Source organism: Borreliella japonica (genome assembly GCF_900099615.1).
Classification (GTDB): Bacteria; Spirochaetota; Spirochaetia; order Borreliales; family Borreliaceae; genus Borreliella; species Borreliella japonica.
Genome location: NZ_FMTE01000004.1, coordinates 115343 through 173013, shown reverse-complemented (window position 1 = coordinate 173013; position 57671 = coordinate 115343). Strand labels below are relative to the sequence as shown.

The following is a 57671-nucleotide window of genomic DNA, read 5'->3' as shown; positions in this document are numbered from 1 at the left end:
TATTCAGGAGATCTGAGTAAATTTTTATTCAGCACTTCCTTAGAAATGTAAAAATTATATTTCTTTATCAGGTCAAAAAAAGCAATATCCTCAACATATTTCATAAATGCTAAATACCAGGCATTATAATCTATGTTGATACCCTTAGAATCCCCTTGTAACCTAGAATAAAGATTTGAATAGTAATTAACATACTTGGCAAACTTACTATCTTTTTCATAGTAAATAGGTTGACCTTTATAAGAACCAAATTTTAAACCAGATGAATGAGAATTATCAAACATCCCTGGAAGTAAAGGTGCAATAATAAATCCAAAAACAATTAAAATAAGAGCAAAAATACCCCATATACCAACTTTTTTTTCTTTAGATTCAAACACAACCAAATCACTTTTGACTTTTCTACTTCTTTTTCGCATAAAACAACCTTTAATAAGTAAGCATACTAATAATTTAACTACTAAATTATCACAATTGAAAAATTATTGCAATTGAAATATCTAACTTAAGCTATACGCTTAAGTATTATAGAGCTAAAAAAGAAATTTTTACATTTCTAGCATAAAAACAAATCACTCTGAATCAAAAAGGAGAACGAAATCAAAAGTATATGAATATGAATCAAAACAAATTCAATCTTAATATAAATATAACTAAGGACGAACTTTTAAGGTTAATAAAAATAGTTTACAACAATTTTGGAATCAATCTAAGTGAAAAAAAAAAGATGCTAATTGAAAGTAGATTATCATCTCTTCTTAAAGTTAAAGGTTTTAAAAATTTTACTGAATACATCAACTTTTTAGAAAAAAGCAATGGAAACATTGAATTAATTAAATTAATAGACAAAATATCAACAAATCACACTTATTTTTTCAGAGAACCTAAACATTTTGATTTTTTAAATAATAAAATATTGCCCAATCTCTCTGAAAAAATATTAAAATCAGAAAACCCAGAAATTAGAATATGGTCAGCCGGATGCTCAAGTGGTGAAGAGCCATATACAATTGCAATGATATTAAAAGAATACATGGAAAATAATAAAGTAAATTTTAAAGTCAAAATCTTAGCAACAGACATTTCAATTAGCGTTCTACACGAAGCTCATGAAGGAATTTATCCTGAAGATCGTATAATAAATTTGCCCAAACATTTAAAAACTAAATATTTAAATCAACTTCAAGATGATAAATTTCAAGTTAAAGAAATTTTAAAAAAAATGGTTTACTTTAAAAAATTAAATTTAATGGATGAAAAATTTCCATTTAGCAAGAAATTTGACCTGATATTTTGCAGAAACGTCATGATCTATTTTGATGAAAAAACTAGAAATAACCTTGCCAATAAATTCAACTCCTATCTTAAAAATGATTCTTATCTTTTAATTGGGCATTCAGAAACAATCAGAGGAAACAAAAATCTTGAATACATAATGCCTGCCACTTATAAAAAGAATTAATGACAATAATCATTAATTCTTTTTATAATAAATTTTTTATAATATAAAATTTACTTAGCTTAAAAAGCTAAAATAATACCGCTAAGTTAAGTTTACTTTCTCACCTATTCTAATAAAATAAAGCAATTCACCAATTGTTGCTACATGATCGCCCACTCTTTCTAAAAAAGAATTCAAAAATAATATATTTAAAAGATAATCCAAATTTTCAGGATTTTTTTTCATTGCATCAATAACAATACTTTTTTGCTTTGAAAATAATTTATCTATTATATTATCATACTTAACTATCTTTAATATTTTAGTAAAATCTCCATCAAAATATGCATCAAAAATATCAGACAACATCTCTTTAGCTGTATCCGCCATTTCTCTTAAAGGTTTAAAATATAGATTAAGAAAATCAAAATCATCTAAATCTGATTCGAGAAGAAGAACAACTCTTACAATCTTAGTAGCATGATCTGCAATCCTTTCAAGAGAACTTATTATTTTAATAATTGCTAAAATTTCTCTAAGTTCTGTAGCAACAGGATGTTCGGTAGCAATTATTCTTCCGCACAAATCCTCAATATCGTATTGATAATCATCTATTATTTTTTCATCCTCATTAATTATTTTTTTAGCTAAACTTTTATCTTTAGATTCTAAGGCTATCAAAGAGTCATCTATAATCTTAAGCACACATTCTTTCATGTCCCAAAGATAATCTTTTATTATTTCAAGTTGTTTAGTAAGCCTTCTCCGTATCATGTCACATCTCCTAAAAAAACCGCTTTAAAAATAAATACCCTATCTTAGCTCTACCATAATAATCACTAAAAGGGTAATTATCAATAACCAATTTATAGTAATGCAAAGCCTTTAAAAAATCTTTATGCTTGCTCTCAGATTCATAAAGTTTTCCCAAAAAATAACTATATTTATCTGAAAAACTTGAATTAATATACTTAGGAAAGTACAGAGAACTAAAATTTAAAGCAAACTCATACTCTCCTCTCATTACCAAAAATTCAAAGATGTCAAGATAAATACTCTCAGAAAAATCAATATTCTTTTCAACTAAATATCTAGCACCCTCTAAAACCTCTTCTTTAACATTTAATTCTATACCAAGCTTAATTAGATCAAAAATAATGCTTTGAAAGCATTTGCTCTTCAATTTCAAATAATTTTCATAAGATTTTAAATAATCCCTATTTTTATAATAAATTTCTGCCTTCAATAAAATATATTTATCATCATTAAAATCATACTTATTAAGCAAATCTATTGCTCCTTTGTAATCATTTATGTAAGATAAATTCAAAGCTCTGGCAATAACCTCTAAAGAGCTTATCTTATTAACACCATCCCTTCTAAGTTCAAGATTATTGTTACTTCTAATATCCCTATCCTCGTCAGAACCATCACCACCATTTGAAATTTCAGCTTCAAAATTCTTTGTAATTTTCAAGATAATTATTTTATTAAATTCAATCGAATCCTTAACATTTTGGTAACTGAAAATCAACTTAATTTTGCCCTCCTTTTTAAAAGTTTGAAAAGCAAAAACAGCCCCGTTTTCATAAGATTCTCCAATTAGGTTAATAAAAGCTCTATTTTCATTGCTTTTGATGTAAATCCAAGACTCATCCTTAAAAGAAAGATTAAACTTTGAATTAGTATTTACATTAATATCTACTTCTCTATTGCTAAAATCAAGCTCATACGAATTGCCCTGACTTATAAAAGATGGCTCAGGACAAACTTCAAAAACAACAAAGAGCAAACTTATATAAATCAAATATTTTTTAATCATTTGGAAATTTCTAAAATCTTATCTATTAATTTTTCATTCTCCTTCTCAATATCAATGTTAAATAAATTTTCCTTTTTAATCCAAAGATCTTTAAAAAAATACTCATCAAGAAACTTATTTTTAATTAACCCATCAACAACCAAATCTTTATTTAAATTTTCATTTAAATAATCAGGTCTTGGAATAAAAAAATCATCCATATTCAGACATTCATTTAAATCAAAATAAAAATCTTCCATATTAACTAATTTAACCTTAGCATCTAAATTGTCTTCAACAGACCTTTGAGATTTCTCCAACATTTGTATTGAATAGAAATAAGTAATGCCTGAAACAATAAAAATCAAAAATATTAAAATTAAAAAATATTTTCTAAAACTAAACCTTCCATCTTGCATGTTAATTTCCTTAAATCTAACTTAATTATATATTAAACACCTTGCTTTCACCATTATCAAGTGTAATACCTATCAAATTTTCACCACCCTCAGAAACATATGCATTATGGGTTATTACTAAAAGTTGAATTTTTTTTCCCAATTCTTTTAATAGCAAAGAAAGTTTTTTACTATTTTCAAAATCAAGAGCCGCATCTATTTCATCAAGCATACAAAAACAAGCGGGAGAATAATAATAAAGTGCAAATACAAAAGCCATACTAACCAAAGTACTCTCACCTCCTGAAAGCATATTATTGTTTTTGACAAATTTGTTTGAAAAATTTATTCTAATCTCAACATTATCAGTATTTTCATTGTAAAAAAGAATGGCGGTTCCTTTGAAAATTTTTTTAAAAAAGTAAGAAAAATTTTTATTAATCTCATCAAATGATTCTCTAAATTTTTTATAAATCTCATTTTTTATTTTTTTTTGAAGCTTTTGTAATGAATATTTTGAAAGCTTTAAATCTTCCACCTGTAAACTTACTTTTTCAAAACGATCCTTAGTTTCATCAAATTCTTTATCAATATTGAAAAATACATAATCGCCCAGATTGATTGCATCTATTTCTTTTCGTAATAAATCCCTGGCTACAAGATCTCCTTCTAATTCAAATTTATCAGACATCTTATTAGAAATATTAAAATTTTCTATTTCATTCTTAATACTCATATTAGAGTTCAAAAGAAATTCGTACTCTGTCTGTTTTTTTATATATTCATAATATTTAGTTTTTTTAAAATCATTAAAAAAAACTAAAGAGCTCAAATCTTTCTCCTTAAAAGACTCATTGTTAGATTTTGAAGCACCAATAAGATTGCTTAAATTAAGCTGAATATCGCTCTTTTCTAAATTTAAACCTTCAAGCTTTAAACACAAATTTTTAAGCTCTTCATCAAGACTATTCTTAGATTCAAATAAAAATTCTAAATTACTATCTATGAGTTTAATTTCGTCCAAATTTTTAAATTTAGAAAGCTCTATATACTCAAGCTCGCCTAATACATCATTTAATTTGAGTGTCTTTTCTTCGATTAATCTCTCGATATTTGTTATCTCCTTAGCAATATTTGCTTTTAAAGCATTTTTTTCAAGCAAGAATTTTTTCAAATTAACATTTTGATCAAAAACAGGCTCAATTTTATCCTTCAATAAAGCCAAAAGATTATCATCTTTGCTTATATACTTGATTAAATTTACTCTAATCTCTTTAATATACTTTATACTTAATGATTCTTCAAAAAGTTTAAGAGAATCTAATATATTCTCTTTTAACAAAACAAACTCTTCTGATTTAGCACTCTTTAACACAGATAAAATTAAATCAACAAGTTCAAAAAAACTTTTAGTATATTTATTAATTTCGTCACTTAAAGAAAAAAATTCTTTTTTATTTTCTTTAAGCAAACTATTTAATTGATATAAATCGTTATTTATAGATTTTTTTTTCTCCTCAAACTTAGATTTACTCTTGACAAACTTATCTTCCAAATTCATCTTTACAGTCTTTTCTTGCTCTAATTTTTGAATCTTAATCTCTAGTCCAAGAATTTTAGATTTCATAAACTCAAGATCTTTTTCTAATGCTTGAATATTATTCGCAATATTTTTTTCTCTAAATGAATAAAATTCTAACTTTTCCTTAAAACTAGAAGACAAAAATTTACTCAAATCGTCTAAATTTAATTCATTTTTTAAGACATTAATATCAAAATTAATATTGAAAAGCTTTTTTAATGTTATTGTTTTTTCCAAAGCTTCTAATTTTTGAACTGAATCTTGATGTTTTTTTCTCAAAAGGTAAACATTTTTTATGTTATCGTACTTTTGCTTTAAACTTTCTTGCAAGGCTAACAAAGATAATAAATTTTGATTAGATTGCTTAAAATTTTTCAAGGCCTCTTCTTCTTCAATTTTTAAAACATCTATTCCACTTGCCTGTTCAATTAAAGATTTAAGATTTACATTTCTCCCTAAAGAAATGTCTTCAACCTTACCTTGGGTTATAAACATATAAGGCGATCTTTTAAAATGAAACCTGTTCAAAAGTCTATTATAATCTTGAAAATTTAAAATTTTATTATTAAAATAGTATTCACTTGAGCCATCCTTATAAAGACGCCTGCGAATATAAAAATTTTCTCCAAATCCATTCAAAGTCGATTTTTCACCGTTAATGTTACTAAAAAAAAGAGTTATTTCTGCAAAATTTGATTTTCCTAATTTTGAAACAGAAATTAAATCAGAAATATCTTCAACTCTTAAAAATTTTAAATTATCTTCCCCCATACAAAAACGCACAGCATCAATAAGATTGCTCTTTCCACATCCGTTAGGACCAACAATAAAACTTAAATTTTCACCTATTTCAAACTCTTGTCTATTTAAAAAAGATTTAAATCCTAAGAGTGCTATTTTTTTTAAAACCAAACTAACTCCCAATTAAAATTAAAAACCAATTACTTATAAATCTACAATTTCATATTATAATAAATAAAAATATTTTTATAAAAAGGCCAATTATGATTTGCGGAATAGATGAAGTTGGAAGAGGCTGTATTTTTGGACCCATTCTAAGTGCTGCTGTAGTTTTCAAAAAAAAACCTAACTTTATAAAAGAATTGGATGATTCTAAAAAACTAAAAAAAGAAAAAAGGGAATATCTATCCTCATTAATACTTGAAAACTCATATTATGCATTCGCTGAAATTTCAAACATAACAATAGAAAAAATAAATATTCACAACGCATCTCTTCTTGCAATGCAAACTGCATACGAAAATCTAAAATTAAATTGCAGCTTAGTATTTGTAGATGGCAAATTTATTCCAAAAATAACAGCAAAAACTGTTAAAGCAATAATTAGAGGGGATTCAATAATAGACGAAATAAAAGCTGCTTCAATTATTGCTAAAGTTAAAAGAGATAAACTGATGGATGAATATGATAAAATTTATCCATTATATTTACTCAAAAAAAATAAAGGATACCCCACAAAAGAACATAAAAATGCAATAAAAAAATATGGGGTTTTAAGCCTTCATAGAAAAAATTTTAAACTAATTTAAAAAATAAAAATTAATAATCCTTTTAATAATCCTTCTTTTTAAATCGCCCACCTGATAAATGAGATTTCTTCTGAAATTTAGAATCGTCTAATTTAGATCTCTCTCCATATTCACCATACCCTTTATTATGCCTCGCAGAAGAGCTAACAGATCCTGTAGACACTTTCTGCTTAATAACTGCTATTGCCTTAAGCAAATTGGATTCAAACTCACTTATATTTTCTTCATATACAAAAATAGAATGTCTTTCAAAATCTCCACTTGGACTTCTTTTGCTCTCTACAATATTTAAAAAATAATCCCCTTTTCTATTTTCTTTGACATTAAAAAAATAAGTTCTCTCAGACTCTGTAAATAGTTTCTCAGAGAATACTTCCCCTCTCTCTCCCATCAATTTCCTCCACACAAGTTTTTGCACTTGACTACATTTAAGTTAAATTAATTGTACTTATTTAAAAAAAAAAATACTAGCTAAAAATAAACATTACAATAAATCTTATTGACATAAATTGATTTTTTTTATATAAGTAAAGTATTGTCTTGCGTCCTTCGTATAATGGCTATTACCTTAGCCTTCCAAGCTAATGATGTCGGTTCGATTCCGATAGGACGCTTTAAATAATAATTACACATCCTTTAAATTTAGATAAATAAACACATAAAGCAAATGGAGATGGCGGGAATTGAACCCGCGTCCTAAAAACAATACTATAAGCTTCTACAAGCTTATCTAGCATTTTATTAAGCAATATGGTTTGGAAATACTAGCAAACCGCCAAATTGCTCTCAAGTACAAAAGTCCCTAAAAATCAACTTGAAAATATTTTTAAGCAAGCTTCGATGTCGAAAAGAGTATAAGTGAATCTCAAAGCCAAATTCAACAAAACTCCCTGCTAACTTAAGCAGCCATTACAAGGTTTGAGCTTGTAAAGTTATTATTTTTTGCATTTATTTTAGAAGTTTTAAGAGATTCCCTCTGCCTGCAACTTACAATATTAGCATTTTCAGTCAAATCCAAAACATCCCCTCATGTAAATACTATTTTACCATAATTTTAAGAAAATAACAATGCTATCTTATTTGCAAAAACCAAAATAAAATTTTATAATAGTAAATCTAACGTTACTAAAAGAGAATTTTATGTTTAATGAGATTTTATGGTTTGCCATGCTAATTACTACTTATTCATTTTTAATCATTATATTCCTTTTTTTTAAAAAAAACGGATTATTTGCATGGATTGCAGTAGCAATTATTATAGCAAACATTCAAGTTTTAAAACAAATTACAATATTCGGAATTAATGCTACATTGGGCAACATTATTTATGCATCGTCATATATTGCAACAGATATTCTCTCAGAATTTTATGGAAAAAAAACTTCAAAAAAATCCGTTTATATTGGGTTTATCAGCTTCATTGTATTTGCAGTATTAACAAATGCACAAATTCACTTTATATCAAACAGAACTCAAGAAAACTTTAAAAGCCTGGAAAACATTTTCTCTTCAATACCAGCTTTACTATTAGCCTCTCTTGTTGCATACCTAGTATCCCAATTAAATGATGTATACCTATATCAGCTTATTAAAAAAAAATTTCCTAAATTTTTATTTTTTAGAACCAATGGATCAACACTAATAAGTAGCTTAATAGATACAATAATTTTTGTAAGCATAGCAACCTATTTTGAAGTATTTCCAAAGCAAGCTTTTCTGGACATAGTAATTTCCACATATCTAATTAAAGGTTTGGCAGGAATTTTGGGAACACCTTTTATATATTTTGCAAAATATATAAAACTTCAAAAATAAAAAAATTAATTTGTATAAATAAAAACCTTTATCTAAAATAATTAATCGGGTATAATTGAATGCTATGAATAACGATATGTTTGATTTAAGCTTGTGGATGGGAGTGTTTCTCTTTACATATATAACATTGGGAATTCTTTATCGATTTTTTGGAAAGTCTGGTCTTTTATGTTTCAATGCAATTGTTTCAACAATATCAAATATTATAATACTAAGCAATTTAAGAACATTTGAAATATTCTTAAATTTGTCAGGTATTACTTTTTTATCGGCATTATTCTCTTTAAACCTAATGGTAGAGAAATACAGCAAAAAAGACGCAATAAACTCCGTAATATTGGGTCTTTTGTTAAACATAACTTTTACAATTATGATTAATTTTATGACAGCATTCAATCATAATAAATTAGACACCTCAGACATTCATTTTAAAATATTGTTCAATAACTTCACATACATTTTAACAATATTAATTGGAACGTATGTGTTTTTTCTGTCCCAATATATAAACATCTTACTATATGATTATTTTAAACAAATAAAAATGAAATCTTTATGGATAATTCATCCTCTATCAAGACTAATTTCTGGATACTTAGCTAATTCACTAGTTTCAATATCAGTAAATACAATATTAAAATTCTACCCCGAAACAAAAAATATCCAACTTACAAAAGGTTCCTTAATTATTACATTAACAATAATTACAATCGATACATTTTTTTATCTGTTTTTAAATTCCTGGAAAAAAATAAGAGAGGTTTAAGAATTAATAAAATTTTTAATAAATTGATAATTTTTAACAACCTGTCTGCATGTTTTAATATCAAATTTAATTTCTCAACTTCATTCAACAAGTAATCAATACATAATAAAAATCAAATTTTAAAAATAGTAAAGTCGTCCTTTAATGTATTTCAAATTACCAACTATTTTTTATATAATACAAAAATGAAAGTAAAAATTGAAGAATCTTGGAAAGAGGTTTTAAAAAATGAATTTAACAAAGAATACTTTAAAAAGCTTGTGGAATTTATAAAACATGAATATAAAACAAAAGTAGGAAAAATATTTCCTCCTCCAAAACTTATATTTAATGCTTTTAATTCTTTACCATTTAAAGACATAAAAGTGGTAATAATTGGACAAGATCCATATCATGGAAAAAATCAAGCAAATGGACTTGCTTTTTCTGTAGATTCAGAAATAAAAATTCCGCCTTCCTTGCAAAACATATTTAAAGAAATAGAAAGAAGTTTAAAAATAAAAACCATCCCAAATGGGGATTTAAAAAGATGGGCAATTCAAGGTGTATTTCTAATAAATACAATCTTAACTGTCGAAGAAGGAAAACCTTCTTCTCACAAAGCTATTGGGTGGGAAATTTTCACAGATGAAGTAATAAAAATAATTTCCAAAAATTTGAAAAATATTGTATTTATGCTTTGGGGCAATTTAGCAAGAAGTAAAAAAAAACTAATTGACCCATCAAAGCATCTAATCCTTGAAACAAGTCACCCATCTCCATATTCAGCAAACAATGGATTTTTGGGATCGAACCATTTTAGCAATGCTTTAAACTATTTGAAAAAACACAATAAAGATGAAATAAACTTTCAATAAAATTGATAAATTCAATATAATAGTTGTAATATAAAATTCTTTTACATAAAAGAATTTTATATTACATAAATACCACTCATAACATAATACAACGGAAATCAATTTAAATTATTTCTCTTTCATATCTTTTTCTTTAATTTCATTAATATTAGTATCTGATTCATTATTCTCATTATTCCAGAAAGTCGAACTATTCTTATTCTCCGTCTTTATATCATCTAAAAAGCTATTATCTGCTCTTCTAGTATTCATAAAAGATAACAAAACTACAAAGACAAAAAAGCACGCTATAAAAAATCCAGTAATTTTTACAGCAACGCTTGAAGACTTTGCCCCAAAAATAGAAGAACTACCACCTCCAAAAACACCGCCTATTCCATCACCCTGCTCATCTTGAATTAAAATTAAAAGGATAATAAAAATCGAAACAATAACAAAAATCATAAAAATACAAAATCTAACTAAACCCAAAATAAACCTCTTAACTAAAAACTATTATTAATTATAGATAAAAAAGATTCAGCCTTCAAAGATGCTCCACCTATTAACGCACCATCAATATTGGGCTGATTCATAAGCTCTTTTATATTGTTTGAATTAACAGAGCCTCCATACTGAATTATAACATTATCTGAAACTGACTTTGAATAAAGCTTCATAATCTCAAGCCTAATTGCTTTATGAACCTCTTCTGCTTCCTCCTTAGTTGCGGTCTTGCCCGTTCCAATTGCCCAAACAGGTTCATAAGCTAAAATTATTCTTTTAATATCTGATTCAGAAACACAATCTAAACCCTTTTTAACCTGATTTAAAACAACATCTAAAGTTTTTCCAGAATCTCTTTCATCAAGAGTTTCTCCAACACAAAGAATTAAGTACTTAAAGGAATGCTTAAGCCCTGCACGAATCTTTTTATTTATTATTTCATCTGTTTCTGCCAAATACAATCTACATTCAGAATGACCAAGTATAACATATTCTACTCCAAATTCTAAAAGCATCGAAGGTGAAATTTCGCTTGTTCTTGCCCCACTTTCCATATAAGACATATTTTGAGCACCCAGAAGAATATTACTGCCCTTAATACATTCTGAAACCTTAGACAAAGCCGTAAATGGGGGAGTTATCATTATTACAAAATCATCTTTTAAAGCCTTAACTCCAGCTGCAATTTCTTTTGCAACAATAGAAGCTTCTGCGCTCGTATAATGCATTTTCCAATTTCCCGCTAAAAACGTTTTTCTCACTTCACTTCTCCAAAACCTTAATACCTGGCAAAATCTTCCCTTCAAGATATTCAAGTGAAGCACCGCCACCTGTTGAAACATGAGTGATCTTATCAGATAAACTAAATTTATTAACAGCTGCAACAGAATCTCCACCACCAACAATAGTTAAACCCAAGCAAGATGCTACCATTTCAGCAACCTTGGCAGTTCCTTTTGAAAATGAATCAAATTCAAATACACCAAGGGGACCATTCCAAATTACAGTCTTGGCGGTTTTTACAACCTTTTCAATTTCTTTTAAAGTATTAACTCCAACATCCATGCCAATCTTGTTTTCAGGAATATTAAAAGAATCAATATATTCAGGAGTAGAATTTTTATTAAAATCGTCCGCTACAACGTGATCAAGTGGTAAAATTACTTCAACACCTAACTCTTTTGCTTTCTTTAGAAAAGAAGAAGCTATATCAATATATTCGATCTCTAAAAGAGATTTACCTATAGAATATCCTTTGGAATGTAAAAAAGTATAAGCCATTCCACCACCAATCACAACTACATTTGACTTTGATAAAAGTGATTCTAGTACTCCAATCTTTGAAGAAACCTTAGACCCACCAATAATCGAAACAAATGGCCTTTCGGGATTTTTTAACACTTCCCCAAGAAATTTGTCTTCTTTTTCCATTAAAAATCCACCAACAGATGGCAAATAATCAGAAACACCTACGGTTGAAGCATGAGCTCTATGAGCTGCTCCAAAGGCATCATTTACAAAAACATCTCCATTCTCAGAAAGTTTTTTTGCAAAACTTTTATCGTTTTTCTCTTCTTCTGCATAAAATCTTACATTTTCAAGCAATGCAACATCGCCATCCTTCATTTGCAAAGTATTATTTACAATTTCGCTTCCAATGCAATCAGAAAGCATCTTGACATCTTGACCTAAAAGCTCTGACAATCTATTGGCAATGGGTTTAAGAGAGTACTTAAGATTTTTCTTGCCCTCTGGTCTACCCAAATGACTTACAAGTACAATCCTAGCCCCTCTTTCTTTTAGATACTCTATTGTAGGCAATGCAGCCTTAATTCTAGTATCATCGCTAATGCTCCCCTCTTTTAGGGGAACATTAAAATCACACCTTACTAAAGCTCGCTTGCCCGCAAAGCTATTAAAATCTTTTACTGTTTTTATTGACATTTTATTTTATTACCTTACAAGCATTTCTACTTATTTTACTAATTTTTGAGCAAGATCAACCACTCTTGTAGAATATCCAAACTCGTTATCATACCATGACAACACCTTTGCAAATCCATTTTCAAGAACCATTGTCTCAAGACCATCAACAATAGAAGAATGGGAATTTCCCTTTATATCTGAAGATACAATCGGATCTTCAGTGTACCCTAAGATACCTTTAAGCTCGAGTGTTTCTGATGCCTTTCTAAGAACAGAATTAATCTCTTCTTTTGTAACATCTTTTTTCTTGAGTTGAACCGTAAAATCAACAATTGAACCTGTTGGTACAGGCACTCTCATTGAAGTCCCATTCAACTTTCCCCTAAGTTCAGGCAAAACAAGTCCAACGGCTTTTGCAGCACCGGTTGAAGTTGGAATAATAGAAAGTGCAGCAGCCCTTGCTCGTCTAAGATCAGAATGAGGAAGATCCAAAATTCTTTGATCATTTGTATAAGCATGAACAGTTGTCATAAGTCCTTGTTCTATTCCAAATGATTCATGAAGCACTTTCGCAAGAGGTGCCAAACAATTGGTTGTACATGAAGCATTTGATACGGCTTTTAAATCAGAATTAATATCCTGATCATTTACACCAAGAACTATTGTTTTAATTTCGTCCTTGGCAGGAACTGTTAAAATAACTTTCTTGGCTCCAGCATGACTTACGTGATCAAGATACCCCCCCTTATCACTAGTTGCTGATGAAAAAACACCTGTTGATTCAATTACAACATCAATTCCAAGCTTTCCCCAAGGAAGATTTTTTGGATCTCTCTCAGCAATAATTTTTATTTCTCTTCCATCAACAACAATAGCACCATCTCTTGACTCAACTTTTTTATTATATACTCCAAAAGTAGAATCATACTTTAAAAGATGTGCAAGGGTTTTAGGATCTGTTAAATCATTTATTGCTACAATATCAATTCCTCTTTCAAAAGCAATCTTAAAAACATTTCTACCAATACGACCAAAACCATTAATAGCCAATTTCATACAAAATCCTCCGATTTTTTTTGATTTTATTCTTACTAGAATTATTAAATCATAAATTAACAACAAGTGTCAAACTATCTTTTTACAAGCACAGTGGCTCCCTCTTGAATATAATCTTTTAAAAAAGTAGAAGATTTTATAGTACCTCTAGAAATATAATCACTTATATCTTCAATTAAAATCTCCCCCAAAATATCTGATTTTTTGTAAACAATAAAACCAGAATCTCTAGCACCATTATTTAAAGCACCTTCTTTAAGAATTAAAAAAATATCTCCATTTACAACACCGCTTACTTGACCAAGATTAATAAGAACATCATCATTTTTAATTTGAAGGATCTTTCCTTTTTTGGGCAAATAATCATGAAAATCTTTAGAAAGAGAATTTAAAGCATTACTTAAATAATTAGCACCTCCCACATCATAAGAGAAAGAAGTAACCTTAATTCCTGTTTTCCCTGAAAAAACATTCACCGCCAAAGTAGCTGTATTTTTTAAAACATCTGCATTAAAATCAAAAATTAAAAATAAATCCAAATTATTATTTCTTGAATAAGAAAATCCTTCTGAAAAATTATTAATCAAATAATCTCTATTTTTATTGTAATCAAAATTATAGTTAACTATTTCTATATTTAAATTACGCTCAAGAACCCTTTCAGCAAATCTTAATATCAAATCGTTTGCCCCAAAAAACTTATTCTCACTTTGAGTGAAAATAGCCATCCTATAAACCATTCTGTCATCATAAAGCTTATTAAAATCAGCAATACTTTTATATCCATATTTATAAAATAAAGACTTTCTAACATCAAAAGACACAACATCATAAAAATCCAAAATTCTAGAATCTGTAGAATTTCTCTGTTTTACCAAATAAAAAAGCTGCTCATAAGCCATAATATCTAAATTCATAAGCTTATAGATTTTTGAAAGCAAAAATCTAGCACTATCATTATCAGGCCAAATATCAACAGCATTTTTTGCATTAAACAATGCTTTGTTTAAATTTAAAGATTTAAAAGCTTTAAACCCTTCATTTTCATAATGCTTAGAAATTTTAGCATTGGAATTATTTTCCAAAAAATTTCTAAAATTAGATGCAAAAAAACTCTCCTCAAGAGCAATATTATAAAATTCTAAATCTTTTTTAAGATCTTTAGCCCGCTCCAAATTTAAAACAGCCTTTTCAACATTCCCAAATTTTAAATAAGAATATCCCAATAAATAATAAAGTTCATCAGAATCTTTATCAACCAAAATAGCATTCTGTAATGCATTTATTGCATCTTCATATTTAAATTCATGCAAATAAACAAGCGCAAGCAATCGATATGCATCAACAACTCCAAAATCTTTGTAAGAACTTTCAATTAAAGCCAAATAATTTAAAGCATACTTTTCGGCAAGCCCCAAGTTATTACTACTAATGTAAAATTCAGCTACTCTTTTATGAAAATCTGGGAAAGATAAAAAATTTACCCTAACTTTATTTATCAAATGTCTAATCTTGTCATGCATTCCTAGCCTTTGATAAATATCAACAAGATGTTCAAATGCACTATAATTATTTTGACTGTAATCAAGAATAGATAAATAATAATTAGCAGCAGCTATGAACAATCCATTTTTTTCAAAAATCGAAGCAAGTCCAACCAAAGCATCAATATTATTTCTCTGTTTAACTAAAATCTCAGAATAGATTTTTTTTGCTTGATCAATTTTATTATTTTTTAACAATATATTTGCATAAAGAATTTTATATTCAGTGTCTTCGTTAGACATTTTGTAAGCTTTCTCTATGAAAAATTGCGCTTGAGTATATATCTTAAGAGAATAATAAATTGATGCAATAAATTTATAAGCTTCATAATAATTGGGATTAATTTTTATAGCCTCAACAAGTTCATCAATAGCATCATAATACCTTTTAGATAAATAGTACTCATGGGCCTTTTGATAATGCCCTAATGCTGTGGTATCACTGCCCAATAGAACACTAAAATTTAAAAGGAATAATATAAAAAATCTATTAAAATTCATAAACCTTCCTTCTCGGAAATCTTTATCACTTTAATATTTCTTTGATGCATATTTTTAATTGAAAAAACCAAATTACTATATTCTACCTTTTCATTTTTCAAAGGAATCCTCCCAAAAAGATCATAAACGAAACCGCCAAGAGTATCAAAGTCTCCATTTGGCAAATTTAAATTAAGCTTTTCATTTAAATCCTCTATTAAAATTCTCGCATCACAAAGATAAGACCCATCATCAAGACGAACTATTTCATCAAGCTCATTGTCAAATTCATCCTGAATGTCACCCACTATCTCTTCAAGAATATCTTCAAGCGTCACAAGCCCTGAAACCCCACCATACTCATCAACTACAATTGCAATATGTACATGATTTTCTTGAAATTCTTTTAAAAGAGAGTCTGTTTTTTTGCTTTCAGGAACAAACATAACCTTTCGCATAATATCTTTTAAATCTATTTCGTAGAAATCTTTTTTACACATGTGCAATAGCACATCTCTTGTATGGATTATCCCAACAATATTGTCAATAGTGCCATGATACACAGGAAATCTTGAATGACTGCTAGATGTTACAACCTTTAAAAGCTCGTCCTTACTCTTAGCGTAATCAACAAATATAACTCCTATCCTAGGAATCATAATCTCTTTTACAATAGTCTCTTTAAGAGCATTGAAATTTTTTACCAAAGAAGTTTCAATATTCGACTTATCTTCAAGATCATTTTTTGGGCTTCCTTTCTTCTTCTTGTTTTTAAAATTAAAAAATCCCAACATCTAAAATACCCTTTTATTTTTTCTTAAGATATTTTCTTGAAGAATCAACATACCTTCCTTTTGAAAATCATTAGTTTCATGTTCATATCCCATTAAATGCAAAATTCCATGAATAGTAACACGTTGAAGTTCTTCATAAATTTCAACATTAAACTCTTGAGCACTAAATTTTAAATATTCAAAAGATATTATAAGATCTCCTTGTATTTTATAGTTTATACCATCAACCAAATCTTCGCTAAGTTCATTATAATTAAAAGAAAGAACATCGGTTGGCTCGTTCTTGTTTCTAAATTTATTATTTAATTTTTGTATATAAGCATTATCACAAAGAATAACTGAAAGTTCAAAATCACTAATAGAAAGAGTATTTAAAACAGATAAAATAAAATCATAAAAAACACTAAAATGTTCAAATTTAATATTTTCTATCAATAAATTCAAATCAGATTTGGACAAATTAACTATACCCTAGAATAATCCATATATAACTTATAAAATAATTTGCTTGCCATGGCATTGAATTATTTTATTTTGCAAACTAAAAACCAAAAAAATCCTTAATTATATTTTCAAAAGCATCTTCTTGCAAAAAGCCAACAGAAACCTTTGGCTTGCCATCAATAGGAATAAAAAGAATAGTTGGAAGACTTTGCACTCCAAGCGCAGAAGAAATATCTTGTTCTTTATCTGTATCTATCTTATAAAAATCAATACTATTCCCATACTTTTTAGAAAGTTTTTCAAAAATCGGAGAGAGCATTTTACATGGACCACACCAATCGGCATAAAAATCAATTATAGCAGGTCTCTCGCCTCTAAAACTCCACTCTTTATTATTCTTATAATCAAAAATTTTAGTAACAAAATGTTCTTTGGTTAAAGAAATAGCCATATATTCTACATGCCCCCTATCGACTTAAAATTATATCACAAATACAATATTAATAATAAGGAATTATAAAATGAATCTAATGTTAATAACTTTTAATGAATTTAAAATAGGAATTTCACTCAATGACACTAGAGCAGAACATCTTGTTAAAATCTTAAAATTAAAAGATAACGACAAATTTAAATTTGGCATTCTTGGAGAAAAAAACATTTACCATTGCATTTACAAAAAAGATAAAAAACTATTTTTCAATAACATCTTTAAAATAGGGGAATCTAATAAACTCAAAAAATTAAATGTACTAATTGGAATAATAAGACCAATTGTTGCCAAGAGAATCATAAAAGAACTTGCTAGTATTGGAATATACGAAATAATTTTTTTCAATACTAAGCTTACTGAAAAATCATATTTAAATTCTAAAATTTTTAAAAACAATGATTACGAAAAACATTTAATAGAAGGAGCGATGCAGGGAGGAATAACGTACTTACCAAAAATAAAAATTATGAAAAATTTGAAAGACAGTCTTCAATATATTAAACAAAAAAATTTTGGAATAAAAATATTGCTTGAAAAAAATAGCAAAAAAAATTTAATTGATATCGAACAAGTAAAAAATGCAACCATTATTGTAGGACCTGAGAGAGGATTTACAGAAAAAGAAAAACAGCTAATAACGCAATATAATTTTTCCTCTTACAATATATCTCCAAATATCCTAAGAACTGAAACGGCCATACTTGCTGCATCCATTATTACTGTATCGAAACTAATTAACATATAATCAATTTATAACTGTTTGATTGAAAAGCTTGTCATAAATATAAAGTTCAATCGTAGAGCCTTTGTAAGCCTCATAGGGCAATTTAATCAACCCTCCTTTCGATTTAAAGAAATAAATCAAAGAATTTTCACCATCCGAACCTTTTAACCTAACAGACATATCAACATAAGATGGATGTTGCCTTAATTTATAATTCAAAATTCCAAAAACAATTTTATTATCAACCTTAGGCTTTGCAATAGTAATTAAAATTTTATCTGATTCGCTTATTTTAGTTCCAGGTGGAATAGACTGAAAAACAACATTTCCAAAATCGTCCTTATCTACCAAATCAATGTCAAAACTAATACTATCGTTCAGAAGAGAAGCAATCGCATCCTTATAATAAATTCCAATATAATTTTTAACATATTTTTCTAAATGATCTTTACCCTTACTAATTAAAAACTGAAGATCTGTTAAACTTGATATTTGACTACCTGGTGACGGATTTTGACGAATTATTATACCTTTTGGCAATTCGCTTTCAACCTCAAGGGGCTTAACAATATGGTAAAGTAATTTGGAATTATCAAAAGAATTAGCCTTTAAATTGATGATAACATCGTCAATGTTTTTGCCAATAAAACTATCAACTCTATTTATTATAGCCCCTTTGCTAATGAAAATTATAACCTTATTGCTATGCCTTAAAACAGTTCCCGGTTTTGGTCCCTGTTCTATCACTCTTCCTTTGTCAAGAGCACTTGAAGAAAATTTAAATTCAATATGAGGAATCAACTCTTTTCTTTGTAATTCAATAATAGCATCTTCAATAGTAAGAGAATAAAGATTCGGAACAACTGTAATCTCTTTATTTTCTAAAACCATAAAGAAAATTGCAAAAGAAACAATTAAAGATCCAAAAATAACCAAAAGCAATGCCTTGATCGTAGTTTTAGGCAAAATCAACATTTCATTATTACAATTTTTGCAACTCTGAGCCAAATCCAATTTACTTTCAAGCAATTCATCTGCATTAGAAAATTTATTTTCTAGATTGTCATTATTATTGAAACTAATATATCCCTCCTATTTAAGAAAACACTTGTCCTATTAGCTGTCTACTCCCATTATAAAAAGACTTAAAATCTAAAACCTTTCTTCCAGGTCTTTGAACTTCTAAGAGCAAAAGAATTCCTTCACCAGTATTAACAAATAATCCTTTCTCAGAATCAAAATCAACAATTTCTCCTACTTTTCTCTCTTTATATAAATCTATTTTCAAAAAATCAGCACGATGAAAAATAATGTCGCTATAATTAAGCCTAGCTCTTGCAAGTGGCCAAGGATTGCATGCGTTAATTCTGTTTTTAATCTCAAATGCACTTAAATTAAAATCTATAAATCCCAATTCTTTTTTAAAAAAAGAACAAAAAGTAGCTTCACTTGATTTTTGAGGAATCCCCACAAAACCTTTACTAATTTTTTCTAAAGCCTCCAAAACAAGGCTTGGACTAAGACTTGATACAAGCTTTGAAATATCATAACTTGTATCATAAGATCTTATTTTAAATTTTTTTTGCACTAAAATGTTACCGCTATCCATTTCCAAAGCCATACTCTGAATAGTAATACCACTAACAGAATCACCATTTAAAATTGCAGATTGAATCGGAGAAACACCTCTATATTTGGGCAAAAGAGAAGGATGAACATTGATACACCCCTTTGGGAAAATATCCAAAAATTCTTTTTTAAATATCTTGCCATAAGAAAAAACTAACATTAAATCTGGATTCAAATCTCTAATTAGATTTAATATATTATCATCAAGAGTCAAGGGATCAAAAACTTTAATATCCTTAGCAATAGCCTCCACCTTTATTACATTTTGACTTAACTTCTGCCCTCTGCCTTTAGGCTTATCAGGCAAGGTCAGAACTCCCACCACTTCATAATGCTTTATAACTTCCTTTAAAACTTCTAAAGCAATAGAAGAAGAGCTTATAAAAAATATTTTCATTTTGCTTTAAGACCTCTTTCTCTCATATAAGGCTTTAACAATTTATTTTTTATCCTTTTTTCGTAATAATCAATAAAAAGAACTCCATTTAAATGGTCCATTTCATGCTGAATAATTCTTGCCAAAAAATCAGAATTTTCTATAGTAAAAGATTTTCCATTCTCGTCATAAAAATTTACAACAATAGCCTTAGGCCTCATTAAATCATAATAAACTCCTGGTATACTTAAACATCCTTCTTTGTAAGAATTAAGCTCATAAGAAGTCTCTGTTATTAAAGGGTTAATAAAAACCAAAGGCCTTGCCATTTTATTCTCTCTAACTACAAAAAGTGACAAATCAAGGCCTACCTGAGGAGCAGCGAGTCCAACTCCACCGCTAATGTCCATTAATTCTATCATCTTTTTTGCATAATCTCTGATCTTGTCATCAATATTATCGATTTGCTTTGTCTTAACACGAAGCAAATCATTAGGATAAAATATCATTTCCATAAAAACTCATCCCTCTTTCAAAAAAAAGACACTTATTTTATTTTTCCAAAAAGCTTCCATTCCTCATTTCCCAATAATGAAAAATAAATATTACCAGTCCTGGACTTAGGAATAGCATAAAGCTTGTTTTCATCAATATCTTTAAAAACTAAAAATTCTTTAAGATCTGTATCAAAAAGAACAAGCTTTCTGTCTTTACCATCAAACTTTAATCGCCAATCACCTTTTAATGTTTTATAAAAAAAGATCTTCTCGTCAATAGTATTAATTTCATAATTTTTTTGCTTTTTTAGAACACTTGTTGATTTTATAGCCCCCATAAGATAGCTCAAAAAATCCTTATCAAATTGAATACTACTCAAAATAGTTCCCACATAAGCTGCCTTTATTTGCTCATTTTTAGAATCTACAAAAAAAATAGTGGGGCTTTTTTGTAGATTAATTTTATTAAAAATTTCATTATCCTTATCGATAACTAAGAAAACATTTTTTTTAGATACCGTGTTAATAATTTCATCATTTTTAAAAGAATTTAAAAAATTCTTTATTAGATTTTCCTTAATATCTCTGCCAACCAAAATTAAAACATTTTTATCCAATTTTTGGGCTTTTTTAATTGCAATCTCATAAGAGCCCTCAAAAATAATATCTTCCGACAAAGAAAACAAGTCTGAAAATCCTTGATTTAAAATCATTAAAAATGCAATTATAAATCTCATATTTTACTTGTCAGCTTTGCTAAAAATTCTAACTCCCATTCATCATTAAAATGCTCTTTTAAAGTTAAAAATATGCATTCATGATAATTATTGATATAATTTAATTCATCTTCTGAAAGCATTTCTTTTACTATCAACTCTTTTTCAAAAGGAACAAGAGTTAAATTTTCAAACTCTAAAAAAGTTCCAAAGTCGTTTGTAAAAGCTTGCTTTACAAAAACTAAATTTTCAATCCTTATTCCATGACTAAATGTTTTATAAAGACCGGGCTCGATTGAAACCACCTCAGAACCTTTAAAAGAATAGTTAGAATCAGGACTAATCGAAACTGGAAGTTCATGAACATTAAGGAAAAATCCAACACCATGTCCAGTACCATGAATAAAATTCAATTCATTTTTTAAAAGCGGCAATCTACAAATTCCATCAAGAAAAGCCCCCGAAGATCCATATGGAAACTTTAAAGAAGCAAGGCTAATGAAAGCTTTAAGAACCAAAGTATAGTCACGCTTTTCCTCATCAGAAGCATTCCCTACCAGAAAAACTCTTGTAACATCTGTAGTACCAAGTCCAAAATAAGAACCTCCAGAATCAATCAAAAGAAGACCTTTAGTATTTATTTTCTTACCTCTCTTGGGCTTATAATGGGGAAAAGCCCCATTTTCCTTAAAGCCAACTATTGAATCAAAACTAGAACTAAAAAAATCTTTACTCGATTCCCTAAAATGTAAAAGCATATCAGCAATATCTATTTCATCTAACTCAGCCAATTCGACCTTACTTAGACTTTTAAATTTACGTAAAAATTTAATCAGACAAATAGCATCGACAATATGCGCTTCTTTCATCTTAAGAAGTTCATAATCGGTTTTTACTGCCTTAAGATTGCTTATAATAGTCTCTCCAAAAATAATATTGGACTCGCCGAGAACTTTCAAAACTCTAATATTAGTAGAAAATGAAACAAAAAATCTACCTTCATGCTTTATTCGATCTAGAAAACAGTAAAAATTACTATAAGAATCTATTTCAAAATTTTCCATTCCAAGTATTTCTTTAATTCTTGAATCAAGTTTTTTTGTATCAATAAAAAGAACATTTTTTCGATCTTTGTTCCTAGATATTAAAAGAAACGAATAAAACAATGCAGACTTTTTAACATCTGCCCCTCTTAAATTCAATATCCAAGCAATCTCATCAAGAGCGGTAATAACATAAAAATCCGCCAAATTTTTTTCTAAGATTAAACAAATAGACTTGATTTTTTCAACTCTTTTATTATTCTTCTCAGCATCAATCAATTCAACTATATTACTAAACTCAATCTGGGGTCTAGATTTCCAAATTAAATCAATTAGATCTTGATTTAAAACCTTAATATGTGTATTTTTACATTTTTCAGACAGCTCTTTATAAAACTTTATACTAATCTCATCAGAGTAAATTCCAAGCTTTGATTCTTGGAGATTTAAATTTATATACGTAAAAATGTCAGGGAATCCTTTTACTCCAAGCTTTATTAATACAACTTCGGTTCCCTTAAGTTCTTGATCGGCCTGTAAAAAATATCTACCATCCGTGAAAAGAACAGCTTTGGATAATGTTACAATTACCGTACCAAAGCTACCAGAAAAGCCTGTAATAAATTTGCGAGTACTATACCTTTCATGAGAATATTCACTAAAATGAGGATCATAACCTGCTACCAAATACGCATCAACCCCACTTTCTCTCATATGATCCCTAAGCAAAGCTAATCTTTTATTAATATCCAAAAAAATCCCCTTTATACAACCCTAATAATACTAGTATACCAAATAATTTTCAATTTAAAAAAAAAAATATATTTGATATAATTTAGCTTGAAATTAACTCCTAAAGGATAAAATATGAAAAATATTAAAGCGGTTGCCTCTGATCTTGACGGCACTCTTTTACTATCAAAAAGCTGTATTGGAGCATTTACAGAACTTGTAATTAAAAAATTAACAAAAGAAAAAAAGAAATTCGTAATCGCAACAGGAAGAAGTAAGAATGAAATCACTCAAATTACAAAAAAAATAGATCAACTGCAAGTTTCATTTTTTATTACATTAAACGGAGCAAAAGTTTACAATCAAGAATGGAAATTAATAAAAAGTCATAATTTATCTCCTGAAGTGGTAAAGAAAATTTTAAATTTAAGAGACGAAAAATTTGGCCACATACCTCATTTTCTACATAAAGCAGATCAATACGACGATCAATTAAATATTGACATCAAAACTAAAATTGCAATTGATCAATGCCAAAAATTTAAAAAAGAATCCAATATCTTTAGGCATGAAATAGTCAGTCCAATCAATAAAATTATAGAAATTAAAGACTTTAGTGAGCTTAAAAATTTTGAAAATGTTGCAAAAATAATATTAGCTGGCAGAGAAGAAAGCCTAATAGAATATGAAGCAATGATTTTAGAAAAATACAAAGGAGAAATAAATGCATACCTTTCTACTCCAAATTCGCTAGAAATTGTAGATCATAAAGTCTCAAAAGGAAATGCATTAAGCGAAGTTCTTAAAACTATCAACATTGATTTAAGCGAAACCATAGCTTTTGGAGATGGATTTAATGATACTGATATGTTAGAAAATGTAAAAAAGGGATTACTAATGGGAAATGCAAATTATAGATTAAAAGCAATGCTGCCTTACTTGGAAGTAATAGGGACAAATGACGAAGAAGCTGTTGCAAATTACATTAATGAGAATGTTTTAGAAGAACCTATTCAGGAGGAATAAATGGAGACAGATTTAACAAAATATGCAGAACTTATAATTTTAAAAGGAATTAATTTACAAAAAAATCAATGTGTTTTAATTCAAGGTTCAATCGAAAATTACAATTTTTTGAAAATATTAGCAAAAAAGGCCTATGAACATGGAGCTAAATATGTCAAGCTAAATATTAAAGACATTGATATTTTAAAATCAAGATTAAAATTCTCACAAGAGGAAAGCTTAGAATTCATTCCAAATGCTGAGAAGAGCTTCTTAGAAGAAATGGTTCAAGATAAATGGGCAAGAATAAACGTCGATGATACAGAAAATTTTGAAGCATTAAAAGAGGACATTGGTCAAAAAATGTCAATTTATCAAAAAGCCTTAAATCTAGCAAGCAAAAAATTATCGCAAGCAATAATGAGCAACGAAATAGCCTGGTGTGTTGTTTGCTCACCAGGTCCAAAATGGGCTTCTAAAGTTTTAAATAAAAAAGAAGGAAATAAAACTTTAGAAGAATTTTTCGAAATACAAAAGAAAATATTATTACTTGATAAAGAAAATCCAATAGAAAAATGGGAATCCCATGGAGAAAAACTTCACAAAAGATGCAAAATATTAAATGAACTTAACCTAGAAAAGGTTATCTTTAAAAACGAAAAAACAAACTTGGAAGTATACCTACTTGAAACTTCTCTATGGACCGGTGGAAGCGAAAAAGTTAAAGGAACAGAAATAGAATTCAATGCCAATATACCAACAGAAGAAGTTTTTACAACTCCAAACTACAAAAAAACAAAAGGAATTGTATATACCACCCGCCCCGTCATGGTGCTTGGAACACTAATATCTGGAATATGGTTAAAATTTGAAAATGGAAAAGTAGTTGACTTTGGCTGTAATGATGAGAAGCAACAAGAAATATTAAAATCGCACATCGAAACCGACATTCAAGCAAAATATATAGGAGAAGTAGCACTAGTTGACAGCAGTTCCCCTATTTATCAAAGTAATCTTATTTTTTACAGCACATTATACGATGAAAATGCAAGTTGCCACATAGCACTGGGAGCTGCATATCCATCTTGTTTAAGCAACGAAGAAGATTTAAAAACTGACACCAATAAACTAACTTACGGATGCAACGTTTCATTAATACATACGGATTTAATGATTGGAAGCGACGACTTGAATGTCATTGGTGTGAGCAAAAATGGAAAAGAATACACAATAATAAAAGCTGGCAAATTCGCAATATAAAAGGGGGTTTATAATGATAAGGGCATTGCTTACAAATAAGCTTTTTTTATCTTGTCTTTTATCAGGAATTTCTGCTCAAGTAATCAAATATAGTATCCAAACCGTAAAAACAAGAAAGTTAAAATTAACTCCAGCACATCTTTTAAAAAAAATTTTCCTAGAAACAGGAGGCATGCCAAGCAGTCATTCATCAACAGTTACTGCTCTTTCAACCTCAATTGCATTAACTGAAGGAATAGATACAAATTTTATAATAGCTCTTGCCTTTGCCCTTATTACAATAAGAGATTCTTTCGGAGTAAGATATATGTCTGGAGTTCAAGCAGAATATTTGAACGCATTATCAGAAAAATTAAAAAAAGAAATAAAAATTGACACAACAAAAATAAAAGTGGTCAAAGGACATAAAAAGAAAGAGGTTCTAACGGGCATAATAATAGGAATAGTATCTGCATATATTGTATGCTGTTTGTAGCATAAGGAAAAAATAAATGGTGCGTTTTTTAAGTTTTTTATGTCTAATTGCAACAATACCGCTTATCAATTCCTGCGATTTAGCTCAATTTGGAGATTACAAACCATTATACTTTGCAAATGAAGCCGATCTAAAAACCGCTAATGAATATATAAATTCACAAGGGTATAAAACAATCTCAGAATACACAACTAAAATTGACATTTTAGACTTCCCTGAAAATAAAACAATAACAATAAATGAAGTAAGCAAGCTAAACAACCTTGATCTGAGGAAAAATATATTTTTAAAAAAACTGCCCAATCTTTTCAACATAGCAGATAAAAAACTTCTTTATGTTGAAAACAAGTTCAAAAATATAAATTTTAAAAATCTAAAAAAAGCGCTCAATATTAATATTGACATGCATTCTCTTGACCACAAAACAAAAATTAATCTTATATCAATCACAATATTTCTAATCATAATAATTTTATTAATTTTTTTAGAACCAGCAAACTCTACATTTACTTTAATTTTCCTATTAATCTCATCCCTTACCTTTCTAATAAGTAAAGAAATAATGTATTTTTATCCATTTGTAATTCTCTCTTATTTGTTATTTTCAATAATCAATAATTTTAACAAAAATTACAACAAAATATATTTAAAAGAAATAAATTTCTTAACACTAATAACGAAAATAAAATACTTATTATTTTTATTTATATTCACAACTCTATATTTCATTACGATCACAGCCTTTTTTACTACAAATATTGATCCCACTTTTATTGCATTTGTTGCAATAACAACTCTTTGCATTTTTTTAATTTTCAGTTGGATCAAAACAGAAAGCAATTTTAAAGATACGTTCTTATTCCCTATCGAAATTAAAGAGAAAAAAAAAGAAGAAAAAAAAACTTTAAAGCTAAAAATAGCAATACATCTCTTGCTATTTACACTCTCATTAATTCCGTTCACTTATTCAAACTATATGCTAAATTCTTATAAAAACATCAACTATCTTTACAGTAAAAAATTAAATTATTTTGATTATTTAAATCCTAACAATATTTATATAATGCTAGGATACAACAAAGAAATACCTAACATCGTGGGGTACCTATCCCATATTCTTTATCAAAACGAACTAAAATACAATATTGCCGCTAAATATGGAGAAATTCCTAAAAACATAAAAGAAAATTACTTTGAAATCAAAACCGACAAGATAGAAATTAATCCTAAAACTGTTTATGAAGTAGACAAATCATTTATTGATGAAGCTCTTAAAAAAGAGCTTGCAAATCTGTTTTTAAGAAATAAAAACCCAATCTTAATATATAAAGAAAACAAGAACAATATAAGCATAGATAAAAAAAATTACAAAATACTCTTCTTATTCTCTTTGCCCTTCCTTGTATTGCTATTCCTATTTAAAGCAATAAGATTTACAATTCTTTTAAACATAAATGAAAAAACCTATAAAAAATATATTCAAGGATAATTAGCTGATGCTTGACTTAGAAAAAGTAAAAACAATTTTTAAAAAATATAATAAATACGAGATGCGCATTGATGAAATTCAAATACCTGAGTATGTCCTAATACCACTTGAAACAGAAAATTCAAAATCCATAATATACATAATTGAAAACCAAAAAATAGAAGAAAATCAAATTTTATCGAAAAATTCAAACATAGAGCTATACACATACACTCCAATATCTGGAATAGTAGAAAAAATATACACGGCCAACTTTCCAGATGGAAAAAAATTAAAATCAGCATTAATCAAATTTCAAGGAAAAATAAAAACCGAAAAAGACACAATTGAAGACGAAATCTCAAGAGAAAAAACCCTATCAAAATTAATTCAACTGGGAATTCCTTGGTTTAACGAAAATTCTTTATTTCAATTTATAAACAAATGTAAAAAAATAGACAAAATGATTTTATTAACAAATGGAAAAGATGGATTTACAAATATTTCAGAAGCACTAATGGCAGAAAAATTAGAAGAGATTCTTTCAGGATTCCAAATAATCGACAAAATATTTAAATTCAAAGAAATAACAATAATATCAAATAAAGACAAATTGAAAAAAGAATTCGAAAAATTGAGTGTTTTTAAAAACAGAAAAATAAAAATTAAATCTTTAGAAAATGCATACCCTTATACAAATCATGAAATGATAATGCACTTTTTATACAATAACAAAAATGCAAAAGATGACATAAACCCCAACAACAATATTTTATTAGCAAATATTGAAGATCTATACAATACAAATCTTGTTATAAAAAACAACAATCCCTATAAAGAAAAATTTATAGCTATAAATGGAAATAAAAAAATAAAAAGTAGAATACTGAAGGTAAAAATTGGAACTTCTTTAAGCCAAATAATAAATGAAAAAATTGATACAAAAAAATATGAAATTTTTTTAAACAATCCAGCCAACAAAATAAAAATTAAAACATTAAATATACCAATAACAAGAGATATTTATAGTTTTACCATATTAAAGAAAAAGTCAATATATGACAAAATCAAAGCATTGTTTATATCTAGTTTTTCGCCATTACAAATAGAAAATATTATTTTTTCATACTTAAAAAATGAAAAAATAAATGATAATGGCAAATTAAAAATATTTAAATATACGGACAAAGAAGTAGAAGAAGAAATACATAAAGTTCAAAAAGAAATTAAAGGCAAAATTCTAAATGAAAATCTAATAAATGAAGTAATATACACTGAAAACAATTTAAAAGACATATACTCTACTATCATACTATCATTATTGCCTAGTCTAATATTTTCTTTCCTAAATAATACAAAATTCATGACAGATACTTTGCTATTAATACTTATTAGCATAGCAATCTATATACCAATAATGCTAAAAATTAATTACAAATGTCTGTCTTTTTTTATTTACAATGCCTTAATAATAAGCATTATATTACCTTTAAATTTAGAAATTACACTAAAAATAACATCCTTACTATTTGCTTTTTTAGTATTTTTTTACTTTTTAAGACTTTCAGCATTTTTAGTAAATCCTATATTAATTTCTTTTATGTTTTTTGCATTAAATTTTCCAGTCAGTTTTAAGCAAACCTATCAAGAAGAGCTTAAAAGATCAGTACCAATAATTCCAACCTGGAATGAAATAATAGACACAAATCCAACCATAAAAAATTTAAAAAGTTTACATACCTTCACAAAACATGAAAATAAAAAAATCGATGCAATTGAAAACTTTTTAAATAAAAACATTTTTTCTGTTTTCAATACCATTGTCACGAGATTTCATATTGAAAGTCTCTTAGGAGTTAATAATGAAAAAAAAATATCTCCAATCTTGCTTTATTTTGGACTCTTATTAATAGTTGGCAAATATATAATTAACAAATTAATACCATTGTCATTTTATATAAGCTTGATGACAATCTCATACATAGCACATAATATGGGAATGCTAAGCCACATCAGCTCGGATATGTTAACATTGCTTATTTCTCCAGTACCAATGCTCTTAATATTTACAATGGCAACAGAAGTGCAAATAACACCACACTTTAAATTTGAACAAATACTTTACGGAACACTATTGGCATTTACATACTTTTTAACATTAAGCTATATTCCTTTTGAAACTTTATCGGCCATAATATCTATTTTTATCTTACAAATAAGCTCAAGCTTAATAAAAAGCTATAGCTTAACTCTCAAAATTCAAAAAATAATGTATTTTTTGAAAGCAAATAAAGAAAAAGCGCTCAAAATCTCTCTTGAAAATGAAAAGGATATAATAAAATTATGACTGATAATTTGATCACATACTTGATTATTAACAATTTAACTTTAATACACTTTGTCGGATTTGAGGATATAAAAATAAAAAATAATGCAATCTTAATAAAAAAATATGTCATAATAACAATTACCTCTTTATTAATATATTCAATATCATTTTATCTTTATAAACTGCTTGAAAAGAACAACTTGCTGTTCTTAATGCCAATTTTTTATGTAACTTTAATTTACGTATTGATATTATTATTTAAAGTATTAAATGACATATTTATTATATACAACATAAAATCGAATTATTCAAACGACTTTATGCTCTCAAGTAGCAGTTTAATTGCAATAACATTTTTTGCACTTGATAAGAACAATGGATTTTTTGAGGGATTAGAAATACTTATTCTATCTACACTCGGCGTACTAATAACTTTAATGTCAATAACGTCAATAAAAAAAAACTTTGATAAAAACCCTAAAATCAATATATTGGAAAACGAACCAATATATTTTTTTATAATGTTTATTATATCTTTAATTCCAAATATAATTATATTAATATACAATCATTAGTAGCGAGAAATAAAAATGAAAGAAAAAATAAATACATTGTTTAAACAAGCTGAAGATATTTGGAGGAAGCTTTGACAAAAAAGAAATTCAAGCCAAAATCGAAGAATACGAAAAAGAAATAAGCCAGAAAAATTTTTGGAATGATCCTAAAAGAGCCCAAGGCGTTATTAAAGCTCAAAGCATTTTAAAAAACAAAATTGATCCGTGGGAAGAGTTAATCAATAAAATTAAAGACTTAAACGATCTGTGCGAAATCATTGAAAATGAAAAAGATACTGTTAGCTTGGAAATCGAATTTAATGCACTAGAAAGACAATACAAAGATTTGCTTACAATTTCTTACTTTAAAGAAGAACTTGATGCAAACGACGCTTTTTTAACCATTCATTCTGGTGCTGGAGGCACTGAAGCATGCGACTGGGTTGCAATGCTTTACAGAATGTATTCAAGATATGCTGAGAGAAAAAAATACAAAACAGAACTTATCGATTTGCTTGAAGCTGAAGGCGGAATAAAATCTGTTACAATAGAAATTAAAGGAAAGTATGCTTACGGATTGTTAAAAAGTGAAGTCGGAATACATCGTCTTATAAGAATTTCTCCATTTGATGCTGCTAAAAAAAGACATACCTCTTTTGCATCAGTATTTGTTGACCCTGTTATCGATGAAAAAATAGAAATAATAATCAAACCAGAAGATATAAGAATTGATACATACAGAGCATCGGGATCCGGAGGGCAACACGTCAATAAAACATCCTCTGCTGTAAGAATAACTCACATTGAAACAGGAATAGTAACTCAATCTCAAAGCGACCGAAGTCAGCACAAAAACAAGGAAATGGCAATGAAAGTTTTAAAATCAAGACTTTACGAATACTATAAGAATAAAGAAGATGAAAAAAACAAATCCAAACAAGACACGAAAAAAGAAATTTCTTGGGGCAATCAAATAAGATCTTACGTATTTCAACCTTACAATTTGGTAAAGGATCACAGAACAAAATTTGAAAATTCAAACACCACTTCGGTTATGGATGGCAATATAGATAATTTCATAGAAGAGTATTTGAAATGGAAAAGCTTAAACTAACGCTGACAATATCGTTACTAATATTTACAATATACAAAATACATTCTCAAAGTAATATAGAGTACAACTTTTCCTATATCATTAATACAAAAAAAGAAAACATTGACCTTAAAAAAGGAATTGAAAAACAATTGAACAAAATATATGACAAAATAACAGAACATATCGTAAACAATGATGATAAAAACATAATTGAAGATATTTATATAAATCAAGACATAATAAAAACAGAACTTGAAATTAGCAAATTAAAAGAAGAAATGGATAAAAAAAAACTTCAAAATATAATAAACGCAAAAGAAATGCATGACACCAAAACCAAAATTGATGAACTTAAGAAAAATATCCAAAATATTGATAGCAAAAAAAAAGTATTTGCAGAATATTCTAAAAATTTAAAAAAACTAAAAGTAAAATATAAAAAAATCGAAGAACAAAGAAATATCTCAAATTTAAATAAAGAATTTTTCATAAAAGAAGAATTGTTTTTTATAAATTATATTGACCTGAAAAAAATAGAAAATTATTATTTACTAGAAATTAGCAACATTATGTCTGAAAAAATTGAGACTAAAAAAGCGGTATTTAAAACGTCATCTTCTATTAATGAAATTACAGATACAATAACAAACCACAGTTTCAAAGAAATATTAGGTAGAGAATTTTTAAAAATCAATATTAACGTCAAAAACAACCCAGATGCAAAAATCTACATAAATGAAAAATTTGTTTCAAAAGGAATCTATTACGACAATATTTTTGACATTTCTAAAATCCCAAACAAGGAAATTGAAATACAAGTCATGAGTAAAAATTTCGAAAACTACTCTACTAGAAGAACGGTAAAAAATGCAGATTCAATAACATTGAATATTGAATTAAAAAGAACAAACTCTAAAAAAGCATCAATTACAAGCAATGTAAAATCTAAAGTTTTTAAAAAAGGCATATTCATGGGAGAAACCCCAATTGAAATTGAAAAACCAGAAAATCAAGACATCATTTTGCTTAAATCTGAAGGATATAAAGATAAATTCAAGTTAATAAATAAAGAAGAAGATCAAGTAGAAATAGAAATGATAAAAACTGGCAAAAATAGACTCAGCAGCACAAGAGATAAGTTTTACATTAATCTAGCTGTTTTTACATTAAGCACAATAGGAACCATTTTTGCAGGAACATTGCTTAACAACGCAGAATCACTTTATAAAATAGCTGGCAATCACTTTATCAACAAAAATTTAACAGCTGAAGATGTTTATATGGCAAAAGCAGAACAAATGACCGCAACATTTCTATTTGGAGCAGGCATCACTTTAAGTATTGGTAGCTTTATTTCATTAATAACTCATTTAGTAGAATATATTAAAGAAGCAAATCTGGGAGAATAGATTTAACAATTAACAATAAAATAGGAGAACAAACTTTTGGGTATTTTAGAAAAAATAAAAAATTTATTTAAAAGCAATCAACAAGAAAATGTTATTGAAAACCTAGAAGACATTCTTTTAGAATCAGACATTAACAATGAAATTGTAATAGAAATACTAAACAAATTAACAAAAGAAAAAAATAAAAACGAAAAAACTATTATTGAAAACTTAAAAGAACTTTTAAGCAGTTATATTAACACAAAAAAATTTATTCTAGAAGACAACAAATTAAACATTTTGTTAATAGTCGGCATAAATGGAATTGGAAAAACATCAAGCATAGCAAAACTTGCAAATAAACTAAAAAATGAAGGCAAAAATATATTAATATCAGCTGCTGATACATTCAGAGCAGCTGCAATCGAACAAATGAAAATTTATGGGGAACAAATCGGAATCAGAATAATATCTCAAAGCCAAGGAAGCGATCCATCAGCTGTGATATTTGACAGCATCTCAAGCGCTAAGCTTAAAAATTACGATGCATTAATTATTGACACAGCTGGAAGATTGCAAAATAAAGAAAATTTAATAAAAGAGCTTCAAAAAATAAACAATGTAATATTAAAGCAAATAAAAAACGCTAACATCAATTATCAAAAAATACTTGTAATCGATTCTACTATTGGAAAAAATACAAATAGTCAAGCAGAAATTTTCAATAAAGCAATAGAAATAGACGGAATAATAATTACTAAACTAGATTCATCCTCAAGAGCGGGTACAATAATAAATACTTCAAAAATTCTTCAAAAACCTATATACTTTACTACATTTGGAGAAAAAATAGAAGACATTAAAGAATTTGATATCAATGAATATCTTAATAAATTACTATGAAAAAAAACCAATTAATACTTCTTCTATTTATACCACAAATTATTTATGCAAAAAGCTATTTTGCGTCTGATGCATTTTTCAATAAATACCAAAAATTGGATGTAAAACCAAAAACAGGATTTTACATTGAGCATCATTTTATTGATGATATCGAGAAACTCTACTTATATAAAGAAACTAATTTAATAAAATACAAGACAATTCAAATCATAGAAAATACAAGAAAAATCACATATTATGATACAAAAGATACAAAAAGAAAAGAAGAAATATACGACAATTTAAATAATAAAATACAAGAAATTGAATATGACAACAAAGGAAAAATTCTTGAAACAGCAAATTACTTTTATGAAAACGGCAACTTAATATCCAAAAATTTAAAAACAATACACCAAAAACCAAAATTAATATATTACTCTAAAGATGAAAATGGTAAATTACTAAAAATAACGGGGTCAAATTTTCAAATTTGGAATTATGGAATTAACGGCGACATAAAATCTACATATTTTGACATCAAAAAATCAACAACAAAAGTGATAAAATATGATGACAAAAAAAGAAATTTAAACAGTGCGTTAATTGTTAATAATAAAATAAAATCCAAAGAAAAAAACCAATATCTAGATGAACAAAAAATAGTAAATACCTTTGAAGAAGAAAATACAAAAATTATATCTACCTATCAAGGAAATAACCTAATTAAAGAAGAAACATATAAAAATAATGAACTTATAAAAATAAATGATTTTCAATACAACTCATCTGATATGATAATTCTTCAAAACACTAAAGAAAAGGATAAAGACCAATATACCAATACTAAAATTGAATACGAATATAGCCAAGACAATCAATTAAAAAGCAAAAAAATCTATGAAAACGATATAATTTATCTAAAAACCGAATACCACAATGATAATGAATATGAAGAAGAAATATACTACAATAAAAAGCCCGCTCTTAGAGTAAAACATAAGAATGGAAAAGTCACCGAAGAAAAACTAATGGAAACAAATTAAATGAATATAAGAAGTTTTTTGCTTAAAAGATTAATAATAGAAGAAAAAAACAGTCTAGCCCTAACAATTGTAATAATATTAAGCATTACCTTAGGTGAAATAATAATTATCCTAACAATATCAATCATGAATGGTTTTCAAAACGATTTCTTCCTTAGCATTACAAATGTAGAAAGTGGAAATTTAAAAATAGAAAATGAACTTACTCAAAAAGAAATCAAAGAAATTGAAAAAATTGAGGGAATAAAACATATAAATAAAATATACGAAACACAAGGCATTGGAATTCAAAATTATTATTATCCAACTATTTTGAACATCATTGCGGTTGATATTAAAGATCTCGAAAAAGACCAAAATTTTATTTCATTTACAGGACTTAAAAAAGCTGAACTAGATCTTAAAGACAATGAGATTATTATTGGAAATATACTCTCATACAATTTTAACTTATTCGAAAATGATACCCTGGGATTAATAATCACCGATGAAATAAAAAACCTTATATCATTAGAAAATGATATTAAAAAATTCAAAATAAAATCAATTTTCAAAAGCGATTATGCAAAAACAAATGAAACTTTGATTTTTATGAATATAGACTATTTCATTAAAAATAAAATTTTACATAATTCTAGCATTAACTACCAAATAAAAACAAAAAATTTAAATCCAAGTAGCAAATTAATTGAAAAGATCAAAGCTATTAATCCAAAAATCAAAATAAAAACTTGGAATGAATATAATAAAGAATTCTACAAAGCATTGAAAATAGAACGAAATACAATGTTAATTATTTTAGCAAGCATTTTCATTGTTATTGCCGTTAATACATATTATCTACAAAAAAGAATAATAATAAACAAGAATAAAGCCATTTCAATACTATTAGCCATGGGGCTTAGAGTAAAAAAAATAAAGCAAATTTTTTTTACTCACTCAATAATAATCTGCACTATAGGAGGACTTCTTGGATTGATACTGGGAATTTTAATCTCCTTAAATATAAATGAAATTTTAAAAATAATTGACAACCTGGTAAACACTCAAATAAATTTTTTAAATCAAATATTGGCTTTAAAAATAGATAACATTACTATACAAATAGTAAAAAATACAATTACTCCTAAATTATTTTTAAGCGATTTAGCATTTACTTTCTGCTTTGCATGCTTTTCTACAATATATTCAAGCGTGAAAGCAACAAAAAAAATTGGAAATCAAAAAAACATTGAAACTATAAATGGATCATAAAATGGAAAATATATTAATTATAAAAAATCTTTGCAAGGCATACAAAAAAAATAAAACAAAAATTCAAGTAATAGAAAATTTAAACTTAACTGTAACAAAAGGCGAATTTATTTCAATTCAAGGAAAAAGTGGTTGCGGAAAATCCACTCTTTTTAATATGATTTCAGGAATTGATAAAATAGATTCTGGAGAGATAATATCATGCGGAATATTTTTGAAAAATGCAAATGAAAAAACATTAAGTTTGTATAAAAACAGACAAATAGGTTTAGTATTCCAAAATTATAATTTAATAAATGAGTTTAGTGTATTTGAAAATATAATTTTACCCAAAATTATCTCAGGCCAAGAAACAAAAGAAACCATAAATAAAAAAGCTCTAGATCTAATGAAAACATTAAAAATAGAAAACAGAGCAAACCATTACCCTTCAGAGCTCTCAGGAGGCGAATCACAAAGGGTTGCTATTGCTAGAGCGTTAATCAATGAACCTAATATAATCTTGTGTGACGAACCTACTGGAAATTTAGATTTAATCACAGCTAAAACTGTAGAAAATCTACTTATCAATACAGCAAAAAATTTTAAAAAAACCTTAATACTAGTTAGTCATAATCCTCAATTTGCGAACAAAGCAGATTCAAAATATGAATTCAAAGATAGGACATTGAAAAAAATATGATGCTTTTAAAACTAAGAGAAATTACAAAAATTGCATATATAATTTTCAAAAATTCAACAAATAAAATAGCTTTAATAGGTTCTGGAATATCATTAAGTCTAGTAATGATCCCATTAATTATCGTCTACTATATGTCTAGCAATATTATGACTTCTACTATTAATAAATATATTGAAAGTGAAGGATTTTCTACACAAATAGAATACAACGACACAAATAAAATCCATTACTTAAAAGACAGATTAAGCTCATTTAAAAAAAAATATAATTACAAAGATTTAAATTATTTTTTTGAGAAAAGAACTTATGGAATTATTGGAAATAATAAAAAACAAGGTGTCTTAATAAGAGCAATAGAAAATGAATTCATATTGGAAAACAAATCAATAAAATTAATAAAAGGTAGTAAAAATTTAAAAAAGGATTCTATACTTATTTCAAATCAAATAAAAAATAAACTTAATTTAAATCTCAATGAAAAAATTGACATTTTGATTCCAAATACAAAAAACAATACAATAATACCCAGAATAAAAAAGTTTAATATCTCGGGAATAATTGAAACCGGGCTAAAAGATATTGATAATAATTTAGTGTTAATTTCTTTTGAAAACGAAAATTTAATGTCAAAAAAGTTTTCAAAAAGCATAATTGGACTTGAAATAAATTCCAATTCCATAAAAACCAATGAAATCTTGAAACAGAATTTAGAAACCGAATTTCAAGAATTCCAAATAAACACATTCTATGAACTTTATTTAAATAAATACAATAATCTAGATATAAGTAAAAAACTTTTAATATTCATTATGGCTTTGATTATAATATTTGCAAGCATTAATATATCTTCGTCCCTTTCAATGCTTATTTTTGAAAATAAAAAGAAAATTGCAATACTAAAATCAATTGGAATGAATAATTTAAACATAAAAATAATATTTCTTTTAATATCACTCACATTAAGCACCACCTTTTGTGGGATTGGAATAATACTTGGAAATTATTTAACACTTAAAATATCTTATTTAATAAACTTTGTTGATAATATTTTAAACTTTTTTTTAAAAATATTTGGAGAAGAAAATTCTGAAATATTAAACTCAGAATACTACGTATCTGAATTTCAAATACATTTAAGCTTGAGCTTTAGCTTAACACTTCTTGGCTTATATATGCTAATAAACATTTTAACTACACTGATTCCGCTTAAAATTGTCTCAAATTTAAAAGAAAAAGAAATCTTAAGATAATTTTAAAGCTCTATTTAATCATCACATTATAAATTTTAATAGATGAAAAATCCTTTTCAATTGTGGGATAAATCTCATTTGGGAAAATAGTACTAATTGTGAAACTCTGTTTGGATTTAGATTTTAAAAAAGAATTGGCAGAAGAGATTAATTTACGTCTCAAGGACCTAATAGTTCTTCCGTCCTTATCAATATAACTAATTTCAATTTCCAAATCTTTAATAACATCTTTTGAAGAATTGAAAACTTCTACCACAGTATTTGCCTTACAAATTCCAAAGGACTTTTTAAAATAATTTCCAATATATTTAAATTTCAATATAAAAGAATCTGAGTCAAGATTTACACCAATTTTATCATCAACATTTTCAAAAAAATCAATTTCAATAATATCTAATACTACTTTTTTAGGATTAACATCAATAGCTCTTGGTATACTTGATATAACATCAATTGGAATATAAACATTTTTACCCCATTTTGCAAAAAAATCACTTTCTTTATTAAAAACCTGATTAAATACAGATTTGCCAAGATCATCGTAAACTGCAACTCTGTAAGAAATCTTTTTAACAGGATACGTTGTTGAGACAATTCCCGCTTTAAGCTGATACAAATGTGCATCTTCAAATACCAGAACTTTAGCATCCTCTATTTCTATGTAATAGAAGTCTTTGGGACGTGAAATAAGATCAACAGCCTCAACTACTAAATCTTTAGCCATAGTAATAGGGGGAAGACCTTGAGATGCGGTAGAAGAAGTAAATTTTTCTTTTAAAGCCATTTTACCATTTCCATTTACACCAACGAAACTTTGAAAAGATCTGTAAGTAATCAAAGAAATAAAAAATATCAAGATAGAACTCAAAGTTAATATTAAAATTCTACTCTTAGATTTCTTAGATTCATAATAGTCTATTAAATCCAAATCATTTCTTATTCCAAATTCTTTTGCTTGTAAACTTACATGAATCATTTTTTTTTTAGATTCTTTAGTATTTACTTTATCAGCAATCTCTTTAAAAAGAGAAAAAAATAAACTAAACATTGATTTGTCGTGAAGAGAATAAAAATAAATAGATTCAAGCTCTCTAAAAGCAACACCTATCTTCCCCATATCGACAAATCTTCTAACTCTCACATAAGATCTTCTAAAATAAAGCTCCATATTTTCAATATCATTATCAGAAATATCTGATACTTCAATAATATTTTTAATACTCTTTTTGCTTAAAATTTTATTTTTATGCTTCCTAAGTTTTGATAAATAAATCTTAATTCTATCTTCAGACGTTTTGCTATTCATTATCTTCTAATTCATCAACTTTTTTTAAAAGCCAATAAGCAATATTTCTAGCAGTAATCTTTGTAATAGAAATTCCTATAAAAGAGTTAATTAATACTATTTTACCCTCTTCTCCACGTTTTAATTCTTTTGAAGCCTCTTCTAAAACACCTTCTTTGGTTTTAGTATAAGCAATCTCCTCAGAAATCTCTGTAGACTCGAAAACAAGATCACAAAAAATCTCTCCTGTATCAGTTACATTCCCATAAATATTATTAATAGGAACCAATTTATAATCTTCGGCTTTTTCAAACCTATAAATTACTTCTTTCATATAAACGAGTATATCATAATCAAAAAACATAACCAATAAACAAAATTTATACAAAAAAATAAACTTCAATTTTTAAAAAAAATGATTATTAATTAATAATCATTTTAAACTTTTTTTTGTAGAATGAAAAATAATGCTATAATTATTAAAAGCTAAAAATTAAAACAAAGGAACTTGTAAGGATTATGGATTTCAAACAAATAAAAAATAATGCCGAAAAAGTCGAGTTTTTAAGAAAAGATTTTCCTATTTTAAATAAACAGATTGACAATAAACATATAATTTATTTTGATAATGCAGCAACCTCTCAAAAGCCTAAAAAAGTAATTTACTCTAGCATCGAATATTATGAAAATTACAATGCAAATGTACACAGAAGCGGTCACAAATTTGCAATTCAATCAAGCATAAAAATAGAAAAAACAAGAGAACTTGTAAAAAATTTCATTAATGCAGAATCTGCAAACAATATAATATTTAACTCTGGAACTACGGACGGAATCAATACCATTGCAAACTCGTTTTTTTACTCAAAATACTTTAAAAAAAAAGATGAAATTATTCTTACAACTCTTGAACACAATAGTAATTTACTGCCATGGGCAAATCTTGCAAAATTAGCTAATCTAACAATTAAGCTTGCTAAATTCAATGAAATGGGAATTATTACCCCTGAAGAAATTGAAAAACTTATTACAGAAAAAACAAAGCTTATCAGTATTTCCGGAATAAATAATACCCTAGGAACCATTAATGATTTAGAATCTATTGGAAAAATCGCAAAAAAATATAATATAAGTCTTTTTATAGATGCTGCACAAATGGCACCTCATGTAAAAATAGATGTCAAAAAAATTGGTTGTGACTTTTTGGTATTTTCTGGGCATAAAATGCTTGCCCCAACAGGAATTGGAATTTTATATATTTCAAATAATATGGCTGAAAAACTTCATAGCTCAAAATTAGGAGGAAATACTGTCGAAGAAATATTTATCAAAAATAAAAAAATTAAATTTAAATCACTCGATGCTCCAAATAAATTTGAATCGGGAACCCCAAATATTGCAGGAATTATTGGACTTGAAGAGGCAATAAAATATATCAATAATATTTCTATGGATTTTATTTTAGAACATGATCAGCAATTAATAGAATATGGGATAAAAAAATTACAAGAGATTGATGAAGTTGAATTTTTACTAAATACAAATCTTAAAAGAAATTCAATAATATCATTTACAGTAAAAAATATTCACTCACACGATATTGAAACCTATCTAGATACAATGGGAATAGCAACTAGAGCCGGAAAAACTTGTTCTTATGTAGCATTTTTTCCAGAAAATTTAAACAAAAACCATCTTTTAAGAATTAGCTTTTATTTTTATAATACACAAAAAGAAATTGATATTTTCATATTAGGATTAAAAAAAGTAATAAAAGAGCTTTCATAAAAATTTAGAAAATAAACTTCATATTATCTTTTATTATTGATTTAATAAATCAAAGAAAATAAAATTAAATTATGCTCACTGAAAAAATTAAAAGAAAATTAGTAAAGCTTAGTAAGATAAATAATTATATAATGCATAAAGTAGAAACAAATCAAAATTTCAAACATCAATCTAAATGCGGGGATCAAATTTTATTCCAAATAAAAAAAGAAAATAACGGAAAATTTAATTTAAAACATCATGCATCTGGATGCATGATTTTACTTGCAAGCGCCAACGCTTTAAACAAATTGTGCAATAACAAACCAAAACCCGAAATCCTAAACTTAGTGCAAAAAGTGATAAACAATGATTTTGCAAATCTAGACGAAATTGACGCAAGTTTAAAAATTTTCAACATATTTACAAATACAAATAGAAAAGACTGTTTTTTACTGCCATACAAATCATTAAAAGATAGTTTGGAAAACTACAAGTCTTTAAGGGAAAGCTGTTAGATGAAAATCTATTCACACTCATCAATAGGATACGAAGGAGAACTAATTGAAATTGAAATAGACATTAAAAAAGGAAGCTCTGGAATTGACATCGTGGGGCTTGCTGGAAGCGAAATTAAAGAATCGAGAGAAAGAGTAAAATCAGCTATCAAAAATTCAAATTTTCATTTCCCTAAAAATAGAATATTAATAAATCTTGCACCAGCTGGAATTAAAAAGCTTGGAACAGCTTTTGACCTTTCAATTGCTATTAGCATTATTAAAATCCAAGAAAACAAAAATAATAAAAATTTAGAAATCTTAGTATTGGGAGAATTGCAATTAGATGGCAAAATAAGATCAATAAAAGCAGTTTTACCAGCAATTGCTCTTGCCAAAGAAAACGAAATAAAACTTGCAATAGTTCCCTTTGAAAATTTAGAAGAAGCTTGCCTAATAGATGGTTTGAATATTTGGGGTGTTAAAGATTTAAAAGAAACCATAAAAATAATAGAACAATTAAACGACAATATACTTCCCCCAAGAACAAATGTTAAACCACACACAATAACTGAACAAGATTGTATTTTAGATTATGACTTTAAAAATATAAAAGGACAACAAAGAGTAAAAAGAGCAATTGAAATAGCAATTGCTGGTGGACACAGCATAATGTTATTTGGTCCACCTGGAAGCGGAAAAACACTCAGTATTAAGTGCACTCAATCTATTCTTCCTCCACTTACAAACAAAGAACTGATAGAAACAAATAGAATATGGTCAATATCGGGGAAATTAATAGACAGAAAGATAATAAAACAAAGACCTTTTAGAAATCCTCACCATACTGCTAGTAAAGAAGGAATAATTGGGGGAGGTTCTAATCCTTTACCTGGAGAAGTGTCTCTTGCCCACAATGGAATATTATTTCTAGATGAAGCTTTAGAATTTAAAAAATCCATCTTACAATCTTTACGTGAACCTATTGAAGATAAATCAATTTCAATCTCAAGAGCAAGTTCCAAATTATTCAAATACCCTGCCAATTTCCAACTAATGCTTGCAATGAATCTTTGCCCTTGTGGAAATCTTGGCAAAAAAAACACAGATTGTTTTTGCTCACAACAAGAAATTTCAAATTATTGGAAAAAACTTGGAGCTGCAATGCTTGATAGAATTGATATTAGGGTCCCAACAAGAGCAATTACTAATGAAAAATTACTAAGCGAAAAAAGCGAAAGTTCAAGCGAAATAAAACAAAGAATAATAAAAGCAAGAAACATTCAAAATATAAGATACGAAAATTTTTCAAATATAAATAAAAATTCTGATCTTAATACCGATCACATTGAAAAATTTTGCGAATTAAGTGCAATATTGAAAAATGATTTGATTTACATTCTAAACAAACTCAACATATCCTCAAGGGCAACGCATTCAATATTAAAAATTGCAAGAACAATCTCCGACTTAAGGGAAGAAAAAAACATTTCAAGAGAAGCCTTACTTGAAGCAATTGAACATAGAAAAAACGGAGAAAATATGCTTGAAAAATAAAGACCCTCAAATATTGGGGGTCTTTAAATTAAAATTTCACTTCTTAAAACTAAAAAGTTATTTTATCAATATAGCTTTTAAGCTGATTAGCAGAACTGTTAAAACTATCAAGCTCTTTGGAGCTTATCTTAAAGTTTAAAACTTCTTTGACTCCTTCTTTACAAACTATGGCAGGTGCTCCAATATAGATATCTTTAACTAATCCCCCGTACTGGCCATTAATATAAGAAGATATTGGCAGGATAATATTCTGATCCCCAATTATTGCATTTACAATATTCTTAATACCAAGCCCAATAGCATAATAAGTTGCTCCCTTAAGATTAATCACCTCATAAGCAGCATTTACAACCTTTTTATGAATTTCATCAAGCTCTAGCTCAGTTATTTTGCCTTCAGTAAGGTATTCTGATAAAGGCTTCATTGCTATTTTTGTTTCATCCCAAGTAGCAAAAGAACTATCACCATGCTCCCCCATAATATATGAATGTACATTTTGAGTGTTCACATTAAAACGAGCACTTAAAAAATATCTAAGCCTTGAAGTGTCAAGAATAGTACCGGTGCCAATAACCTTATGAATAGGAAATTTGGAATATTTCATTGTAACATAAGTCATAATGTCTACAGGATTAGTTGCAATGACAAAAATACCATCAAAGCCACTAGACACAACATTGGTTACAATATCTTTAAAAATTTTAGAATTTTTATCAACTAAATCAAGTCTTGTTTCACCAGGTTTTTGATTAAGTCCTGCTGTAATTACAACAATATCTGCGTTAACACAATCTTTGTAAGTCCCAAACAATACATTAATATTCTTCTTTAAAAACATTTGGCCATGATTAAGGTCCATGACCTCACCTTTTGCTTTATTTTCATTAACATCAATAATTACAAGTTCATGTACAAGCGAATTGTCTATTGTCAAAGCATAAGCAAAGCTTGAACCCACTCCACCAGCTCCGATAAGAACAACTTTATTAGACTTAAGCATAAATTACTCCATATAAATTTAAACTACATACAACTAATTTTAAATACGTAATGACAAAAATATTTTATCGCATTTCTAAGGGATTTGCCAATCACATACCTTAAATAATTAAAAATATATTTAATTATCATTATTAGATTTCAGAACTGCAAGAAAAACACTTTGTGGAATCTCAACATTTCCTACCATCTTCATTCGCTTTTTGCCTTCTTTCTGCTTTTCCAAAAGTTTTCGCTTACGAGTAATATCACCACCATAACACTTGGCAGTAACATCTTTTCTAACAGGAGAGATTGTCTCTCTAGCAATAACGTTAGAGCCAATAGCACCTTGAATAGCTATTTTAAATTGTTGCCTTGATATTTCATCTTTCAACTTTTTACAAATCCCAGCAGCCTTAGTTCTTGCACTATCTTTAAAAACCAATTGAGAAAGTGCATCAACCTTATCCCCATTTACTAATATATCTAATCTTACTAAATCCGTATATTCATAATCTAAAAGTTCATAATCAAAAGAAGCATATCCACGACTTACAGACTTAATCTTATCATAAAAATCAAAAAGGATTTCGGAAAGAGGCATTTTATAAATAAGCTCAACTCGCTTAGTATCAAGATAAATTAAATTTGTCTGCACTCCTCTTTTCAACAAACACACACTCATAATATTTCCTAAAAATTCTGTAGGAACAATAATATTAGCTCTAATATAAGGCTCAAGCACACTTTCAATAGCTTCATTTCCAGGAAATTGTTCAGGACTTTCAATAAAATAAGATTCTCCCTTTTTAGGAATTATTTTGTATCTAACAGAAGGAGAAGTCAATATCACATTTAAATCAAATTCACGCTCAATACGTTCTTGAATAACCTCTAAATGCAAAAGACCGAGAAACCCACACTTAAAACCATGGCCAAGAGCCGATGATGAATCTTTTTCAAATGTTAACGATGCATCATTAAGCTTTAATCTATCCATTGCCTTTAAAAGGTCATCATATTGATTGGCATCAACAGGATACACTGAAGAAAACACTACAGGCTTAATTTCTTTAAATCCCTCAAGGGGAGATAATGCAGGACAATTGCAAAGAGTTACTGTATCTCCAATCTTCACATCTGATATATTTTTTATTCCTGCAATAAAATATCCAACATCCCCTGCTTCTAACCTATCTTTTCTTTCAAGAGATATTTTAAAAACCCCAATCTCCTCAATTAAATACTCACTATCGGTATGCATTAACCTAATTTTGTCGCCTGTCTTGATTTGTCCTTCGAAAATCCTAAAGTGAACAACAACTCCTCTATAAGAATCATAATGCGAATCAAAAATTAATGCTCTTAATGGATCCTTAATACTTCCTTTAGGAGATGGCACATGCTTACAAATAGCTTCAAGCAAATTATCAATTCCTATTCCATTCTTAGCAGAAATCAAAATAGCAATTTCTTCATTTAATCCTAAATCATTTTTTATTTGCTTTTTTACAAAATCAATATTAGCATTTGGAAGATCTATCTTATTAATAACAGGAATAATTTCTAAATCATGCTCAAAGGCCATATAAAAATTAGAAACCGTCTGAGCTTGTATTCCCTGACTTGCATCAATTAATAAAAGAGCGCCCTCACAAGATGAAATTGCTCTTGAGACTTCATAAGAAAAATCAACATGACCTGGAGTATCTACAAAATTTAACTCATAAAAATCACCATCATTACTTTTATAAGTAATTGTTACTGCCTGACTTTTTATTGTAATTCCTCTTTCTCGCTCAATATCCATACTGTCAAGCATTTGACTTTTAAAATCACGATCAGATATTATTTTGGCCTTTTGAATAAACCTATCGGCTAATGTCGATTTACCGTGATCAATGTGTGCAATAATACAAAAATTTTTTTTACAAATACTAATACGCACTCCCCCAAACTACAAATCAAGATTTAAAATTTATATTTTTTTTAAATACAGAATTTTTAATTTGGCTTCTTGATTTAGCAATATAAGGAGAAAATCTTGGCGCAAGATCCACTATTAATTTCCAAGTATCTATTGCTCTAAATCCATAATTACCATTAGAATATGAATAGGTAGCAACAGCAACATTATAAATTATTTCCCAAAAATCTGTTGATTCAAAAGCATTTTTTATTTCCTTATACTCATTAATTTTTTGAACAAAAGACCTTAAATTCCTAAACTGATACACAGATTCATAATAACAAACATAATCATACATTCTTGTTAAAATCCCCACTGCAGCTATAAGTCCATGAGTAATTGAAAGTTCATAAGCCCTTAGGCGCAAATAAACTTTTGACAATAATTGGTGAGTATCAATAACATTGTAGTTCTTAAATCTGTAAAGATTAAAAGTAAAATCAATACCAAAAGCTCCTCTTACTTGTTTTAAATAAGAAGTTAAATAAAATGAAACATTAAATTTATTATTTGGTGTAGTATTTTTACCTTGAGAATAATCATGATAACTATAATAATCTTTTTTGGTTGAAAACTTATTTAATATATCATTTAAATAATCAATCGTATCAACATAATTATTCTCAAGTTCGGCCATTTTGGCTAAAGAAAAAAGTATTTTTTTTTCAAAAGATTCATCTATCAAATAATCTTTATCTTCAAAAGACTTATAAAGGTTTAATTTTTCAAGAACAGTATTGCCAGACATCCCATAAGCTACTGACAAATAATAGCTGGCTTCGGGATAAACACCTTTTCTAAGCAAAGCTTCCTGCAAATAATTAATAGCATGTGTAAGATTAGACTTACTAAATTCAGATTTAGAATAAAGAAATTGTCTACCTTTTTCAAGCAAAATCCAATAAGGAAAATTTTTATTATTTGAAGAATTCAAAGAAACAGAAAAAGGCAAAACAAAAAAAATAAAAACCAATTTTCTCATAACAACAAATATATTAAATTAACTCATAAATTACGAGAAAATTTAATATTAAAATAAATAATAAATCAAAATTAAACAAACTTAAATATCATTAGAAATACCATTACAAAAAGAGCAACGGATTCTATTAAGCCCAAAACTAATAGGTATGTAGCAAATCCTTTCCCAGTCTCAGAAAAAGCATCACAAGCACCTGCTGCTGCCTTACCTTGAGCAAATCCAGAAACAGCAATCGCAAATCCACCACCAAGACCAGCTCCAAGCAGCAACCATGGATTAGTCTGCATCATTACCTCATATAACGTGTTCATTAAAATATATCCATATATTATTTGAGTCAATGGTGCTGAGACAAAAACAATCAATAGAAATGGCGCTGGTTTTCCTTGCATATAGCACCTCTTCCATGCTCCAATAGCAGCACTACCTGCTGCTCCCATACCCAATGCAGAACCTATTGCTGAGATTGTCAAAGCTGAATTAACTCCTATTAAACCTATATCCATAAGTACTCCTTTTTATTTTTTTTTTATTTTTCTAAAAGGCTTATAAGCGTGCCCACTCCATTCTTGCCCTAAATGGTTCGAAAATTCAAGCATATTAAGCCTTACCCCATGAACAATCACTGAAAGCAGAGATAGCATTATATTTAAAATATGCCCAAAAAGTATAACAATAATCCCGGCCACTATAAAACCAATATTGGAAGATTTTAACAAAGGCATTGACATAGCATTAAAACTTGCTGAGATTGAAAGCCCCGCAAGTCCAACTGCAAAAAGCCTAATATAAGATATTATATCTGCAAACCCTGACACAGTGGTTAAAAACTGCTCTATAATGCCCCCAAAACTTTTCAATATGCACTTGAAAAAATTTGAACCATCTTGCTTGCCAAAAACAAATACAAGCGCAACACCAAAATATATTATATTATAAACAGCATTATACATGGGAAATCGAGATTGACTAAGTATTAAATTCAAAACAAGATAATAAAGACCAGATATACATGTAAGCCAACCAATCTGTGCAATTGAATGAACATGGGGCTTTTCTTTTACTTGTCTGAAAAAATTCCAAACATGAGCTAATGAAATTTGCAAAACTCCTATTGAAAAGCAAATAAAGATAATATTTTGAACACTATTTTTCTCTGTCAAATAACTAACTTTAAATGAATTCAAAATAGGAAACATTTCAAGAACTAAAGAACTACCAAACCAAGTCCCAGTCATAGAACCATAAAGTATCGATGCCACACTAAGATAAAATATTAACCCATGAACTGAAGTTAAAGGCTTACCTTTAAGAATAAAACTCAAACTAAGCAAAATTCCTATCAAAAAAAATATCACTCCATAAGCTGCATCACCTATTATCATACCAAAAAACACAAAGAAAAATAACATAAAAATAAAACTTATGTCTCTTTCTTTATACCCGGGAATTGTCTCTAAAATACTAAAAATAGGAGCAGCTAAATTGGCGATTCCTTTCCTTTTTATATAGGTTGGAATAATATCGTTTTCTTCAGGATCTGCAAATTGAACTGCAAAACCTGCTTTTAACACAGAGCTTTTAAGAGATTCTTGACTTTCAGCTGGAACAAATCCTGTAATATACGAAAAATCCTCAAAATCGGTTTGCATATCAGCTAAAACTTGCTCAAACTCTACAATTTGATCATATTTTTTTATTTCATCCCTTAAAATATCAATATATTTATTAAAAAGAGAAATTTGGGTCAATTTTTGATCCAAAATCTCATCAACAACCTTTAATTTATTATTAATATAATCAAGATCAAAATTAAACTTAAACTCATCAGCAATCTCAATTTTTTGTTCAAACTCACCAACACTTACAAAATAAGAAGTGTTTTTTACATTTTTAATCAAAAAAACATTAACATTAGGATCTTTTAATAAATTTTTATATTCACTTTTTTGGATTTTAAAAAAGTGAATATAAATGTTAGATTCTTTCAATTTGTTAACATTCTCTAAAGAAAAATTCCCCCAAACAGAAATCAAACTCCTTTCATGCAATAAGGATCGTTTAATATCTTGAAATTCTTTAATCTCATTACCTAAATTGACTATGCTCTTTGCAATATCCAAAAAATTACCATTAGAAGATTTCAAAGCCTTAACACCTCCATCTTCTCTAAGTAGCGAAAAAGCTTGCATTAAAATTTGCCGATCATCAATGCTTTTTTTTAAGGAATCCGAACTTTTATTACAATAATTAATATGAACTGCTCCAAAATCTCTTAAAATCTCTAATGATTCTTTTTTATATTTTGATAAAGTCAAAAGTAGAATTTTTTTCATTTTTACAATCATAAGCTTGTTCCTATCTTTTTTTATCAATCAAATTAGACTTAGCAATTTTACCTCTTACAACAGCTGCAGTTTGCTGATCTCCAAGATATATATTAATTTTTTTTATATTAGCTTTAGCTGTTGGTATCATCACTTTCTCAAATAAATTAACTCTTTGGGATGTTACTCGAAACTCTTTTAAAAGCAAAGCGATTTGTTTTTTTAAAATTTTAAGCTCTACATCAATTTGAATCACAATTTTAAGAATTTCAATCCCCTTATCTACCCAATAAGGAGTAAAAAGTAAATCATGCCTTATATCTTCATATTCAATAGAATCAAATATAGGAATTGCAACCCCTGCAATATTTAAAGACTTCTTTACCACTGTTTTTACTTGAATCCAACTCTCAAAAGGAAATTTCTCGCCAAAAAGAGAAATCCAATTTGAAATACTATCCTTAAGTTTTTGTTGCTCAAGATTTTTGATTTTGTAAGAATTCTCAATTCTAACAATTTCCATATAAAGCTGTTGCTTCTTAAGCTGCAAAGTAGGCAAATATCTATTAAACATTTTAAGTTCATCTTTTTGCTTTTTAAGATCATTTTTGGTCAATTTAATTTTAGGCATAATCAAAAGGTCTCTTTTTTAGGCCAATATTTTTCAATAAGGTCTGTTTTTATTCCTGTTTCTTTTGGACTAAAACAACTAGCAAGAATATCCCAACCCAAATCTAAAGCCTCTTCTAAAGGAATATTAACAGACAAATCCATCATCTTGCTTTCAAACATGTTGCTATACTTGAGTAATTTCTCATCCCACTTAGTCATATTAAATCCCATAGCCTTCTTTTCTACAGATTCTTTTGAAGATGCGTAAAGCTTAATCATTGAATCCATTATAGTCCTGTGATCGTCCCTGGTCTTACTATTTACCATTTGCTTGAGCCTTGAAAGCGATCCAAAAGGTTCTATTCTGCCGCCCTTTAAATAGTACTGACCTTCTGTAATATACCCAGTATTATCAGGAACAGGATGAGTAACATCATCACCCGGCATAGTTGTAACCGCAAGTATTGTAACCGATCCTGCACCTTCAAAATCAATAGCCTTCTCATAACGATATGCAAGCTGAGAATATAAATCTCCAGGATAACCTCTATTAGAAGGTACTTGCTCCATTGTAATAGATATTTCTTTCATCGCATCAGCAAAATTTGTCATATCTGTAAGAAGAACTAAAACTTTTTTACCCTTGAGAGCAAACTTTTCAGCAACAGAAAGCGAAATATCAGGAACAGTTAAAGATTCAACAACAGAATCATTAGCAGTATGAACAAAAAAAATTGTTCTACTTAAAGCGCCTCCTTTTTCTAAAGAATCTTTAAAAGTCAAATAATCATCATGCTTAAGCCCCATTCCACCAAGAATTATCAAATCAACCTCTGCTTGAAGTGCAATTCTTACAAGAAGCTCATTATAAGGCTCACCAGAAACAGAAAAGATTGGTAATTTTTGAGATTCAACAAGAGTGTTAAAAACATCTATCATTGGAAGTCCTGTCCTTATCATATTCCTAGGAACAATACGTTTTGCGGGATTTGCAGAAGGCCCCCCAATTTCAATCAAATTATCATCTAGAGAAGGGCCTCCATCTCTAGGATTCCCAGAACCATCAAAAATTCTACCCAACAAATTATCAGAAAATGAAACTTGCATTGAATGTCCTAAAAATTTTATCTCGTCTGACGTAGAAACACCTCTTGTACCACCATAAACTTGAAGGGAAACTTTTTCTCGATCAAGTTTAATTACTTCGGCCAGAGAACTTGTATCTTTTGCTTTCACAATAGCAAGCTCACCGTACCTAATACCTTGAGCTGTAACAGTTATTACATTGCCTGCTATAGACTCTATTTTACTGTAGACTCTTTTCATATATATATATTTCTCCAAATCCTCTAAATTACCTTTTTAAATTTACCAATTCATTCAAAGTATGCTCCAATTTATTAAACTTATGATCTTTAAAAGAAGAAAGATTCATGTCTAAAAGATTTTGCCTTAATTCATTTATAAAATCTCTTGCTTGAAGCTTATCAGAAAACTCAAAGTTAGTTTTAAGAATCTTATAAACTATATCAAACATATAATGTTGACGCTCCGCATTAACAGCAGCATCAACAGAATCAAATGAATTTTGTTGCAAATAACATGAATCAAGTAGTTCAGATTTCAAGTAAATTAAAAAATCCTCGTTACTTATGCCTTCTTCTCCAACAACTTTCATCATTTGATTAATTTCGCTACCTTTTACCAAAAAAGATCTTGCATATTCCGTTTTTTTAGGATCAATAACACCTTTATATTTACTCCAAGATTCAAGAGGGCTAATAGCTGGAAATTTCCTAGCATCAGATCTTTCTCTTGTAAGTCCATGGAATGCTCCTACAACCTTTAAAGTTGCTTGAGTAACTGGCTCTTCAAAATTACCACCAGCAGGACTTACAGAACCACCAACTGTTACAGATCCAATATCGCCATTATTAAGAACTACGATGCCTGCCCTTTCATAAAAGGAAGCAATAACAGACTCAAGATAGGCCGGAAAAGCCTCCTCACCAGGAATTTCCTCGAGGCGACCAGACATTTCTCTCATAGCTTGAGCCCATCTTGAAGTTGAATCTGCCAAAAGAAGAATATCAAGGCCCATTTGCCTATAATACTCGCCAATAGTAATAGCGGTATAAACAGAGGCTTCTCTAGCTGCAACTGGCATTGAAGACGTATTACAAATAATGCAAGTCCTATCCATTAACGATTTACCGGTTTTTGGATCTATCAACTCGGGAAACTCCTTAAGAGTTTCTACAACTTCTCCTGCTCGCTCACCACAAGCTGCAATAATCACTATATCAACATCAGCATTTCGACTTGTGACCTGCTGAAGAACCGTTTTTCCAGCCCCAAAAGGACCTGGAATGCAAAAAGTTCCTCCTTTGGCAACTGGAAAAAATGTATCTATAATTCTAGTTTGAGTCAACATAGGCTCACTAGGAATAAGTCGTTCTTTATAATTAGTAATAGGAATTTTAACAGGCCAATGAAAAGACATTGTAATATTGTGTCTTGTACCAGAATCATCTTCAATTACAGCAATTTGCTCATCAATCGAATAGTTACCATCATTTACAATTTCCACAATTTTATAAGAATCTCTTTTATAAAATGGAATCATTATTCGGTGATGAACAGTTCCTTCGATTACAAAACCCAAAAAATCCCCTGCAACAACTCTGTCTCCAATTTTGGAAGTTTTTTTAAAATTCCATTTTTTATCTTTATTCAAGGGTCTTAAATACACCCCCCTTTCTAAAAAAAATCCACATTGAACAGCCAGTTCGGGCAAAGGATTTTGAAGCCCATCATAAACTTGAGTTAAAAGACCTGGCCCTAATTCAACTGTTAAAAGCTTGTCTGTAAATTCAACTACATCTCCAACAGATATCCCTTTTGTCAATTCAAAAACTTGCGCATCAACTTCATTCCCTCTAACACGAATTACTTCGGCTTTCAAATTTCTACCAGCAGTCCTTACAAATAAAACTTCATTCATAGAAACTGAACCTTCTACCTCAATAGCAACTAAGTTACCATTCACTCCAACAACTTTTCCTTTTGTCTTCATTAAAATTCCTTTTCTAAACTTTTTCATTAGTTTTATCAATTAAATTTTGACAAATATTGTCAAAATTTTGAATACCTAATTTTTCTTTAAATAAATTATGCCTTAAAAATAACCTTAGCTTTAAAAAGTAAATTATTAATTTTTCAAAATCAAATTCATGCCCAACCTCAAGATCAGTCAAAAATTGCCACTTAAGAAGGTCAAAGCCTAATTCTATTTCAAAAGAATTTTCTTTCAAACAAATATTTCTCAAAATACTCAGATAATAACTCGAAAAATAAGAAGATTCTAAATAAAAATCCTTGGACAACCCCAATTTTTCTGCCCTTAAAGCTGCAAGTGTATACCTTATTGTATCTTCAAAATCAAAAAAAAGATCAATAACTCTTGACTTACCCTTATCTACCTTAAATTCTAGCAACCCTTTTAAAAAATTGAAGTCCTTTTTGCTTAAAGAAATTTCGACATTATTCAAAAAATCTAAAACGCTATAATTTTTTAAAGATTTTAAATCAATATAAGGCAAAGAAGATAAAACATAATAATATGAATTCAACACAAAAGTCTCCTAGACCACTTTTATAACTTCCTTAAATCTTGGATTAAGATAATCAAAAAGAATGTCTGCAATAGTTTCCACTGAAAAATCATAATACAGACCAATATTCTTTTTTTGAATCTTAAACCCTTTGCTTGTACCTTTGAAAGGCTTAATCTCTATTCCTTCTTTAAGCTTATTTCCAAGTTTTAGTCTTAGTATCTGCTCTAAGCTAGAAAAATCAGATTCATTTAATTGAACAACTAATTTTTCTTCCTTAACCCAAGAATCCGTTATTTTAATTATAAGATCTACTAAGAAATTATTGTCATTAAAAACTTCTGCTACGTTATCTTTTAAAGTATTTTCAAAAAGAGATTTAAGATTCTTCTCAACACCAATAATTAAATCTCTGATTGCCTGACGAGAAGCTTCAAGGGCATGGCATTTATAATCATTAACTTCTTTTTCTAATTTTACCTTTAATACTCTAGCATCTTCTTCTGCTCTAGTAACTATTTCTTCTGCCTCTTTTTTAGCCTTCAAAATAATATCATTAGATACTCTCTCAGCCTCTTCAAGCCCATCTTTTTTAATTTTATTTATCAGATCCTTTACTTCAAATTGCATTAAAACTCCTTATCATATAACATAAAAATAATAACTTAAAACCTATTAGCAAACAAAACTTTAAAAAAGCATACAATAATTTTCAATATCAAAAATATTACAATATCAATAAGAAATATCAAATTAGCACAGCAATGCTACTTCAAAAAAATATACTTACTCTCAATTATTGGAAATAATACAATCATTAAAAAATTGACCCAACAATTTTATAAACATTGCCATCAAGCACTATATCGAGATCTTTACTTGGAAATTTATTTCTAAGTCCTTCTCTAAAGATTTCAATACCCTTTTTATTTATCTTATCCCAAAATTCATCATTAACAAAACTTAAAGTTAATATCTCAATAATAATCAAATAGCCTCTTCCAAACTTAGATCCATAGCCTAATGTAAAAGTTGTTGTAACGCTAAAAAGACCATCCAAAAGACCGTTTGCAGTCTTACCCCTAAAAGGTCTATTGGGATGAATATCATAAGAATTGCCAAATTCCTCCTCAAGAACAAAATCAACATCAAGGCAAATGCGAAACAATATATTTTCAAACTCATTAAACTTCGTTATATTCACTTAAATTAAATCTCAACTATAGTTTTTCCTGCCCCCCCATCACTAGGATGAGCAAAATAATATTTTTTAACAAACTTCAACTCTTTTAACAAATTATGAACTTCTCTCATAAGATGACCCTCTCCTTTTCCATGGATGACTTCAAATTTATTAATGCCATTTAATATAATATTATCTATTTTCTTATTCAAAAAGTCTAGAGCATCAAAAGACCTCATACCCCTAATATCAACAGTGAAACTCAACAAGTTTTCCTTACTATAATCAATTGAGAAGCTAAAATTTTTACTGCCCTCTTTTTTCTGCTCTGTAAAGTTTTCTAAAGATATCTCTGAGCTGGAAACACTAACATTAAAAGTACCTGCATTAACGGTAATCTTCTTTTTCGAAATTCCAACTATTTTTCCTTTTACATTAGAATTAACTATTCTAACCATATCTCCTATTTTAAAATCTATCGCTATATTACTCTTACTGTTGAGAGAATTTACTTTATTTAACTTGAAGTCTATATTTTTTTCCAAGTCTGATATAAAAGCTTTATTCTTTACAACATTAATATTACCTTCTTTTATTTCTCTAACTAAATTTTCCAAAACTTTTCTTGAATTTTTTAAAAATTCATTCTGCTCATTTAAAAGTTCCATCTCAATATTTTTTTCTTTCAATAAAAGATCTTGATAAAGATTTTCTACTTCTTTTTTTTGCAATTCAATTTGGATTAATTTCTTATTCATATTTTCTTTAATTAAAAGCAAATCTTTCTCTTTCTCTATTAATCTTTCTAAAATTTTATTAACTTCTGTCTTTTGAGATGAATAAATTTCATTAGCACGAATTACGATACTACTGTCAATCAAAACCCTACTAGCAACATTAAACGCATAACTTTCACCGGGAATAGAAAAAATCAAATCATAATTAGGTTGCATTGTTTCTAAATCCATCCGCATAGAAGCATTAATAACACCCTCATGAGTATATGCAAAATATTTAAGAGCATTATAATGAGTTGATATTAAAACATAAGAATCAATATTGATTAAATATTCAAGAATTGAAATGGCAAGCGCCTGCCCTTGGTCAATGTCTGTTCCTGAACAAAATTCATCAAATATTACAAGACTATTTTTTGTAGCATGTTTTAAAATAAAAGAAATATTACTCATATGGCTTGAAAAAGTTGAAAGAGAATTAGAAATTGATTGCTCATCGCCAATATCAATAAAAATGTTATCAAAAATTTTAAAAGTGCTAGACTCACTAACAAGAATAGGAATCCCAAATTGAAACATTGCACTAAGCAGCCCAATTGTCTTTAAAGTTACCGTTTTTCCACCAGCATTAGGACCAGTAATAATTACAACACGATTCTCATCAGGAGTAAAAGCTATAGCCTTTGAATCTTTTAACAAAGGATGATGTGCATCGAAAATATTTAATACATTTGAAATTTCAGGAAATACCCCTTTAGTTTTGATTCCATAAATCGCTCGTGCTTTTAAAGAATCATAATACAAAAAATTATTATAAAGATTCTCTAAAAGAACAATATTGCTATGAACTTTACTGGAAAGATTCTGTAAGATTTTTAAAATTATTCTTTTTTTTTCTAAATTCAAATAATTTAATCTATTGTTATCATTTATAATATCATTTGGTTCAATGTAAAATGTTTCACCTGATGACGAAACAGAAATAAGATTGCCTTTAATTTTACCTTTAAAATTAGACTTAAGAGCAAGAGCATATTTATTAGATTTGTAATAAACAAAATTAGAAGCTAAATATTCTACATTCAAGCTAATTATTCTTTTTATCTGTTTTTCAACTCGCCTATTTAAATTTTTAATTTCAAATTCAATCGCATCATATTCTTTTACAACACCACTTTTCAATTCAAGAGCATCAATATCTATATATTCTTTCAATTCACTAAGCAAATTTTTTAGCTCTGGACTTAAAAATAATAAATCAGATAAAATATGAACATTAAGATGCTTGATATCATTATTTTTATGCAAAAATGAATTTATTTTCAAAACCTCATCTAAAAACCCTACAATGTCTCTCAAATTTTCAATAGAGACTCTTGAATTTTCTTTTGATAATAATGAAATGGGGCATTTCAAGCTACTTATAAAAGAATTTGGATACCCTTTATAACTCTCAAAAAGCATTCTAATAAGATTAACAAAAGAAAACATTTTCTCTAAACTTTCTCTTGTTTTTAATATTTTTTGATTATTTAGTAAATTAACAGTGTCTGGATTAGAAACGTATTTAGACACTAAAGATAAAATTTCATAAAAATCAATATTTTTTAAATATTTATCTTGCATAATTTTTATAATTTTTAAGCTCTGACAAAATCTTTAAATAGCTTTCGTACCTGAGCTTAGAAATACCATTGCCTAAAGAACTCGTAACAGAGCAACAAGGTTCACTAACATGTAAGCAGGATTTATATTTACAAAAACTAGCAAAATTTTCAAACTCTTTAAAATAATATTTAAGATTCTCAAAAGATAATGTTTCAATTCCAAACTCCTTTATCCCAGGAGTATCAATTATTATCCCGCTCTCAGAATGAAATGATATTGAATAAACAGTAGTATGTTTTCCTCTAGAATACTTATGTGAAATTTCATTTACTGATTGAGAAGCTTTTGAATCAATCAAATTTATTAAAGAAGATTTACCAACACCAGATTGGCCAATAAAAGAAGTTCTTGAATTTCTCAAAACCTCTTTTACTTCTTTAATGCCCTCAAAAGTTTTAACAGAGGTTTTTAAAACTTTGTATCCTAAATTCTTATAAATTTCAGAGAATTCTTCAACCCTTTGACTTATTCCTTTATCAATTTTATTAATCACAATAACAGGAACAATATTTTGCTCTTCTGCAACAACGAGAACTCTGTCAATAAAAAAATTTTTCATCTCAGGAAAATTAGCAGAATTTACAATCAAAACATTGTCAATATTAGAAACAATTGTCTGTCTAAGATCTGCTTTCCTGTTATATCGCCAAAGA

56 protein-coding genes, 1 tRNA gene and 1 other RNA gene (2 of these 58 running past the window's edge) are annotated in these 57671 nt (G+C 27.9%); 23 read left to right on the top strand and 35 right to left on the bottom strand.

Translation table 11 applies throughout. The annotated features are described in order from the left end of the window. Positions 1-419: the beginning of a peptidylprolyl isomerase gene (locus BLO14_RS04085; RefSeq protein ID WP_091973197.1), read on the bottom strand. It extends 1084 nt beyond the left edge of the window; 419 of the gene's 1503 nt are visible here — the first part of the coding sequence; its start codon is at positions 417-419; its stop codon lies off the left edge, out of view. 191 nt (positions 420-610) lie between these two features. On the opposite strand from BLO14_RS04085, the gene BLO14_RS04080 reads away from it, so the two are divergent. Then, positions 611-1462: a protein-glutamate O-methyltransferase gene (locus tag BLO14_RS04080; protein WP_091973195.1), complete on the top strand. Its 852-nt coding sequence runs from the start codon at positions 611-613 to the stop codon at positions 1460-1462. Between the two features lie 81 nt (positions 1463-1543). Here BLO14_RS04080 and phoU read toward each other — a convergent pair whose 3' ends face one another. Genes phoU through BLO14_RS04060 form a run of 4 tightly spaced genes read right to left on the bottom strand, consistent with a single transcriptional unit; the run spans position 1544 to position 6134 of the window. Next, positions 1544-2215 (bottom strand): phosphate signaling complex protein PhoU, encoded by a 672-nt coding sequence (gene phoU / locus BLO14_RS04075; RefSeq protein WP_014653301.1) that lies wholly within the window; start codon positions 2213-2215, stop codon positions 1544-1546. Between the two features lie 10 nt (positions 2216-2225). Then, positions 2226-3263 (bottom strand): hypothetical protein, encoded by a 1038-nt coding sequence (locus tag BLO14_RS04070; protein ID WP_091973193.1) that lies wholly within the window; start codon positions 3261-3263, stop codon positions 2226-2228. Beyond that, positions 3260-3661: a hypothetical protein gene (locus BLO14_RS04065; protein WP_091973191.1), complete on the bottom strand. Its 402-nt coding sequence runs from the start codon at positions 3659-3661 to the stop codon at positions 3260-3262. The genes BLO14_RS04070 and BLO14_RS04065 overlap by 4 nt, the downstream gene beginning before the upstream one ends. A 25-nt stretch (positions 3662-3686) precedes the next feature. Beyond that, positions 3687-6134 carry an AAA family ATPase gene (locus tag BLO14_RS04060; protein ID WP_091973189.1) on the bottom strand — a complete coding sequence of 816 codons (2448 nt, stop codon included), beginning with the start codon at positions 6132-6134 and terminating at the stop codon, positions 3687-3689. A 92-nt stretch (positions 6135-6226) separates the two neighbouring features. Between BLO14_RS04060 and BLO14_RS04055 the strand changes: the two genes are divergently transcribed. Further along, entirely contained in the window at positions 6227-6772 is a 546-nt protein-coding gene (locus tag BLO14_RS04055; protein ID WP_091973187.1) for a ribonuclease HII, read from the top strand. A 22-nt stretch (positions 6773-6794) separates the two neighbouring features. Here BLO14_RS04055 and bpuR read toward each other — a convergent pair whose 3' ends face one another. Then, positions 6795-7163 carry a transcriptional regulator BpuR gene (bpuR, locus tag BLO14_RS04050; RefSeq protein ID WP_091973185.1) on the bottom strand — a complete coding sequence of 123 codons (369 nt, stop codon included), beginning with the start codon at positions 7161-7163 and terminating at the stop codon, positions 6795-6797. Positions 7164-7314: 151 nt separating this feature from the next. On the opposite strand from bpuR, the gene BLO14_RS04045 reads away from it, so the two are divergent. Further along, positions 7315-7386, top strand: a tRNA-Gly gene (locus BLO14_RS04045). A gap of 51 nt (positions 7387-7437) precedes the next feature. Here the strand turns inward: BLO14_RS04045 and ssrA are convergent. Next, positions 7438-7799, bottom strand: a transfer-messenger RNA (tmRNA) gene (gene ssrA / locus BLO14_RS04040). Between the two features lie 113 nt (positions 7800-7912). Here ssrA and BLO14_RS04035 point away from each other — a divergent pair. From BLO14_RS04035 to ung, 3 genes are all read left to right on the top strand, one after another. Continuing rightward, on the top strand, positions 7913-8587 hold the full coding sequence (locus BLO14_RS04035; RefSeq protein WP_091973183.1) for a queuosine precursor transporter: 675 nt from the start codon (positions 7913-7915) through the stop codon (positions 8585-8587). Between the two features lie 76 nt (positions 8588-8663). Continuing rightward, positions 8664-9353 (top strand): queuosine precursor transporter, encoded by a 690-nt coding sequence (locus BLO14_RS04030; RefSeq protein WP_091973181.1) that lies wholly within the window; start codon positions 8664-8666, stop codon positions 9351-9353. Between the two features lie 185 nt (positions 9354-9538). Then, on the top strand, positions 9539-10210 hold the full coding sequence (gene ung, locus BLO14_RS04025; protein ID WP_091973179.1) for a uracil-DNA glycosylase: 672 nt from the start codon (positions 9539-9541) through the stop codon (positions 10208-10210). A gap of 108 nt (positions 10211-10318) precedes the next feature. On the opposite strand, the gene secG is transcribed toward ung, so the two are convergent. The 8 genes from secG to trxA all read right to left on the bottom strand — a co-directional run bounded on the left by secG (position 10319) and on the right by trxA (position 17391). Further along, positions 10319-10681, bottom strand: a complete 363-nt coding sequence (gene secG, locus BLO14_RS04020) for a preprotein translocase subunit SecG (RefSeq protein WP_091973175.1) — start codon at positions 10679-10681, stop codon at positions 10319-10321. A 14-nt stretch (positions 10682-10695) separates the two neighbouring features. Beyond that, positions 10696-11457 carry a triose-phosphate isomerase gene (gene tpiA, locus BLO14_RS04015; RefSeq protein WP_091973172.1) on the bottom strand — a complete coding sequence of 254 codons (762 nt, stop codon included), beginning with the start codon at positions 11455-11457 and terminating at the stop codon, positions 10696-10698. 1 nt (position 11458) lies between these two features. Then, positions 11459-12640: a phosphoglycerate kinase gene (locus BLO14_RS04010; RefSeq protein WP_091973169.1), complete on the bottom strand. Its 1182-nt coding sequence runs from the start codon at positions 12638-12640 to the stop codon at positions 11459-11461. A gap of 30 nt (positions 12641-12670) precedes the next feature. Further along, positions 12671-13678, bottom strand: coding sequence for a type I glyceraldehyde-3-phosphate dehydrogenase (gene gap / locus BLO14_RS04005; RefSeq protein ID WP_091973167.1), 1008 nt, complete (start codon positions 13676-13678; stop codon positions 12671-12673). Between the two features lie 74 nt (positions 13679-13752). Continuing rightward, positions 13753-15723, bottom strand: a complete 1971-nt coding sequence (locus BLO14_RS04000; protein WP_091973164.1) for a tetratricopeptide repeat protein — start codon at positions 15721-15723, stop codon at positions 13753-13755. Then, positions 15720-16496, bottom strand: a complete 777-nt coding sequence (locus tag BLO14_RS03995; RefSeq protein WP_091973161.1) for a hemolysin family protein — start codon at positions 16494-16496, stop codon at positions 15720-15722. Before BLO14_RS03995 ends, BLO14_RS04000 begins: the two co-directional genes overlap by 4 nt. After that, positions 16497-16955 (bottom strand): rRNA maturation RNase YbeY, encoded by a 459-nt coding sequence (gene ybeY, locus BLO14_RS03990; RefSeq protein WP_091973158.1) that lies wholly within the window; start codon positions 16953-16955, stop codon positions 16497-16499. Positions 16956-17037: 82 nt separating this feature from the next. Continuing rightward, positions 17038-17391, bottom strand: a complete 354-nt coding sequence (trxA, locus tag BLO14_RS03985) for a thioredoxin (protein WP_091973155.1) — start codon at positions 17389-17391, stop codon at positions 17038-17040. Between the two features lie 70 nt (positions 17392-17461). Here trxA and BLO14_RS03980 point away from each other — a divergent pair, with 70 nt between their 5' ends. After that, the gene (locus BLO14_RS03980) at positions 17462-18178 is read left to right on the top strand and encodes a 16S rRNA (uracil(1498)-N(3))-methyltransferase (protein WP_091973152.1); all 717 of its coding nucleotides are present in this window, start codon (positions 17462-17464) and stop codon (positions 18176-18178) included. On the opposite strand, the gene BLO14_RS03975 is transcribed toward BLO14_RS03980, so the two are convergent. The 5 genes from BLO14_RS03975 to BLO14_RS03955 all read right to left on the bottom strand — a co-directional run bounded on the left by BLO14_RS03975 (position 18179) and on the right by BLO14_RS03955 (position 23171). Further along, entirely contained in the window at positions 18179-19132 is a 954-nt protein-coding gene (locus BLO14_RS03975; protein WP_091973310.1) for a PASTA domain-containing protein, read from the bottom strand. A gap of 121 nt (positions 19133-19253) precedes the next feature. Beyond that, positions 19254-20183 (bottom strand): methionyl-tRNA formyltransferase, encoded by a 930-nt coding sequence (gene fmt, locus BLO14_RS03970; RefSeq protein ID WP_091973148.1) that lies wholly within the window; start codon positions 20181-20183, stop codon positions 19254-19256. Next, complete coding sequence (gene def / locus BLO14_RS03965) at positions 20180-20677, bottom strand: peptide deformylase (protein ID WP_091973145.1); 498 nt, start codon at positions 20675-20677, stop codon at positions 20180-20182. Before def ends, fmt begins: the two co-directional genes overlap by 4 nt. Positions 20678-20709: 32 nt before the next feature. Continuing rightward, positions 20710-21396, bottom strand: a complete 687-nt coding sequence (locus BLO14_RS03960; RefSeq protein WP_091973140.1) for a hypothetical protein — start codon at positions 21394-21396, stop codon at positions 20710-20712. Then, a complete protein-coding gene (locus BLO14_RS03955) occupies positions 21393-23171 on the bottom strand; it encodes an aminopeptidase P family protein (protein ID WP_091973137.1) in 1779 nt (592 codons plus the stop codon). The genes BLO14_RS03960 and BLO14_RS03955 overlap by 4 nt, the downstream gene beginning before the upstream one ends. Before the next feature lie 114 nt (positions 23172-23285). On the opposite strand from BLO14_RS03955, the gene BLO14_RS03950 reads away from it, so the two are divergent. The 13 genes from BLO14_RS03950 to BLO14_RS03890 all read left to right on the top strand — a co-directional run bounded on the left by BLO14_RS03950 (position 23286) and on the right by BLO14_RS03890 (position 37839). Continuing rightward, a complete protein-coding gene (locus tag BLO14_RS03950) occupies positions 23286-24176 on the top strand; it encodes an HAD family hydrolase (protein ID WP_091973135.1) in 891 nt (296 codons plus the stop codon). Further along, a complete protein-coding gene (locus tag BLO14_RS03945) occupies positions 24177-25415 on the top strand; it encodes an aminopeptidase (RefSeq protein ID WP_091973132.1) in 1239 nt (412 codons plus the stop codon). 13 nt (positions 25416-25428) lie between these two features. After that, positions 25429-25890: a divergent PAP2 family protein gene (locus BLO14_RS03940; protein WP_091973129.1), complete on the top strand. Its 462-nt coding sequence runs from the start codon at positions 25429-25431 to the stop codon at positions 25888-25890. 16 nt (positions 25891-25906) lie between these two features. Continuing rightward, complete coding sequence (locus BLO14_RS03935) at positions 25907-27379, top strand: hypothetical protein (protein ID WP_091973126.1); 1473 nt, start codon at positions 25907-25909, stop codon at positions 27377-27379. A gap of 7 nt (positions 27380-27386) precedes the next feature. Next, positions 27387-29705: an RnfABCDGE type electron transport complex subunit D gene (locus BLO14_RS03930; protein ID WP_091973123.1), complete on the top strand. Its 2319-nt coding sequence runs from the start codon at positions 27387-27389 to the stop codon at positions 29703-29705. Next, positions 29702-30262, top strand: a complete 561-nt coding sequence (locus BLO14_RS03925) for a hypothetical protein (RefSeq protein ID WP_091973120.1) — start codon at positions 29702-29704, stop codon at positions 30260-30262. The genes BLO14_RS03930 and BLO14_RS03925 overlap by 4 nt, the downstream gene beginning before the upstream one ends. Before the next feature lie 15 nt (positions 30263-30277). Next, positions 30278-31355 (top strand): peptide chain release factor 2 gene (gene prfB / locus BLO14_RS03920; protein ID WP_143280320.1). Its coding sequence is split into 2 segments (ribosomal slippage): positions 30278-30334 and positions 30336-31355, totalling 1077 coding nucleotides; the frame shifts between segments, so codons are not numbered across the junction. Further along, on the top strand, positions 31337-32746 hold the full coding sequence (locus BLO14_RS03915) for a hypothetical protein (RefSeq protein ID WP_091973117.1): 1410 nt from the start codon (positions 31337-31339) through the stop codon (positions 32744-32746). The genes prfB and BLO14_RS03915 overlap by 19 nt, the downstream gene beginning before the upstream one ends. A 36-nt stretch (positions 32747-32782) precedes the next feature. Continuing rightward, entirely contained in the window at positions 32783-33628 is an 846-nt protein-coding gene (gene ftsY, locus BLO14_RS03910) for a signal recognition particle-docking protein FtsY (protein WP_091973114.1), read from the top strand. Beyond that, complete coding sequence (locus tag BLO14_RS03905; RefSeq protein ID WP_091973111.1) at positions 33625-34653, top strand: hypothetical protein; 1029 nt, start codon at positions 33625-33627, stop codon at positions 34651-34653. Before ftsY ends, BLO14_RS03905 begins: the two co-directional genes overlap by 4 nt. Continuing rightward, entirely contained in the window at positions 34654-35907 is a 1254-nt protein-coding gene (locus tag BLO14_RS03900) for an ABC transporter permease (protein WP_091973108.1), read from the top strand. Position 35908: 1 nt separating this feature from the next. Next, complete coding sequence (locus BLO14_RS03895; RefSeq protein WP_091973106.1) at positions 35909-36589, top strand: ABC transporter ATP-binding protein; 681 nt, start codon at positions 35909-35911, stop codon at positions 36587-36589. Further along, positions 36586-37839 carry an ABC transporter permease gene (locus tag BLO14_RS03890; protein WP_413783460.1) on the top strand — a complete coding sequence of 418 codons (1254 nt, stop codon included), beginning with the start codon at positions 36586-36588 and terminating at the stop codon, positions 37837-37839. The genes BLO14_RS03895 and BLO14_RS03890 overlap by 4 nt, the downstream gene beginning before the upstream one ends. 10 nt (positions 37840-37849) lie before the next feature. Here the strand turns inward: BLO14_RS03890 and BLO14_RS03885 are convergent, their stop codons facing one another. Both BLO14_RS03885 and BLO14_RS03880 read right to left on the bottom strand, forming a co-directional pair. Next, positions 37850-39148, bottom strand: a complete 1299-nt coding sequence (locus tag BLO14_RS03885) for a hypothetical protein (RefSeq protein ID WP_091973104.1) — start codon at positions 39146-39148, stop codon at positions 37850-37852. After that, the gene (locus BLO14_RS03880; protein WP_091973101.1) at positions 39138-39458 is read right to left on the bottom strand and encodes a hypothetical protein; all 321 of its coding nucleotides are present in this window, start codon (positions 39456-39458) and stop codon (positions 39138-39140) included. The genes BLO14_RS03885 and BLO14_RS03880 overlap by 11 nt, the downstream gene beginning before the upstream one ends. A 185-nt stretch (positions 39459-39643) precedes the next feature. Here BLO14_RS03880 and BLO14_RS03875 point away from each other — a divergent pair, with 185 nt between their 5' ends. From BLO14_RS03875 to BLO14_RS03865, 3 genes are all read left to right on the top strand, one after another. Beyond that, positions 39644-40912, top strand: a complete 1269-nt coding sequence (locus BLO14_RS03875) for a cysteine desulfurase (protein WP_091973099.1) — start codon at positions 39644-39646, stop codon at positions 40910-40912. A gap of 71 nt (positions 40913-40983) precedes the next feature. Continuing rightward, a complete protein-coding gene (locus BLO14_RS03870; RefSeq protein ID WP_091973096.1) occupies positions 40984-41409 on the top strand; it encodes an iron-sulfur cluster assembly scaffold protein in 426 nt (141 codons plus the stop codon). Further along, positions 41410-42945 (top strand): YifB family Mg chelatase-like AAA ATPase, encoded by a 1536-nt coding sequence (locus tag BLO14_RS03865; RefSeq protein ID WP_091973093.1) that lies wholly within the window; start codon positions 41410-41412, stop codon positions 42943-42945. Positions 42946-42994: 49 nt separating this feature from the next. Here the strand turns inward: BLO14_RS03865 and BLO14_RS03860 are convergent, their stop codons facing one another. The 13 genes from BLO14_RS03860 to rsgA form a co-directional block, all read right to left on the bottom strand. Beyond that, positions 42995-43945 (bottom strand): L-lactate dehydrogenase, encoded by a 951-nt coding sequence (locus BLO14_RS03860; RefSeq protein ID WP_091973090.1) that lies wholly within the window; start codon positions 43943-43945, stop codon positions 42995-42997. 120 nt (positions 43946-44065) lie between these two features. Continuing rightward, positions 44066-45874 carry a translation elongation factor 4 gene (gene lepA, locus BLO14_RS03855; RefSeq protein ID WP_091973087.1) on the bottom strand — a complete coding sequence of 603 codons (1809 nt, stop codon included), beginning with the start codon at positions 45872-45874 and terminating at the stop codon, positions 44066-44068. Between the two features lie 16 nt (positions 45875-45890). Further along, the gene (locus BLO14_RS03850) at positions 45891-46877 is read right to left on the bottom strand and encodes a hypothetical protein (protein WP_091973084.1); all 987 of its coding nucleotides are present in this window, start codon (positions 46875-46877) and stop codon (positions 45891-45893) included. Positions 46878-46948: 71 nt separating this feature from the next. Next, positions 46949-47383 (bottom strand): ATP synthase subunit K, encoded by a 435-nt coding sequence (locus BLO14_RS03845; protein WP_004790144.1) that lies wholly within the window; start codon positions 47381-47383, stop codon positions 46949-46951. Between the two features lie 12 nt (positions 47384-47395). Next, a complete protein-coding gene (locus tag BLO14_RS03840; protein ID WP_091973304.1) occupies positions 47396-49225 on the bottom strand; it encodes a V-type ATP synthase subunit I in 1830 nt (609 codons plus the stop codon). Positions 49226-49235: 10 nt separating this feature from the next. Then, positions 49236-49835: a V-type ATP synthase subunit D gene (locus BLO14_RS03835; protein WP_091973081.1), complete on the bottom strand. Its 600-nt coding sequence runs from the start codon at positions 49833-49835 to the stop codon at positions 49236-49238. Positions 49836-49837: 2 nt separating this feature from the next. Further along, positions 49838-51142: a V-type ATP synthase subunit B gene (locus BLO14_RS03830; protein WP_091973078.1), complete on the bottom strand. Its 1305-nt coding sequence runs from the start codon at positions 51140-51142 to the stop codon at positions 49838-49840. A 28-nt stretch (positions 51143-51170) separates the two neighbouring features. Beyond that, positions 51171-52892 carry a V-type ATP synthase subunit A gene (locus BLO14_RS03825; RefSeq protein ID WP_091973302.1) on the bottom strand — a complete coding sequence of 574 codons (1722 nt, stop codon included), beginning with the start codon at positions 52890-52892 and terminating at the stop codon, positions 51171-51173. Positions 52893-52905: 13 nt separating this feature from the next. Next, the gene (locus tag BLO14_RS03820) at positions 52906-53451 is read right to left on the bottom strand and encodes a hypothetical protein (RefSeq protein ID WP_091973075.1); all 546 of its coding nucleotides are present in this window, start codon (positions 53449-53451) and stop codon (positions 52906-52908) included. 9 nt (positions 53452-53460) lie between these two features. Then, complete coding sequence (locus BLO14_RS03815; protein ID WP_091973072.1) at positions 53461-54060, bottom strand: V-type ATP synthase subunit E; 600 nt, start codon at positions 54058-54060, stop codon at positions 53461-53463. 187 nt (positions 54061-54247) lie between these two features. Beyond that, on the bottom strand, positions 54248-54634 hold the full coding sequence (locus BLO14_RS03810; protein ID WP_091973069.1) for a hypothetical protein: 387 nt from the start codon (positions 54632-54634) through the stop codon (positions 54248-54250). Between the two features lie 5 nt (positions 54635-54639). Continuing rightward, a complete protein-coding gene (locus tag BLO14_RS03805) occupies positions 54640-56976 on the bottom strand; it encodes an endonuclease MutS2 (protein ID WP_091973066.1) in 2337 nt (778 codons plus the stop codon). Beyond that, positions 56966-57671 carry the 3' portion of a ribosome small subunit-dependent GTPase A gene (gene rsgA, locus BLO14_RS03800; protein ID WP_091973063.1) on the bottom strand. The gene runs 218 nt beyond the window's last position, so the window shows 706 of its 924 coding nt (coding positions 219-924); the start codon falls outside the window, past its right edge — the gene reads right to left on this strand; it ends in the stop codon at positions 56966-56968. The genes BLO14_RS03805 and rsgA overlap by 11 nt, the downstream gene beginning before the upstream one ends.

What these genes read in the sequence shown, in the direction of transcription:
- BLO14_RS04080 (WP_091973195.1), top strand. Translation starts at nt 611, where the DNA reads ATGAATATGAATCAAAACAAATTCAATCTTAATATAAATATAACTAAG.
- phoU (WP_014653301.1), bottom strand. Translation starts at nt 2,215, where the DNA reads ATGATACGGAGAAGGCTTACTAAACAACTTGAAATAATAAAAGATTAT.
- BLO14_RS04070 (WP_091973193.1), bottom strand. Translation starts at nt 3,263, where the DNA reads ATGATTAAAAAATATTTGATTTATATAAGTTTGCTCTTTGTTGTTTTT.
- BLO14_RS04065 (WP_091973191.1), bottom strand. Translation starts at nt 3,661, where the DNA reads ATGCAAGATGGAAGGTTTAGTTTTAGAAAATATTTTTTAATTTTAATA.
- BLO14_RS04055 (WP_091973187.1), top strand. Translation starts at nt 6,227, where the DNA reads ATGATTTGCGGAATAGATGAAGTTGGAAGAGGCTGTATTTTTGGACCC.
- bpuR (WP_091973185.1), bottom strand. Translation starts at nt 7,163, where the DNA reads ATGGGAGAGAGAGGGGAAGTATTCTCTGAGAAACTATTTACAGAGTCT.
- BLO14_RS04035 (WP_091973183.1), top strand. Translation starts at nt 7,913, where the DNA reads ATGTTTAATGAGATTTTATGGTTTGCCATGCTAATTACTACTTATTCA.
- BLO14_RS04030 (WP_091973181.1), top strand. Translation starts at nt 8,664, where the DNA reads ATGTTTGATTTAAGCTTGTGGATGGGAGTGTTTCTCTTTACATATATA.
- ung (WP_091973179.1), top strand. Translation starts at nt 9,539, where the DNA reads ATGAAAGTAAAAATTGAAGAATCTTGGAAAGAGGTTTTAAAAAATGAA.
- BLO14_RS04010 (WP_091973169.1), bottom strand. Translation starts at nt 12,640, where the DNA reads ATGTCAATAAAAACAGTAAAAGATTTTAATAGCTTTGCGGGCAAGCGA.
- gap (WP_091973167.1), bottom strand. Translation starts at nt 13,678, where the DNA reads ATGAAATTGGCTATTAATGGTTTTGGTCGTATTGGTAGAAATGTTTTT.
- BLO14_RS04000 (WP_091973164.1), bottom strand. Translation starts at nt 15,723, where the DNA reads ATGAATTTTAATAGATTTTTTATATTATTCCTTTTAAATTTTAGTGTT.
- BLO14_RS03995 (WP_091973161.1), bottom strand. Translation starts at nt 16,496, where the DNA reads ATGTTGGGATTTTTTAATTTTAAAAACAAGAAGAAGAAAGGAAGCCCA.
- trxA (WP_091973155.1), bottom strand. Translation starts at nt 17,391, where the DNA reads ATGGCTATTTCTTTAACCAAAGAACATTTTGTTACTAAAATTTTTGAT.
- BLO14_RS03980 (WP_091973152.1), top strand. Translation starts at nt 17,462, where the DNA reads ATGAATCTAATGTTAATAACTTTTAATGAATTTAAAATAGGAATTTCA.
- BLO14_RS03975 (WP_091973310.1), bottom strand. Translation starts at nt 19,132, where the DNA reads ATGTTGATTTTGCCTAAAACTACGATCAAGGCATTGCTTTTGGTTATT.
- fmt (WP_091973148.1), bottom strand. Translation starts at nt 20,183, where the DNA reads ATGAAAATATTTTTTATAAGCTCTTCTTCTATTGCTTTAGAAGTTTTA.
- def (WP_091973145.1), bottom strand. Translation starts at nt 20,677, where the DNA reads ATGGAAATGATATTTTATCCTAATGATTTGCTTCGTGTTAAGACAAAG.
- BLO14_RS03960 (WP_091973140.1), bottom strand. Translation starts at nt 21,396, where the DNA reads ATGAGATTTATAATTGCATTTTTAATGATTTTAAATCAAGGATTTTCA.
- BLO14_RS03950 (WP_091973135.1), top strand. Translation starts at nt 23,286, where the DNA reads ATGAAAAATATTAAAGCGGTTGCCTCTGATCTTGACGGCACTCTTTTA.
- BLO14_RS03945 (WP_091973132.1), top strand. Translation starts at nt 24,177, where the DNA reads ATGGAGACAGATTTAACAAAATATGCAGAACTTATAATTTTAAAAGGA.
- BLO14_RS03940 (WP_091973129.1), top strand. Translation starts at nt 25,429, where the DNA reads ATGATAAGGGCATTGCTTACAAATAAGCTTTTTTTATCTTGTCTTTTA.
- BLO14_RS03935 (WP_091973126.1), top strand. Translation starts at nt 25,907, where the DNA reads ATGGTGCGTTTTTTAAGTTTTTTATGTCTAATTGCAACAATACCGCTT.
- BLO14_RS03930 (WP_091973123.1), top strand. Translation starts at nt 27,387, where the DNA reads ATGCTTGACTTAGAAAAAGTAAAAACAATTTTTAAAAAATATAATAAA.
- BLO14_RS03925 (WP_091973120.1), top strand. Translation starts at nt 29,702, where the DNA reads ATGACTGATAATTTGATCACATACTTGATTATTAACAATTTAACTTTA.
- BLO14_RS03915 (WP_091973117.1), top strand. Translation starts at nt 31,337, where the DNA reads ATGGAAAAGCTTAAACTAACGCTGACAATATCGTTACTAATATTTACA.
- BLO14_RS03905 (WP_091973111.1), top strand. Translation starts at nt 33,625, where the DNA reads ATGAAAAAAAACCAATTAATACTTCTTCTATTTATACCACAAATTATT.
- BLO14_RS03900 (WP_091973108.1), top strand. Translation starts at nt 34,654, where the DNA reads ATGAATATAAGAAGTTTTTTGCTTAAAAGATTAATAATAGAAGAAAAA.
- BLO14_RS03895 (WP_091973106.1), top strand. Translation starts at nt 35,909, where the DNA reads ATGGAAAATATATTAATTATAAAAAATCTTTGCAAGGCATACAAAAAA.
- BLO14_RS03890 (WP_413783460.1), top strand. Translation starts at nt 36,586, where the DNA reads ATGATGCTTTTAAAACTAAGAGAAATTACAAAAATTGCATATATAATT.
- BLO14_RS03880 (WP_091973101.1), bottom strand. Translation starts at nt 39,458, where the DNA reads ATGAAAGAAGTAATTTATAGGTTTGAAAAAGCCGAAGATTATAAATTG.
- BLO14_RS03875 (WP_091973099.1), top strand. Translation starts at nt 39,644, where the DNA reads ATGGATTTCAAACAAATAAAAAATAATGCCGAAAAAGTCGAGTTTTTA.
- BLO14_RS03870 (WP_091973096.1), top strand. Translation starts at nt 40,984, where the DNA reads ATGCTCACTGAAAAAATTAAAAGAAAATTAGTAAAGCTTAGTAAGATA.
- BLO14_RS03865 (WP_091973093.1), top strand. Translation starts at nt 41,410, where the DNA reads ATGAAAATCTATTCACACTCATCAATAGGATACGAAGGAGAACTAATT.
- BLO14_RS03860 (WP_091973090.1), bottom strand. Translation starts at nt 43,945, where the DNA reads ATGCTTAAGTCTAATAAAGTTGTTCTTATCGGAGCTGGTGGAGTGGGT.
- BLO14_RS03850 (WP_091973084.1), bottom strand. Translation starts at nt 46,877, where the DNA reads ATGAGAAAATTGGTTTTTATTTTTTTTGTTTTGCCTTTTTCTGTTTCT.
- BLO14_RS03845 (WP_004790144.1), bottom strand. Translation starts at nt 47,383, where the DNA reads ATGGATATAGGTTTAATAGGAGTTAATTCAGCTTTGACAATCTCAGCA.
- BLO14_RS03840 (WP_091973304.1), bottom strand. Translation starts at nt 49,225, where the DNA reads ATGATTGTAAAAATGAAAAAAATTCTACTTTTGACTTTATCAAAATAT.
- BLO14_RS03835 (WP_091973081.1), bottom strand. Translation starts at nt 49,835, where the DNA reads ATGCCTAAAATTAAATTGACCAAAAATGATCTTAAAAAGCAAAAAGAT.
- BLO14_RS03830 (WP_091973078.1), bottom strand. Translation starts at nt 51,142, where the DNA reads ATGAAAAGAGTCTACAGTAAAATAGAGTCTATAGCAGGCAATGTAATA.
- BLO14_RS03825 (WP_091973302.1), bottom strand. Translation starts at nt 52,892, where the DNA reads ATGAAGACAAAAGGAAAAGTTGTTGGAGTGAATGGTAACTTAGTTGCT.
- BLO14_RS03815 (WP_091973072.1), bottom strand. Translation starts at nt 54,060, where the DNA reads ATGCAATTTGAAGTAAAGGATCTGATAAATAAAATTAAAAAAGATGGG.
- BLO14_RS03805 (WP_091973066.1), bottom strand. Translation starts at nt 56,976, where the DNA reads ATGCAAGATAAATATTTAAAAAATATTGATTTTTATGAAATTTTATCT.